Source organism: Treponema zioleckii (assembly GCF_014737315.1).
Classification (GTDB): Bacteria; Spirochaetota; Spirochaetia; order Treponematales; family Treponemataceae; genus Treponema_D; species Treponema_D zioleckii.
In genome coordinates this window covers 1-49487 of the sequence record NZ_JPUF01000026.1, presented here as the reverse complement: position 1 = coordinate 49487, position 49487 = coordinate 1, and the positions used below count along the sequence as shown (strand labels likewise).

General features: G+C 41.6%; 32 protein-coding genes and 1 tRNA gene. 23 read left to right on the top strand and 10 right to left on the bottom strand.

What is annotated here, in order from left to right; genetic code table 11:
* Window positions 1-37: 37 nt before the first annotated feature.
* Window positions 38-1444, bottom strand: a complete 1407-nt coding sequence (locus JI65_RS08510; RefSeq protein WP_191015216.1) for a dicarboxylate/amino acid:cation symporter — start codon at window positions 1442-1444, stop codon at window positions 38-40.
* Window positions 1445-1712: 268 nt separating this feature from the next.
* On the opposite strand from JI65_RS08510, the gene ettA reads away from it, so the two are divergent.
* Window positions 1713-3476, top strand: a complete 1764-nt coding sequence (ettA, locus tag JI65_RS08505; RefSeq protein WP_191015214.1) for an energy-dependent translational throttle protein EttA — start codon at window positions 1713-1715, stop codon at window positions 3474-3476.
* Window positions 3477-3659: 183 nt separating this feature from the next.
* Here ettA and JI65_RS08500 read toward each other — a convergent pair whose 3' ends face one another.
* The 4 genes from JI65_RS08500 to adhE form a co-directional block, all read right to left on the bottom strand.
* Window positions 3660-3872 (bottom strand): YgjV family protein, encoded by a 213-nt coding sequence (locus JI65_RS08500; RefSeq protein ID WP_191015211.1) that lies wholly within the window; start codon window positions 3870-3872, stop codon window positions 3660-3662.
* 124 nt (window positions 3873-3996) lie between these two features.
* Window positions 3997-5187: a hypothetical protein gene (locus JI65_RS08495; RefSeq protein WP_191015208.1), complete on the bottom strand. Its 1191-nt coding sequence runs from the start codon at window positions 5185-5187 to the stop codon at window positions 3997-3999.
* Window positions 5184-6137, bottom strand: a complete 954-nt coding sequence (locus tag JI65_RS08490) for an SH3 domain-containing protein (RefSeq protein WP_191015206.1) — start codon at window positions 6135-6137, stop codon at window positions 5184-5186. Before JI65_RS08490 ends, JI65_RS08495 begins: the two co-directional genes overlap by 4 nt.
* 282 nt (window positions 6138-6419) lie before the next feature.
* Window positions 6420-9044: a bifunctional acetaldehyde-CoA/alcohol dehydrogenase gene (adhE, locus tag JI65_RS08485; RefSeq protein WP_191015203.1), complete on the bottom strand. Its 2625-nt coding sequence runs from the start codon at window positions 9042-9044 to the stop codon at window positions 6420-6422.
* Between the two features lie 204 nt (window positions 9045-9248).
* On the opposite strand from adhE, the gene JI65_RS08480 reads away from it, so the two are divergent.
* Window positions 9249-9335 (top strand) — tRNA-Ser (locus JI65_RS08480).
* Between the two features lie 114 nt (window positions 9336-9449).
* Here the strand turns inward: JI65_RS08480 and JI65_RS08475 are convergent.
* A complete protein-coding gene (locus tag JI65_RS08475; RefSeq protein WP_191015200.1) occupies window positions 9450-10022 on the bottom strand; it encodes a hypothetical protein in 573 nt (190 codons plus the stop codon).
* A gap of 179 nt (window positions 10023-10201) precedes the next feature.
* Here JI65_RS08475 and JI65_RS08470 point away from each other — a divergent pair, with 179 nt between their 5' ends.
* Together JI65_RS08470 and carB are read left to right on the top strand one after the other, a co-directional pair.
* Window positions 10202-11506: a carbamoyl phosphate synthase small subunit gene (locus tag JI65_RS08470; RefSeq protein ID WP_191015197.1), complete on the top strand. Its 1305-nt coding sequence runs from the start codon at window positions 10202-10204 to the stop codon at window positions 11504-11506.
* A gap of 38 nt (window positions 11507-11544) precedes the next feature.
* Window positions 11545-15762 carry a carbamoyl-phosphate synthase large subunit gene (gene carB, locus JI65_RS08465; RefSeq protein WP_191015194.1) on the top strand — a complete coding sequence of 1406 codons (4218 nt, stop codon included), beginning with the start codon at window positions 11545-11547 and terminating at the stop codon, window positions 15760-15762.
* On the opposite strand, the gene JI65_RS08460 is transcribed toward carB, so the two are convergent.
* Entirely contained in the window at window positions 15759-18164 is a 2406-nt protein-coding gene (locus JI65_RS08460; protein ID WP_191015191.1) for an ATP-dependent RNA helicase, read from the bottom strand. The two genes, carB and JI65_RS08460, sit on opposite strands and share 4 nt — an antisense overlap.
* 34 nt (window positions 18165-18198) lie before the next feature.
* Here JI65_RS08460 and JI65_RS08455 point away from each other — a divergent pair, with 34 nt between their 5' ends.
* Window positions 18199-19044, top strand: a complete 846-nt coding sequence (locus tag JI65_RS08455) for a Cof-type HAD-IIB family hydrolase (RefSeq protein WP_191015188.1) — start codon at window positions 18199-18201, stop codon at window positions 19042-19044.
* Window positions 19045-19148: 104 nt separating this feature from the next.
* On the opposite strand, the gene JI65_RS08450 is transcribed toward JI65_RS08455, so the two are convergent.
* Together JI65_RS08450 and JI65_RS17105 are read right to left on the bottom strand one after the other, a co-directional pair.
* On the bottom strand, window positions 19149-21275 hold the full coding sequence (locus JI65_RS08450; RefSeq protein ID WP_191015186.1) for a beta-1,3-glucanase family protein: 2127 nt from the start codon (window positions 21273-21275) through the stop codon (window positions 19149-19151).
* A 237-nt stretch (window positions 21276-21512) separates the two neighbouring features.
* Window positions 21513-23141, bottom strand: a complete 1629-nt coding sequence (locus tag JI65_RS17105) for an RICIN domain-containing protein (protein ID WP_197971925.1) — start codon at window positions 23139-23141, stop codon at window positions 21513-21515.
* A gap of 366 nt (window positions 23142-23507) precedes the next feature.
* Between JI65_RS17105 and JI65_RS08440 the strand changes: the two genes are divergently transcribed.
* From JI65_RS08440 to JI65_RS08410, 7 genes are all read left to right on the top strand, one after another.
* Complete coding sequence (locus JI65_RS08440) at window positions 23508-24494, top strand: leucine-rich repeat domain-containing protein (protein ID WP_191015184.1); 987 nt, start codon at window positions 23508-23510, stop codon at window positions 24492-24494.
* Window positions 24495-24521: 27 nt separating this feature from the next.
* On the top strand, window positions 24522-25847 hold the full coding sequence (locus tag JI65_RS08435) for a zinc-ribbon domain-containing protein (RefSeq protein ID WP_191015181.1): 1326 nt from the start codon (window positions 24522-24524) through the stop codon (window positions 25845-25847).
* 11 nt (window positions 25848-25858) lie between these two features.
* Window positions 25859-27889 (top strand): SUMF1/EgtB/PvdO family nonheme iron enzyme, encoded by a 2031-nt coding sequence (locus JI65_RS08430; RefSeq protein WP_191015178.1) that lies wholly within the window; start codon window positions 25859-25861, stop codon window positions 27887-27889.
* A gap of 10 nt (window positions 27890-27899) precedes the next feature.
* Complete coding sequence (locus tag JI65_RS08425) at window positions 27900-30485, top strand: YwqG family protein (protein WP_191015175.1); 2586 nt, start codon at window positions 27900-27902, stop codon at window positions 30483-30485.
* 105 nt (window positions 30486-30590) lie between these two features.
* The gene (locus JI65_RS08420; RefSeq protein WP_191015172.1) at window positions 30591-31862 is read left to right on the top strand and encodes an ATP-binding protein; all 1272 of its coding nucleotides are present in this window, start codon (window positions 30591-30593) and stop codon (window positions 31860-31862) included.
* Between the two features lie 57 nt (window positions 31863-31919).
* Window positions 31920-32237: a hypothetical protein gene (locus JI65_RS08415; protein ID WP_191015170.1), complete on the top strand. Its 318-nt coding sequence runs from the start codon at window positions 31920-31922 to the stop codon at window positions 32235-32237.
* Window positions 32238-32281: 44 nt separating this feature from the next.
* A complete protein-coding gene (locus JI65_RS08410; RefSeq protein ID WP_191015167.1) occupies window positions 32282-32446 on the top strand; it encodes a hypothetical protein in 165 nt (54 codons plus the stop codon).
* Between the two features lie 261 nt (window positions 32447-32707).
* Here JI65_RS08410 and murD read toward each other — a convergent pair whose 3' ends face one another.
* Window positions 32708-34231: a UDP-N-acetylmuramoyl-L-alanine--D-glutamate ligase gene (murD, locus tag JI65_RS08405; RefSeq protein ID WP_191015165.1), complete on the bottom strand. Its 1524-nt coding sequence runs from the start codon at window positions 34229-34231 to the stop codon at window positions 32708-32710.
* Window positions 34232-34995: 764 nt separating this feature from the next.
* Between murD and JI65_RS08400 the strand changes: the two genes are divergently transcribed.
* The 11 genes from JI65_RS08400 (at window position 34996) to JI65_RS08350 (ending at window position 49470) form a co-directional block, all read left to right on the top strand.
* A complete protein-coding gene (locus tag JI65_RS08400; protein WP_191015162.1) occupies window positions 34996-37086 on the top strand; it encodes a PP2C family protein-serine/threonine phosphatase in 2091 nt (696 codons plus the stop codon).
* 212 nt (window positions 37087-37298) lie between these two features.
* The gene (locus JI65_RS08395; protein ID WP_191015160.1) at window positions 37299-37802 is read left to right on the top strand and encodes an HD domain-containing protein; all 504 of its coding nucleotides are present in this window, start codon (window positions 37299-37301) and stop codon (window positions 37800-37802) included.
* Between the two features lie 69 nt (window positions 37803-37871).
* Window positions 37872-38954, top strand: coding sequence for an alpha/beta hydrolase (locus JI65_RS08390; RefSeq protein WP_191015158.1), 1083 nt, complete (start codon window positions 37872-37874; stop codon window positions 38952-38954).
* Window positions 38955-39143: 189 nt separating this feature from the next.
* Entirely contained in the window at window positions 39144-40367 is a 1224-nt protein-coding gene (locus JI65_RS08385; protein ID WP_191015155.1) for a pectate lyase family protein, read from the top strand.
* Window positions 40368-40513: 146 nt separating this feature from the next.
* Window positions 40514-41512 carry a pectinesterase family protein gene (locus JI65_RS08380; RefSeq protein WP_191015152.1) on the top strand — a complete coding sequence of 333 codons (999 nt, stop codon included), beginning with the start codon at window positions 40514-40516 and terminating at the stop codon, window positions 41510-41512.
* Between the two features lie 265 nt (window positions 41513-41777).
* Window positions 41778-43133 (top strand): glycoside hydrolase family 28 protein, encoded by a 1356-nt coding sequence (locus JI65_RS08375; RefSeq protein ID WP_191015150.1) that lies wholly within the window; start codon window positions 41778-41780, stop codon window positions 43131-43133.
* A gap of 417 nt (window positions 43134-43550) precedes the next feature.
* On the top strand, window positions 43551-44549 hold the full coding sequence (locus JI65_RS08370; protein WP_191015148.1) for a hypothetical protein: 999 nt from the start codon (window positions 43551-43553) through the stop codon (window positions 44547-44549).
* A complete protein-coding gene (gene amrB, locus JI65_RS08365; RefSeq protein ID WP_191015146.1) occupies window positions 44546-46177 on the top strand; it encodes an AmmeMemoRadiSam system protein B in 1632 nt (543 codons plus the stop codon). The genes JI65_RS08370 and amrB overlap by 4 nt, the downstream gene beginning before the upstream one ends.
* Window positions 46178-46243: 66 nt before the next feature.
* Entirely contained in the window at window positions 46244-46738 is a 495-nt protein-coding gene (locus tag JI65_RS08360; protein ID WP_191015143.1) for an Lrp/AsnC family transcriptional regulator, read from the top strand.
* Between the two features lie 141 nt (window positions 46739-46879).
* Window positions 46880-48049 (top strand): pyridoxal phosphate-dependent aminotransferase, encoded by a 1170-nt coding sequence (locus JI65_RS08355; protein WP_191015141.1) that lies wholly within the window; start codon window positions 46880-46882, stop codon window positions 48047-48049.
* A 77-nt stretch (window positions 48050-48126) separates the two neighbouring features.
* Window positions 48127-49470, top strand: a complete 1344-nt coding sequence (locus JI65_RS08350; RefSeq protein WP_191015138.1) for a tetratricopeptide repeat protein — start codon at window positions 48127-48129, stop codon at window positions 49468-49470.
* Window positions 49471-49487 lie beyond the last annotated feature (17 nt).

The window sequence follows — 49487 nt, the reverse complement described above, 5'->3', positions numbered from 1 at the left end:
AATTATAAAATTTTATTTTATTTTTATCTTTTCAAAACTAAATTGCGCAAGAGCAACTTTCGTCATTTTCCGTATAGACTATTGTTTTTGCCTCCGAAGCTTCGGTATTTGCCACAAAACCCGAATTATCATCAGCCACGATTTTTTTATCATAGTAAACTTCCTTGTCAAGAAGACCTTCAGCTTCGGCCACAAGAACAGAAGCCGTCGCGGCACCAACCACGTTTGTCGCAGTTCTGGCCATATCAACAATCGAAGAAATTGGAGAGAAAAGAACAATAAACTCTACAGGAAGTCCCACTGCCGTAAAAAGTGCAGTTGCTGTTATTGTCGCCGTTCCTGGAACACCAACAGTTCCGATTGAAACAAGAATAGTGAACAAGATAAGCAAAACATATTGCCCAACAGAATAAGAAATCCCCTGCTGATGAATCGTAAATACAGCCAAAAGCACAGGCCAAATTCCAGCACAACCTGGCATTCCAAGATTTGCTCCCAGCCCTGCCGTAAACGAAGCCACGTCACCATTTACCCCAAGCTTACTGGTGAGCTGGCGAACAGTTACAGGCAAGGTTCCAACGCTACTTTGCGATGTAAAAGCAACAATTCCTGCCGGAAGAATTTTCTTTAAGAATACGAATGGGTTCAATTTGGCAACAAAAGTAATTAAAAGACTCTCAATACCAAAAATCTGCAATGCACAAAGCACATAAGCAACCACAAGCACGCCAAGCAACGGAATTAAGTCAGAAACATTGCTTCTACCGACTGCACGGGCAATCAAAGAAGTAACGGCATAAGGCGTAAAGCCAATAATAAAACTGACAGCTTTTCCAACAACTTTATTTGCCGCATCAACAAAAGATTTGAAAGATTTTACTTCTTCACCCTTTGTCCTAGCAAGCTTATTATAAGACAATGCAATAATGATTCCAAAAATAAGAACTGGAACCACACTATTGCTTCCCCATTCCCCCACAATATTTTTTGGGAAAAGTGCAATCAATGTATTTGCAAGAGAAGGAACTGTTTTTGCCGTACTTTCCTCTGCTGCATAATTAAATCCTGCACCAATGTTAAGAACGACGGAAGCAAAAAGAGCAAGAAGAGCTGCACTCAGGGTATTTAATAGAAGAAAGAAAACGGATTTTAGTCCGATTTTCTGCAATTTTATTGACGAACCAAGATTCGTAATGCTTGCAATCACACTGACTAAAAGAAGAGGCACAACAAACGCCTGAAGAGCATTTACGTAGACCGTTCCAAAAGCCGCTACATAAGTAAAATGTTTTTTGAATACAAGACCAATAACAAGTCCAAAAACAGTTGCAATCAAGGTACGTAACCCAAAATTCAGATTACATTTCTTTTTTAATAAAAACAGGATAGCAAATGAAACAAGAACTGACCCAAGAGCCGCTAAATCAAGACCGTTTAATTCCATAAAATATCTCCTCGTATTGATAAAGGAATATATCAATTATTTCACACTAAATCAATATGAATTATAGGAAAATAATAAAAAATCACTTTTACTCTCAATTTCGAGTTTCAAAAGTGATAACGAACGCATTTCTTTACATTGACTTAAAAATTCAACATTCGGACTTTTAAATTCCAGGGCGAATGTCGCGTTTTTTCCTTCCATTTCTGTCCAACTTGCAGAATCCAACTCTATTTTTCTTTAAACTCTTTTGATATACTAAAAAAATATGGCAAAGACTTTTGACGATAAAAAAATCATTTACACGATGGAGCACGTTTCACGTGCGTATGGAACTAAAGTAGTTCTTAAAGATATTTCGATTTCTTACTACTACGGTGCAAAAATTGGCGTAATCGGTGAGAACGGAGCCGGAAAATCATCTCTCTTCAAGATTTTCGCAGGAAAAGACACAGACTACACTGGCGAAACACAACTTTTGCCAGGTTATTCAATGGGCTATTTGGAACAGGAACCTTACCTTGAACCCGGAAAAACGGTTCTCGAAGTCGTAAAAGAAGGCGTAAAGCCAATAACAGATTTGCTCGCAGAATTTGACAAAGTGAACGAAGCCTTTGGCGACCCGGACGCAGATTTTGACAAGCTTTGCGCACGGCAGGCAGAAATTCAGGAAAAACTCGACGCAGCCGACGCCTGGAATCTTGACGCAAATCTGGAGCTTGCGATGGACGCTTTGCGATGTCCTCCGGGCGACCAGATTGTAGACGTGCTTTCCGGTGGTGAACGTCGCCGAGTCGCTTTGTGCCGCCTGCTTTTGCAAAAGCCGGACATCCTTCTTTTGGACGAACCGACGAACCACTTGGACGCAGAAACTGTAGCCTGGCTTGAACGTCATCTTAAAGACTATCCGGGAACAATCATCGCAATCACTCACGACCGATACTTCCTCGACAACGTTGCAGGCTGGATTCTTGAAATGGATCGTGGCGAAGGCTATCCGTTCAAGGGAAATTATTCTGAATGGCTCGAAGCAAAACAGAAGCGTCTTGAACTTGAAGAAAAACAGGCTTCAACCAGACAGCGCGAAATGAAAGAAGAATTGGAATGGATTCACGCTGGCGCAAAGGGACGGCAGGCAAAACATAAAGAGCACATCACAAAGTACGAAGCACTCCTTGCCGAAGAATCAAAGAGAATTCAGCTTAAAGACACTCAGATTTCGATTCCGGCAGGCCCGCGTTTGGGAAGTGTCGTAATCGATGCAGAAAAGCTCACGAAATCTTACGAAGACAAAGTTCTTTTTGAAAATCTTGATTTCCACATTCCTGCAGGTGCAGTCGTAGGAATCATCGGACCGAACGGTGCCGGTAAAACCACGCTCTTTAAAATGATTGCCACAGCCGCAGGTCAAAAAGTAGAACTCCCAGACGGAACGATGGGCGAAGTTCAGCCGGATTCAGGCTCAATCAAAATCGGAAACACCGTAAAACTCGTTTACGTTGACCAGATGCGCTCAAAACTCGACCCGAATAAAACCGTTTACGAAACGCTGAGCCGCGGAAGCGACCTTGTAAAACTCGGTGCAGTTGATGAAAAAGGCCACGCAATCAACGGAGCTGTCCGCGAAGTTAACGCACACGCTTACTGTTCATGGTTCAACTTTAACAGCGCAGAGCAGAACAAAAAAATCAGCGTGCTTTCCGGCGGAGAAAAGAACCGCCTGAACATGGGTCTTATGTTCCAGGAAGCTGGAAACGTACTTCTTTTGGACGAACCGACGAACGATTTGGACATTACCACAACCCGTTCCCTCGAAGAAGCAATCAACTCGTTCGCGGGAGTTGTTCTTGTAGTAAGCCACGACCGCTACTTCCTTGACCGAATCTGCACACACATTCTGGCATTCGAGAACAATTCTGAAATGAATTTCTTCGAAGGCAACTGGTCAGAATACGTTGAATGGAAGAAAAACGTCCTCGGAATCGACGACGACGTTCCGCACAAAACCGTCTACCGAAAGCTCACCCGATAGAATGGCAAAAAAAACACCACGGAGGAACGAAAACTCGCCCCGCCGTGGTGCCTTAACCTAGTATAGCAAATGCTAAAAACCTGTGTCATTCCGAACTTGTTTCGGAATCTCTAGAATCAGAATCGGAAACAGGTTCAGAATTACAGTTGATTTTTATTCGTTATGCTAGCGTCTTTAGCTTACTTACTGTTTTCTTAACACCAATTTTACGATATTGATGATTGCCAACGCGCCGTTCATGACTGCAACGGGATAAGACTTGATGATGAGAGCGTAAATTACGCAGATAATACAGCCTGCCGTGTTTATAATTCTCAATTTTGTCATCGAATTCATCAACATCGAAAGTATTACAAGAAAGGAACCTAAATATCCAAAAAGTTCTATAAAATTCATAACAAAAACCTCTCGTGTATTCTACAATAAATCTCTGTTAAATCCTATAAAACTTTTCTTAAACTTTAAAATCGGAGTTCAGTTTTAGCACCATTCAGAAGTTTTTCAAACCATGTCTCTCGCGCTATTCATATTCCCTTATATGCTCGTTCTTTCGCAAGTCAAAATATCCGCCCATCTGCCTGGATGCGGCATTTTGATAATTTTTGTCATTTTCCAAATCTTTTACCGTATAAAACTTATATTCCGAGTCAGAAACATTGGAAAGTTCAGCTTTATAATAGTTTGAATCGACTTTCTTTGAAAATGAATAATATTTGGAAAGATGAACCGCAAAAAAGTATTGATTTCCATCAATCATATAAATATAAAAAACCGGCCTGCCGCTGGGAACATACTGAGGGTCAAACAGCTGCTCTACTTTGCGTCCTAACCCCTTTTCCAGTTCAGCAAAAAACTTCTTCGGCGATATTTGCTTATGTTTATTTGGATTCGTGTCCTTGCAGTATTTTTTTTGATTTTTATTAAAAATTAGAGAATAGACCTGCTGCTTTTCGCCCTGAAAAGGATATTTTCCAGTTTTTTCCTTGTATTCTTCTATGAGTTTTCCGTAATATAACAGATGCTGAAGCCTTACGATGTCGCAATCGTCCTGATACTGCTGTTCCAGCTTATCCAAAGCCGGAGAAGCATTTTTCATACAGTCAATTTCTTCAGCAGATTTTTCAGGACTTGAAATCTTCCCGTTCACAAATTGCAAGATTGATTCTGAATTATCATTTTCGATTCCAAAAACCAGTTCCATCTTGCTCAATCTTGCCGGCCAGGAAAGAATGATTTGATTATCTTTTTGGTAAGCGGCTTCGGTATTGTTTGACCGGATTTGGATTCCGCTGCCGTCAAAATAAAGATTCAATTTGCCGTCTTCGATTTTTACTAAAACTTTCCGCCTTAATGTTTTAGAAAATAAGTCAGTTATGGTTTCAAGATTTGCTGTCTGATAAGTGATTAAATCAAGATTTATTTTTGCGTATTTTCCTTCATTCGAAATCGATTCTTCTGCAGATTTAAAATATTCGTATGAATAGCGTTTTTCTGCATAGCCTGCATTTTTTATTTCTTCAATCAAAGAATCTACGTTTTCTTTTATTTGCGGTGTTTTCTTGTCGTGAAGGACATCGTATTCAATTACGTTTGCGTAATTGTCAGAAAAATAATAGCCGATGTAGATTTCCTTTGCTTCAAAATTTTTTATGTCAGCAAAACAATTAAGTGCGACAAACCCCAAAAGTGTCACAAAAAAATTTCTTCTCATTTTCCCTCCATGTTTTTTTGTTCTATAAAGTCCATTCCATTCCAAAAGATTTTGCTTTCATATTCTTCAGAAATTTCATTACCGCGAAAATATTTTCCTTTAATTCTAATGTAATTTTTTTCCCCTGCCTTGTCATTCGGAAAAATAAACGTGTTTTGAGCTGAATAGATTCCATCGCGTGCATAGGTGGCGCACCGTCTTTTTATTTCAAATGCTCCGTTTTGCAAAGTTATAAGCTCTATGCCTTCAGCATAATGCGGTTCGCTGGCTTCCACCATTTCGCAGGAAATAAATGTTGTATTTGTAAATTGATTTTTTAATATTTTTAGTTCTGATATTTTTTTATAAATCAACTCTTTTTTTATGTTTATGGATTTTGCCTTGTTGAATGCGAATAAGCTTGCTTTGGAAAAACTGAAAATCATGGATTCTTCGTTTTCATTCGCCAAAAACTTTCCGGCGTCAGACAATTCTTCAAGGGAGGGCGACTCACCTGCAAACTCAACGTAAACAAAATAGCCGTTATTTTCTTCCGGCAAATATGAAAATTTTTCCTTCGTATATTTTTCATAATGCTGCCTAACAAAATCACTTTTTTCTGCATATTTATAGAAAGATTTTTCGCTTAGCCGTTTAGGAATCCTGATTTCGTAATTATAAAGCTTGTCAAAATAAGTCAGTTTGTTTCCGTTTTCCAGAAAATCGGCATTGTCAGAAATGTATCCCCCGAACATATACCCGATTCCCTGGTCGGTTTTTATTTTATAAAAACAATCGTATATTCCTTCTGATTCAAAATATTTTTGTGTTTTTTCCAGGACTTCGATTTTGTCTCCAAAATTTAGTTTTCCAATTTTTTCTGCAGAAAGCGAAGGTGTTTTTCGAATATTTACAGATGAACCAATTGAATAGTGAATTCCGATTTTGATTTCATTTGTTGAAATTTTCATTCCCGCAAAAAGATTAAATGAACTAAAAAACAAAAAATTGAATAAAAATAGTTTTTTTATTGTCATATTTGAGCCACCGTCACAACAAATCGAATGGAATCTCTAAAAACATCCAAATTTTAAGTTTTTAGAGATGCCCCAAATTTTGGGCGACAGAAAATTTGATTTTTGAAAAAAATACAGGCAAAAAAAACGCCACACAGAAAAATCTGTGCGGCGTACAAGAAACATTAGTCATTTTTTAACAGGAACGGACGAACCGCCCCTGTGGATAAATGTCTGTTATTTTGCAACAAACTCTTCTGTGTAGTAAGCGTCTGTAAGAATCTTCTTCATGTCCTCAACGAGTGGAACACGTGGGTTAACTGGAGAACACTGATCCTCGTAAGCGAGGTAAGCGAGTTTCTCAACGTTAGCGAGATACTCTTTTTCATCCAAGCCCTGTCCCTTGAAGTTCATGACGATTCCAAGTCGCATACCAAGCTCACCACAAGCCTTAGCGTAAGACTCTACACCTTCTTCAACAGTTTTTGCCGGGAGACCGAGCATACGAGCAAGCTCGCAGTATCGCTCAGCAGCCTTGAAGTAGTTGTATTTTGGCCATGTTGAAAGTTTGTCTGGCTGTGTACCGTTATAACGGATTGTGAATGGCAAGAGGATAGCGTTTGCACGTCCGTGTGGAACGTGGAACTCACCACCAATCTTGTGAGCCATAGAATGGTTCATACCGAGGAACGCATTTGCGAATGCCATACCTGCGAGACAAGAAGCGTTGTGCATCTTCTCGCGAGCTTCTGTGTCAGCAGCTCCGTTGTTGTAAGAGCGTTCGAGGTACTGGAATACCATTTTAATAGCCTGAATACAGAGACCGTCTGTGTAGTCGTTAGCCATTGTTGAAACATAAGCTTCTGTTGCGTGTGTAAGAACGTCCATACCTGTGTCGGCAACAATCTTCTTTGGCAAGCCGTAAGTAAATGTTGGGTCAACGATAGCGATTGTTGGTGTGAGTGAGTAGTCAGCAAGAGGGTACTTCTTGTGTTCTGTTTTGTCTGTAATAACAGCGAACGGTGTAACCTCTGAACCTGTACCAGATGTTGTTGGGATACAAACGAGCTTAGCTTTTTTGCCCAAGTCTGGATAGCGGAATGCACGCTTACGGATATCCATGAACTTCTGTTTAAGGTCGTTGAAGTCAACTTCTGGGTACTCGTAGAAGAGCCACATACCTTTAGCACAGTCCATAGAAGAACCACCACCAAGAGCAATGATTGTATCTGGAGCGAATGTGCGCATAAGCTCAACACCTTCGCGTACAGTCTGGATTGATGGATCTGGCTCAACATCGCAGAAGAGCTGGTACTGAACAGGATCGCGGCGGAGCTTCAACTGATCAGTGATTTTATCAACGAAACCAAGCTCAACCATAGAGCGGTCTGTTACGATGATAACTTTGTGAACATCCTTCATCTGGTGGATGTATTCGATTGAATCACGCTCAAAGAAGATTTTAGACGGTACTTTAAACCACTGCATATTATTTCGTCTCCTACCCAATTTTTTAATGTTCAAAAGGTTAACGGCACTAACGTTGTCGTCTGTTGAGTTGTGTCCGTAAGAACCACAACCAAGTGTAAGAGATGGGATAAATGCGTTGTATACGTTACCGATTCCACCGAATGTTGAAGGAGAGTTCCAAATTACGCGGATAGCAGGAACGAGGTCGCCGAATTTCTCAGCCAATTCCTTGTTAGAAGTGTGGATAGCAGCCGAGTGACCGAGACCACCAAATTCAAGGAACTGCTTAGCTTTCTTCATACCGTCTTCTGTGTTCTCAGCTTTGAGAACTGCAAGAACTGGAGAAAGTTTTTCGCGAGTAAGGCACTCTTTCATGCCAACTTCTTTACACTCAACAAGAATGATGCTTGTGCGCTCTGGAATTTCAAAACCTGCGTTCTTTGCAAGAACAACCGGATTCATACCAGGAACTACAGCGTTGAGTTTAGCAACAGTCGGATCCCCGTCTACGCCGAACATGTATTTTTCGAGCATTTTCTTTTCTTTGTCGTTACAAAGATATGCGCGATATTCTTTGAATGTTTTGATTGCGTCGTTGTAGATTTCTTTATCGATGATTGCACCCTGCTCAGAAGCACAAATCATACCGTTGTCGAATGCTTTTGACATTACGATATCGTTGATTGCCTGTTTGAGGTTGCAAGTTTTCTCCACGTAAGCAGGAACGTTTCCAGCACCAACACCAAGGGCAGGCTTACCCTGAGAGTAAGCAGAACGAACCATTGCGTTACCGCCAGTTGCGAGAATTGTCGCAACTCCCGGATGACCAATAAGAAGGTTAGTTTTTTCAAGTGAAGGTTCTACAATCCACTGAATACAGTTCTTTGGAGCTCCCGCAGCAACAGCAGCATCATAAACAACTTTTGCAGCAGCAATAGAACATTTTATTGCACTAGGATGGAATGAAAATATAATTGGATTTCGTGTTTTCAAACAGATGAGCGATTTGAAAATCGCAGTAGAAGTCGGGTTTGTAACAGGTGTAAGACCAGCAACGACACCTACAGGTTCTGCAATTTTTACAACACCTGTAACGTCATCATCTTCAACAACACCAACAGTTTTCAGGTGACGCATGTGATTTACAACATATTCACACGCAAAAAGGTTTTTTGTGGCTTTGTCTTCAAAAACGCCTCGTTTAGTTTCTTCAACAGCAAGTTTTGCCAAAGAACCATGTTGATCAAGAGCTGCAACGCTCGCTTTAGCTACAATGTAGTCGATTTTTTCCTGATCGTATGAAGCGTATTCTTCCAACGCTTTCTGAGCTTTAGCGACCAACTCATCAATCTCTTTCTGAGGTGCGCTTAACTGTTCTTTTTCTTCAGCCATTTAAAAATTCCTCCTCAATAGAACTATTAAATAGTGTAACACAGTTTTTTAAATAAGAAAAATGAAAAATATAAAAATTTTAACATTTATTTAGCTTTATAGTCAAAAAAATCAACATTATTTTACAAAAAGAATTTTTTTTCTGATTTTCTCAAAACCACTTTACACAGATTCTACAAACTGATATAGTAAATATCACCTTTTGGAGCGATGGCAGAGAGGCTGAATGCATCGGTCTTGAAAACCGACATACGGGTAACCGTATCGGGGGTTCAAATCCCTCTCGCTCCGCTAAAATCCAGTCCAATTTCGGGCTGGATTTTTTTTATTTTCCAGAGTTTACTTTTAGTAACTTCAAAAAATCTTCAACTCATAAATTTTGATATAAATCACAAAAAATTACCATCAAAAAAGGAAATATCCAGCCAAAAATGCAAATGGAATTGGCAAAATCCAGTTTGCCCAGCTTAAAATCCAATTTTCCACATCATCAACCATAAATCGTTTTAATGCTTGCAGTTCATATTTATTTTTTAAGATTTTCTCTGAAAAGACAGAAATAAGCTCATATATCAATACAAATATCAATCCATAGCACACTAAATAATGCACAGTATGATTTTCTACTAAGTTTTCTTCGATTTTTTCATAAACTATTCTGACATATAAAATTTGCGCCACAAACAAGCTTAGAAAAAAAGTTTTGAAAAGTGGCCGGCATTTGGCATAGAATAAAACACATATAAAGAAAGAGATGATTAAATACGATTCAAAAATTTTATTAAATTTTTTACCCGCCTCCATAGCAGGATCCTTAAATACTTCAAATTGATTTTCCATCCGTTCAATATGTTTTTCTTCCTCATAGTTTTTTATCACACCATAGATTTTTTTATAAGTAAAACTAAAAAGTATCAGAAAAATAATCGAAATAGCGATAAAAGCAGGAACGGCATAAGCTTTTAAATCTGGTTTCATTTTCTCTCCCAAAAAAATAACAGTAATTTATTTGATATACGACTACAGCATATCAAATCTTCCCATGCGACAGAACGAGTTTTTGAGGAATCTTAAATTAAGTTTTATTTATAACTTAAATTTATGCCTTCGCATGTGCTTTTATAAGGTTTGTAAATTTGCTATAATAATGCTTTAGTATGAGTACTAAAGCATGCCTCGTCCTGGCTAACGGACAGATTTTTGAAGGAAAAAGTTTTGGCGCTTCGGGTTGCATAATTGGCGAAGCAGTTTTTACGACCGGTATGAACGGGTATCTCGAAACCCTCACCGATCCTAGCTATTACGGACAGATTGTTACACAAACGTTTCCACTAATCGGAAACTACGGTCTGATTCCGAACGATTTGGAAAGTTCAAAAATCCATGTACGAGGCTACATTGTACGTTCCTGGTGCACTGACCCCTCCAATTTCCGCTGCGAAGGGCAGATTGATTCTTGGCTAAAAAATCAGAACATTATTGGTCTTTATGACATTGATACACGAGCTTTAACAAAAGTTCTCCGAGAAGCTGGTGTTATGAACGGAATGCTTATTGCTGGTGATTCTGACGAAGCAAAAGCAAAATTCGCATCTTTACAAAATCCTACCGAAAAAGAAAAACTTCTTAACGAAATAAAATCCTATAAAATTCAAAATGCCGTTGAAACAGTCACTTGCGATGCCGTTAAAATCGAAAAAGACGCACAGACAGTATTCGCTGAGTCAGCTCAATACAAAGCGGTTCCTGTTCGCGCCGACGGAACAAAAGAAAACGACCCAGAAATCGCAATGAAAAACGGAAAAGGCAAAAAAGTCGTTCTTTGGGATTTTGGAGCAAAAGCAAATATCCGCCGCGAGCTTTTAAAACGAGGCCTTGAAGTCGTTACAATTCCTGCCACAGCTTCGGCAAAAGACATTCTTGACGTAAATCCAGACGGAATAATGCTTTCGAACGGTCCAGGAGATCCTAGCGACAACGTTCAGATTATAGAAGAAATCAAAAAACTTTTGGAAAAAGACATTCCGATTTTTGGAATTTGCCTCGGCCATCAGCTTTTGGCACTCGCAAAGAATGCAAAAACCTCAAAACTAAAGTACGGCCACCGCGGAGCAAACCAACCTGTAAAGCGACTTGCAACAGGTCGAGTCTACATTTCGTCACAGAACCACGGTTACGCGGTTGAGAACGACTCGCTTCCAAAAAGTGCAGTTTTGAGTTTCGTGAACACGAACGACGGCACTTGCGAAGGAATCACTTACACAGACACGCCTTCGTTCAGCGTCCAGTTCCATCCAGAGGCTTGTTCAGGCCCAATGGACACAACGTTCCTTTTTGACGAGTTTGTAAACCTCATCAATAATCATTCGTACTTTAAGGATTTTAGGGCGAATACGGAGCGGGTTGACGCGATTTCCTACTTCGCATCAACAATCAAAAACACAAAAGCACACAACAACTAGTGCAGTAAATAATCATCAGCTTAACGCAGGAGCAAATAATGCCACTTAATAAAGATATTCATAAAGTAATGGTTATTGGTTCAGGCCCGATTATCATTGGTCAGGCAGCGGAATTTGACTATGCAGGCTCACAGGCTTGCAAGGCCCTTAAAGAACAAGGACTTGAAGTTGTTCTCGTAAACTCAAATCCTGCAACGTTGATGACCGACCACAATATGGCCGACCACATCTACATCGAACCGCTTATCCCGGAAACAATCCAGAGAATCATCGAGAAAGAAAAACCGGATTCAATTCTTTCATCCCTCGGCGGACAGACAGGACTCACGCTCTGCATGGAGCTTGCAAAATCAGGATTCCTAGAAAGCCACGGCGTTAAGCTTTTGGGCGCAAAACCTGAGACAATCGACAAGGCGGAAGACCGACAGATGTTCAAAGACACGATGGAATCCATCGGAGAGCCTTGTGTTCCTTCAAAAGTCGTTACGAGCTACGAAGATGCTTACGATTTTATGAAAAACGGAATCGGACTTCCTGCGATTATCCGACCTGCATTCACGCTCGGCGGTACTGGTGGCGGAATTGCCTACACCGAAGAAGAATTTGACGAAATCGCCCACAACGGACTTCACCGTTCACCGATTCATCAGATTCTCGTAGAAAAATGTATTTCTGGCTGGAAAGAAGTTGAATTTGAAGTTATGCGAGACCATTCTGGCAACGTTCTTACAGTCTGTTCAATGGAAAACTTTGACCCGGTCGGCGTTCACACAGGAGACTCAATCGTAATCGCACCGACAGTCACTTTGAGCGACAAAGAATATCAGATGCTCCGCTCGGCTGCATTGAACATTATTTCTTCCCTCGGAATGGAAGGCGGATGCAACTGTCAGTTCGCGTTAAAGCCAGATTCGTTCGAATATGCGGTTATCGAAGTAAATCCTCGCGTTTCACGTTCATCGGCACTGGCTTCAAAAGCGACCGGCTACCCAATCGCAAAAGTAGCGACTCTCATCGCAATCGGTTACAACTTGGACGAGATTCCTAACTTCGTCACCAAAAAGACGGCTGCCTGCTTTGAGCCGGTTCTCGATTACGTTGTCGTAAAATTCCCTAAATTTCCGTTCGACAAATTTGTTTACGCCGCACGAAAGCTCGGCACTCAGATGAAGGCCACTGGAGAAGTTATGGCAATCGGCCACAATTTTGAGACTGCGATTATGAAGGCAGCCCGCGGTGCGGAAGTCGGAGTTTCAAGCCTAAACCTCAAAGTCTTTGCGGAAGAAAGCGACGAAAAAATCAAGGAACGCGTAGCAGACTGCACAGACCAGAGAATCTTCGCAATTTTCCAGGCAATCAAACGCCACATCCTTACAATAGAAGAAATCAATCAGATTACGAAGATTGACTTGTGGTTCCTCGCACATCTTAAAAATCTTGCCGACATGGAAGCAGACTTTGCCGACGTAAAATCTGGCAAAAAAGAGCTTACACTTGATTTCTACCGTGCAGCTAAAAAATACGGCTACCCGGACAAAGTTATCGAAGAAATGACAGGTGTAAAAATCGTCGGCTCAACAGGCAACTTAAAAGAAGCGGACGAAGCAAAAAAACTCGTTGAATCAGGAAAACTCGCACACCTCATTGCAACTTACAAAATGGTCGATACCTGTGCAGGCGAATTCTCTGCCGAAACACCGTATTTCTACGCAAGCTACAACAAAGAGAACGAAGCTGAAGCATTCCTTGCAGAACGTGAATCACAAGGAAAAAAATCTTCAAAAGGCACGATTATCGTTCTTGGCTCAGGACCAATCCGAATCGGTCAGGGAATCGAGTTCGACTACGCTTCGGTACAGTGCGTATGGGCATTAAAAAAGCTCGGCTACGACGTAGTTACGATTAACAACAACCCAGAGACCGTTTCAACCGACTTTGACACTTCCGACAGACTTTATTTTGAGCCACTTACGCCGGAAGACGTAATGAGCGTAATCGAAACAGAAAAGCCGATTGGCGTTGTTGTGGCATTCGGCGGACAGACGGCAATTAAGCTTACGAAATTCCTGGACAGACAGGGAATCAGAATCATGGGAACTTCGGCAGATTCAATCGACCTTGCCGAAGACCGCGAACGATTCGAAGAACTCTGCGAAAAACTCAACATCAATCGCCCGAAAGGACTCACCGTATTCACGGAAGAAGAAGCTCTCAAAGCTACAAGTGAACTTGGCTATCCTGTTCTCCTCAGACCTTCTTACGTTCTCGGCGGACAAAACATGATTGTTGCGTTCAACGATGATGACGTAAAAGAATACATGAAAATCATCTTGGCTCAGGGAATCGAAAATCCAGTTTTGATTGACCAGTACATGATGGGCGTTGAGCTTGAAGTAGACGGAATCTGCGATGGCGAAGACGTTTTGATTCCAGGAATCATGGAGCACATTGAGCGCACGGGAATCCACTCAGGAGACTCTATTGCCGTTTATCCGAGCTGGAACCTTAACGACGTTCTGCGACAAAAAATCATCCGCCAGTCAAAAGATTTGGCCATTAAACTCGGAACAAAAGGTCTCGTAAACATTCAGTATCTCATCTACAACAATGACCTTTACATCATCGAAGTAAATCCTCGTTCAAGCCGAACAGTTCCTTACATTTCAAAAGTCACTGGCGTTCCAATGGTAGAACTTGCCGTTAGAGCAATGCTCGGCGAAAAAATTAAGGACATGGGCTACGGAACAGGACTTTACAGAATCCCGCCATACTTTGCGGTAAAAGTTCCTGTATTCAGTTTTGAAAAACTCATGGACGTAGACACGCACTTGGGACCAGAAATGAAGTCAACAGGTGAAGTTTTGGGAATTGCGGCAACGCGGGAAGAAGCGATTTTTAAAGGACTCGTTGCGGCAGGTTACTCAATGAAGCGTTCAGGCGGCGTTCTCTTTACGATTAGGACAACCGACCATTTTGAAATCCCAGATTTGGCACGCAAATTCTACGATATGGGATTTAAGCTGTACGCAACCGAAGGAACTGCAAAAGTCATCAGCGACTTTGGAATGGAAGTTCAGGTTGTGGCAAAAATCCGCGAAAACCCAGAAAACAACATTCTTACGCTCCTTGACTCAGGCAAAATCGACTATGTTATTTCAACATCTGCAAAGGGACGCGACCCGCGCGCAGACTCTGTACGAATGCGAAGACACGCGGTTGAAAAAGATATTCCATGTCTCACAGCAATCGACACCGCGAACGCAATTGCAGACTGTCTCCGTTCAAGCTACTCTGCCGAAAACGTCGAACTTGTTGACATCAACAAGCTCCGCGAAAGCAAGCAAAAGCTCAAGTTCACAAAAATGCAGTCAACAGGAAACGACTTTATTATCATCAACACGATGGAGCAGAAGGTCTTCAATCCTGCAGGTCTTGCAGTTCGTCTCTGCGAACGAAGAAACGGAATCGGAGCAGACTCTCTCGTTCTTATTGAAAAGTCCGACATCGCTGATGCAAAAATGCGCTTCTTCAACATGGACGGAACTGAAAGCCGCGTAGCAGGAAATGCCATCCGAGCAGTTGGCAAATTCCTTTACGACAATAACATCAATGGAATTCAGGACGACGGAAAACACGGTGATCGAAGCGAACCGACAGCCCACGTTGACGTTGAGACAGAAGCCGGAATCAAACATCTCGTACTCTATAAACTCAACGGCAAAGTAAATTCCGTTACCGTCGATATGGGAACGCCAAAATTCAAGGCAAAGAACATTCCGACCAAACTCAAGTCCGTTCCAGTCACACTTTCTGATTCACGATTGCCAAAAGAGGCAGTTATCAACGCGCCTCTTCAGGTCGGCGACAAGGAATACAAAATCACTTGCGTCGGAGTCGGAAACCCGCACTGCGTAATTTTCAGCAAATTCGTTGACAAAGAGCCAGTCGTAGAAGAAGGACCACTCATCGAGCATCACAAAATGTTCCCGAACCGCACGAACGTAGAATTCGTCCGCGTCGTAAGCAAAAACGAACTTAAAATGCGCACCTGGGAACGCGGAAACGAGGAAACTCTTGCCTGCGGTACAGGTGCATGTGCGGCGGCAATTGCAGCGGTTCTTAACGGATACTGCCCGATTGACCAGAATATCACCGTAAAAGTTCGCGGCGGCGTTCTGATTGTACGCTACACAGGCGAAACCGTTCTCCTTACAGGCACAACAAGCGTCTGCTACGAAGGAGAAATCGAAGTCTAATCATCAGCCGCTATTCGATAGTCCCAATTGTGCTTCGGATAGCGGCTTTTCATTTCTTTGCAGATTTCAAGCCAAGCCCCTGTCCAAAAATGTTCCAAATCTTCAGTAATTTGAAGCGGACGACGGGCAGGGGAAAGCAAACGAAGTAAAACAGGCACGCCCAGCACTTTTGGAGTCTCAAAACAGCCAAAAATATGCTGAATTATCACTTCAAGAACAGGTTTTATCATACCATTTTGCTTTTCATAAATGATTTTGCGTTTTTTTCCGTTCGGCAAAACAATTTGAATCGGAACTTCCCTGTCGATTAAAGTACCATCGAAATACCAATAAAGAGCATCAAAAACCGTTTTAGAGTTTAAATTCGTCGAATTGATGAAAGGTAACAACCATTCGTTAGTTTTAGATTGAAGATTTTCGAATTTCTCTTTTAAAACCTGAAAATCGAAATTTTGAAGACTTAATTTATTATTCTGAACTTCTTTCGAAATTTCATCACCAAATGCAATATAAAACTCTACACGCAAAAGAAAAGCTTCAATTTGACTATCAATCGGTAGCCATTTAAGACCTTTTTCCTGAACGGCATTACAAACCGCCTCTCCAAAATCACTTGGCTCCACAGGAATTTTCTTTTTTTGGAGAACAATCTCCCCGTACGAGCGGATTTCATACTTTTCAAGTTTGATTTTCTCATCATTAACAAAATCAGCTTTTGTATAAACTTCCGAACGTTCGTTTAGCCATTGCAAAATATCTTTCTCTTCTACAGGCTCATAAGAGTAAATCTTCCCGATAGAAGAACCGGCATTCACCTCAGGTGCTACAATCCACGCAGGAGCATTGATTTTATCGAGAACAGCTTTTCGCCCGCTCACAAACTGATACACAGACTGATTATTACTAACTTCCGTTAGTTTTCCAATTCTATCGGGAAAACCTTCAAGCAAAAACAAAGCCGTATCTTCTACAGCAAAACCTGTTTCCGAAACGCGACTCAAACGGCGGCTCAAGTCTTCTAAAAAACAATTCTGCCGCGCAGGACTTGCATCTGAAAACTCAGAAAATTTGAGCACGGTTGGCAAAGCCTTCTCGCCACACAAGGCAACACAAGCCAAGCGCGGATTTAACCCCAATGTCAGTACGGCTTTCCCCTTTTTGGTGATTGCGCCATTTTTTAAGCACCCAAGTCTTTTTAAAAGGTCAAAAGCACCGTTCCAAGAAGCCTTCGGTGGCTCATCCAGCCAGCTTAATTTTTCAGGTGCAAAACCACCCCATTGCGCACATTCCAAAACAAGAGAAGACAAGTCTGAGCGAAGGATTTCTGGCGGAGTATCTTTGGGACGAACGTCATTTTTGTTCCAAAGCCGAATGCACTTTCCTGGAGCAACGCGACCTGCTCGGCCCGCACGCTGATCAGCACTGAACATACTGCATTTTTCGGTTACTAACTGATTCATAGACAAACTAACGTTAGTTTTATTCAATCTGCACAATCCAGAATCAATTACGGTCGTAACATCTGGCACTGTGAGCGAAGTTTCGGCAATTGCTGAAGAAAGAATTATTCGACGCGGAGAGCCTTGTTTTGCGGGCGAAAGCACTTTACGCTGTTCGGCGAGCGGAACTGAACTATGAAGAATAAGAATTTCTGCTTCATTCTCAGAAAAAACTTCTCGCAGCTCTCGAAAAACCTTGTTGATTTCATAAATGCCAGGCAAGAACACCAAAATCGAGTTTTTGCCCGATTTTGAAGGCGGTGAGCAAAGAGAAAATTCACTTTTTATCAAACTAACTATCGACAGTTTATCTTCATAAATAATTTCGACTGGAAATTGTCTTCCTGGAATCTTCATAAATTCTGCATTTAAATACTTAACTAACGTTTGATAGTTAATAGTAGCGCTCATCACGATAACGTACAAATCATCCCGCAACTCCATCGTTTCTTTTAAAAAAGCCAGAACCAAATCGGCATTTATTGAACGCTCATGGAATTCATCGATTACAATCACGTTAATGTCTTCAAGAAGCGGGTCTTTTTGAAGACGTCGGGTAAGAATCGCCTCGGTAATCACTTCAAAACGTGTATCTTTTGAAATATTCGAATCGAGATGCAGCGTATAGCCCGCGGTTTTTCCGGTTTTCTCTCCCAAAAGAGAGGCAACTCGGTCAGCGATTGCGGTAACGGCAAGACGCCGGGGTTCAAGCATGAGAATCTTGCCAGAAAAATGTTTTAAAAGCGCAAGTGGCACGGCCGTGGATTTTCCGGCTGCAGTTTCTGCCGTTAAAACTAAAAATCGGCTTTTGCTCAATGACAGTTTTTCGCAAATTTCGTCCAAATAAGGCGTTATAGGGAGATTTTTTATTTCGTCAGGGTATTTTGAGTCAGTTTTATCCATAGAATCATTCTACAATAAAATGTATATTTTTTTTATGACTAAGACACCTGACAAAAAACTTGATGTAAAACTCATTGCATTGGATTTGGATGACACGCTGTTGAATAACGCCGGCGTGATTGGCGACAAGAATGTTGAGGTGCTTCGAAGATGTGCCGATACTGGGATTTACGTTGTTCTCTGCTCCGGGCGGCTTGAAGCTGGAATCGCGCCGCACGTGCACAGGCTTGAGATTGCCGGCAAGGAAACAGGTCGCTACATCGTGGCCATTAACGGATGCAGTATTTTTGACATGCACAAACGACTTCAGCTAATGTGCAACAAAGTTGAGCCAGAAATCTTGCTCCGTGCAAACGAGATTGCGGAGGAAGCAGGGCTTAGGACTCAGATTTATTCGACCGACACGATTTACTACGGAGAAATGAATCCGTGGATTCAAATGGATATTGATTTGTGCAAAGTTCACGGTGAAAAGGCAAAGGATTTTAAGGCAATGCTTTCGCAAGGCTCCCCAAAAATGCTGATTCCATGCAACCCAAAAACGCCAGAAATCGCTCAAACACTTTTGAAGAAGCTAAAAGATGAGTTTGGCGAAAAAGCAGTCGTTTTTACAAGCAAGCCATATTTTTTGGAAGTTCTCCCGCCGAACTGCGGAAAAGGCGAAGCACTTTTATGGCTAGCAAACCACATTGGAATCAAAGCTGAGAATATGATTGGTTTTGGTGACGGCATGAACGATGAAAGCATGATTAGTAAATGCGGATACGGCGTGGCGATGAAAAATGGCTGCGAGTACATAAAAAATATTGCAGATTTTATTACAGAAAAAACCAATGACGAAGACGGAGTTGGGGACTTTTTGGAAAAATACGTACTATAAAAAAACGGCGTGCTCAAAAAGAAATTCCGAACACGCCAAAAAATTTGCTGCGGGGTAGGGGAGACATTACCCCGCAGCACAAGTTAAAAATCCTATTCTTAGAATTAGAATCCAAGTCTTACGACAACGCCACGGGCATTTGTCGTGAATGTCGTTGCGCTCTGGTCGTTAACGTCATCGTAGCAGAATCCGTAAGCAAGACCGCCACGCTCAGAATGGTCATGCCAGAATTTTGCAAAGTAGTTGCAAGGACCTGCATTGTAATACGCTGCGGCGTTGTTCCAATAAGCATCTGGCTCAAGGTGTGCAACGTGACGATTAAGGGCCGCACAAATCCATGCTTCAAGAGCCAATTCCATTGGGTTTCCGCTTGCCAGAACTCCGTAACCTTCAAATACTTCGCTGGTACTTGGCTTTCCAACAATAGTGTATGTTACGCCGGCCTGACAGATGTTTCCGTATGCTTCAACACAGCGGAAGTACAAGTTGTTTCCGTCACCAGTAAGAATGAATTTTCCCTGCGGATGCGTTACAGTCTGTGACTTTGAAGCAATTGTGTTCCATGTTTCTGTAACGTAAGCATCAAAATAATTTCCGTAAGCTCCGCCACTTCTTTCATCAAAACCAGCTTTGCAAGGTGCTACAATCCTGTATTCACTTAAAAGAGTCTTAAAAGCAGGAGACATTTCGTTGCGGTAGGCATTCCAGATTGATTCACGGCTGGAAGAAATTCCTGTCTGCTGAACCCGACCGTCATTGTCGTAAACATTCATCAATACTGGGAAACCGAGCTGGTCAACCTGAGTTGTGTTAACCCAGAATCCGTTTTCTGTAACAGTGAACTCAAGCCAGTCAAAATATGTTTCATAGTTAGGGTCAGAAGGATTGCTCAAAGAAGGAAGAACAACGCCGTTACCAATACCCTTCATCGAAAGAGGCTTTCCGTAAGAATAGTAAATGCGTCCTGAATGTGCCAATGGCATCTGGAAACCAGTATTCTTTACATCTGCCAAAGTGTACTGCCATGCAGAAGAATCGCTTGCTCCAATCGGTACAAGAGTTCCGTCCGGGCGGGCATAGCACCATACGTTATTTGAATTCATGCAGATTACGTAAATAAATATTTCGCTGTCAGAAAATGCTCCGTGAGTATGATTCTGGAACTGATAAGTGAGCTTCATTCCGTTCTTGCGTTCAACAAGAACATCGTTTGTGTCAGTAGGAATTCCCTTTCCGTCATTTACAATCGGCTGTGTTGGCTGAGGATTTACTATAACAGGCTCACTTGGAGTTGAAGGCTGTGGAATTACAACCGGTTCAGCAGGAGTTTCTGTTGATGGACTTTCAACAACTGGAGTTGAAGAAGCGTCAGAAAGCTTTTCGATTTGCCAAAGCTGCGCGTCAGTTCCGTTCCATGTCCAAGTCTGAATATTTGCGCCGTTTTCTGTAGAAGCAGAAGCAACGTCAAGGGCAAGTTTTGAATATGCGTTGATGATTTTATAGTAAGAACCAACTTTAGAAATGTTCCAGTGCTGATTCTGATTTCCGCAGACTGTCCACTGGAAAACATTTGTTCCGTCTGTAGTTCCCCAAGCAGCTGCGTCAAGGGCAAGTCCTGAATATGAGTTTACGATTACCCAAGTTCCGTCTGTGTTCTGTGTAAGAACCCATGTCTGGTTAGCCTGATTGTTTCCGTAAGCCCACTGATGAACATTAGAGCCGGCTTCTTTTTTCCATCCGTCATTGTCCAATGATTTTCCAGAGCACTTTGAAATGATTTTGTAAGTTGCGCCAGAAACAAGTCCCGTGCTGTCTGCAACAGGGGCTGCCGTGCCCTTTACAGAAACTTCAAGACCTTCCGCTTCTGAACGGCGGCCATTCTTTACTGCTGCAACTGCAACAACGTGCTTTCCGGCATAGGCTTTAACTTCAACTTGCTTCAAAACAGAAGTCTCTTCAACTTTCTTGCCGTCAAGATAAATGTACCATGCGTCCGGACGTACTGCAGGACATCCCCAAGTGACTTTTACAAGATTGCCTGAGCCTGTGTCTGCAACAAGACCGAACGGAGTTGCAATAGAAGAATCTACAGCAATTGAATCAACTTCAACAGCACTTCTTGATTCTGAAGCTGCATTTAAAGATAAATCTTCATCGATCAAATTTGAGCATCCAAAAAAAATGAATGCAAATGCAGCACCAGCCAAAAGTGCCAACTTTGTCTTTTTCATAAAAACCTCGTTTTCTCCAAAGCATTTTTAATGCCTTTTCTATAATTAAACCTGTCCAAGCATCCCCTTATCTGAACAGGATATTTTGAATAATTACGCCAAGATTTACATGGCAAGTCGAAACTAAAAAATTCCCCCAAACTAGTACATTGAATTTCAAATAATTGGTCCGGCTACGCTCAGCAAGTGCGGATACTGAAACAAGTTCAGCATGACTCTTATTTGTTATTCGTTGTACTAATTTCTTTCATAAACACGGACATAATCCACAAGCATTTTTGCAGGAAGGTCCTTGTCAACTGGTGTGTGACCGTTGTCAAAATCACCACCCAAAGCAAGATTCAGCAGAATGTAGAACGGTCTGTCAAAAGGTGCCGGATAAGCGTGTCCGTCTGACCACCAGGAAGAAGTTTCAAAATAAACGTTTCCGTCCACAAGCCACTTAAGTCTGCCATAATCCCATTCAACTGCATAAGTGTGGAATCCGGAAATTGACTGTTCCTGCGGGAAAGTATAAGTTTTTCCAGAATACTGGTTTCCTGGCCAAGCTTTTCCAAAATGAATCGTTCCGCAAACTTCTCCCGGCAAACGACCGCGGGCTTCCATAATGTCAATTTCGCCAGAAGAAGCCCATCCGCCGTATTCATCTGTTGCAGGAAGCATCCAGAATGCTGGCCAAATTCCACTTCCTTCTGGCAATTGAATTCTTGCTTCAATACGACCAAATGTTTTTGCAAAAAGCCAAGTTCCGTCGTCCTTAACAGTTCTCAAGCGAGCAGAGGTGTATCTCTTTCCGCCGTAATTTTCTTTTTTTGCTTCAAGAACAAGTTTTCCGTCAGTGATGTAAGCGTTTTCGTTTCGGTAATACTGAAGTTCGTGATTTCCCCAGTCGTCAATTCCATACTGACTTCCGGTACCAGTCTGAATAGCCCATTTTGATGAATCAATAGAGTTTCCGCTAAATTCATCGCTCCAAACAAGATGCCATCCGCTCGGAACAGAATCTGAAACCTTTTCGATTTGCCAAAGCTGCGCGTCAGTTCCGTTCCAAGCCCAAGTCTGAATATTTGCACCGTTTTCTTTTGAAGCGGCGGCAACATCAAGGGCAAGTTTTGAATATGCGTTGATGATTTTATAATAAGAACCTACTTTAGAAATGTTCCAGTGCTGATTTTTATTTCCGCAGACTGTCCACTGGAAAACGTTTGTTCCGTCTTTTGTTCCCCAGTTTTCTGCATCAAGAGCAAGACCTGAATAAACATTTTCAATTACCCATGAGCCGTCAGGATTCTGTGTAAGAATCCACTGCTGGTTCGCCTGATTGTTTCCGTAAGCCCACTGATGAATATTTGAACCGTTTTCTGTTTTCCAGCCGTCATTATCTAAAGATTTTCCTGAACACTTTGAAACGATTTTATAAGTTGCGCCAGAAACAAGCCCCGTACTGTCTGCAACAGGAGCTTCCGTACCCTTTACAGAAACTTCAAAACCTTCCGCTGGTGAACGACGGCCATTTTTTATTGCTGCAACTGCAATCACATGCTTTCCGGCATAGGCTTTAACTTCAACCTGCCTCAAAACAGAAGTTTCGAAAACTTTCGTTCCGTCAAGATAAATGTACCATGCGTCTGGCTTTACGATTGGACTGCCCCAAGAAAAACGGATAAGGTTATTTTCTTTTACATCTGCAACAAGGCCGAATGGCGTCGCAATAGAAGAATCCACAGCAATTGAATCAACTTGAACAACACTTCTTGATTCAGAAACTGCATTTAAAACTGAACCTTCGTCAATCAAATTTGAGCATCCAAAAAAAATGAATGCAAATGCGGCACCAGTCAAAAGTGCCCACTTTGTCTTTTTCATAAAAACCTCGTTTTCTTTTTGGTCAATCACCTTTGGAGCTACAAAATAACAGTTTATTATCTTTACATTTTTTTTCAGCAAAAAACAATAGTGATTTTTTCGGTTTAGACCTCTTTATTTCGGTTTTTATAAAAATATTGTTATAATTTAGCGAAGCTTTCAAGCGTGGTTGCCTAGAGACCCAATAAACCGGCAACTAAAATACGATAACGCTCGCTTAGGCGATTTTCTACTGACACGAAAGTTTATGCACTGCTTTCTGACGGGGAACTTCCAAAATGGTATATTGCCACGGCTTCAGCATAAAAACCAGGTCTGTTTAAAATTTAAAATATGTGCTAAAATTCTTATTATAAAGGAAAAAAAATGAGTGACAAAACAACTTACACAGAAGACGACATTAAGTATTTTTACTGGGACAGAGCCTATTCTTCTTTCTTAAAATATCTTGAGTACAAGGCAGATTCACTATTCAAACTTGGAAACGTTCAGGATTCCTTCTATTATTATGAACTTATTTCTGAATTCTATCCTGCTGACTGGAAAGGCTGGTGGGGAATTATCCGCTGTTTTTCCGGCGACTTCAAGACTTTTGATTTTATTGACAGCGAAGTCTATGTAGAAAAAATGAAAAAGACTGCAACCGATGGAGAAGGAAAAGTTGAAGTTGAAAAAGTAGCTTCTCTTTTTGATTCTCAGTGGGCTGAAATTCAGGAAAACCGCAAGAAGAGAGCCGAAGAAGATGCAAAGCGCAGTGCCGACAATTTCTACAACATGAAGTTCAGGCGCAAGAATGGCGTTCTTACTGAATACAACGGTTCTGACAGCGTGGTCATCATCCCGAAAGATGTTAGCGTGATTGACGACGCAACTTTCCGTGATAACGGACACATTGAGCGCGTTGTAATTCATTCTGGCGTTGTAAAAATTGGAAAAGATGCTTTTGCTGGTTGCAGCTCATTAAAGAACATCACAATTCCTTTGAGCGTGACTGAAATTGGAGAAAGCGCATTCTACGGCTGCACGGCTCTTGAGCGCATTACTTTTAACGGAAACATTGAAACAATTGAAGAAAACATGTTCAGCGGCTGCGAAAATCTTAAGAACGTTACGATTAAAGAAGGCGTAAAGCACATCAAAAAAGCATTCGTGAGCTGTAAATCACTTACTTCAATCGTTATTCCAAAATCTGTTGAAGATTTGGCTGACTTCTGTTTTTCAAGCTGCGAAAATTTGACTTCGGTTGCGATGCTCAACGAAAATATTTCTATTGGAAGAAGGGCATTCCTTTCCTGCCCGATTGAAAACAAAGAAGAACTCACGGAAAAATTCGGTTCTGAAATATTCCGCTAAAAAAGATATCCAAAGGAGAACAGAAAAATGAAATGCCCGGAATGCAACAAAGAAATTAGCGACGGAGCAAAATTCTGCCAGTACTGTGGGGCAAAAATTGCTGCTGCCTCTTCAAAAGCAAAAAACGAAACGCTTGATTTGAAGCTTAATGCAGATGAAATTGCAGCATATTTTTCTCAGAAAAACATTGCCTCTTATGATTCATATTCTTCCGTAAATATTCCAGAAGGTGTTTTTGCCTTTGCGTTTACTAAAAACGGAAATATTGCAATCAACTCAGGCTTCAATGAATTTTCAAAAACGCAGGGCAACGGCGGAATTATTGGCGGACTCAAAAAATTAATTTCAAGTGAGTCAAACGCTTCAATCGCTCTCGTTAAAAAAGCTGTATTCCCGCTTTCATTTTCTTTTGCGAACCTTGAACTAAGTTCAGCTTTCTTTGACATTGACGCACAGCTTCTCTGCCGCGTAAATGACGGAAAGCTGTTTTTGGAATCATTCCTTTCTGATTCATCTTCAGTCGGAGTCGCTTCTGTTGAAGAAACAGTTTTTAACCTTGTAAAGAAAGTTTTAACAGATTCACTTTATGAAAAATCCGCAGAGGAAATTTTAAAAGGAAAATCTGTTGCAAACGAAGTCTTTAATTCGCTCAAAGAAAAATTCAAATCTCTTTATCCGTGTTTTGAGCTTGTTGAACTTTCGCAATTTGAAGCAAGAAACGAAAATCTTTCTTCAATCAAAAAATCAAGCGAAGACTTTGAAGCAGAAACTAAGCATCGCGAACTTGAGAAACAGAGACAGGCTTCCGCTTTTGAAAGTTTCCAGACTTCAAATCAGTTTGAGCAGGAATACAAAAAGATTCAGCATGAAAACGCTCTTTCTGAAATGGAAAGAGAAACTGAACTTAAAAAGACAAATCTTGAAAACGCTTCCGAGCTTGAAAAAACTGAACTTTCCAACAGGATTGAAAAGCAGAAAATTCAGGATTCTTATGATAACGAGCGTTTCTCTAAAAAGCTTCAGCAGGACAAAGAAGAAATGCAGAATCAGATGGAGCTTTTGCAGCAGGCACTTAAAATCAGGAACGCAAGAAAAGATGCCGACGCTGAGCGCGATATGATGCTTCGTGAACAGGAAATGAATTTTGAACTTGAAAAATTGCGCATTCAGAATGAAGGCTTAAAGATTCAGAACGATGAAAAAATCCGCTCAATGCAGGAAGAAGCCCGCTTGAAAGATGCTGAGTCAAAATCAAAAGATGAAAAGTCCGAGCTTATAAAAGAGCAGAACAATGATTACAAGAAAATTATTTCTGAGCAGATAAAAACTCTGGGCGAAAAGAAAGACTGGTAAAATTGTAAATTATGAAGTGCGAAAACTGTGGATTTGAACTTGCTGATGATGCAAAATTCTGCCCTGACTGCGGACAGAAAGTAATCAGAAAAATGCCCTTTAGCCTGGGTGAAAAAAATGTAATTGCCGGCGATGTTTATGGAAGTAAAGAAGACATTCATGTGCGCGGAAACGCAACTTTTATAAACAAAGAAGACGATACTTCAAAAATTAGTCCGTGTGCAATCTGCGGAAGACACATTCTTCTGCTTTCTGGCTACACTTGCAGAAAATGCGGCAAGTTTGTCTGCGCGGAATGTTACAGCCGAAAGCACAAGGTATGTGCTGACTGTGCAGAAGAACTTGAAGCATCTGAATCAAAAGAAAAAGCAGTGATGAAAAACCTTGAGTCTTTTATCAAAGCTCAGGCGGGCAATTTTGATTCTGCGGAAGATTTTTCTGAAAGCGCAAAGAATTTTTTGCAGCAGCAGTTGTCTACAGCATTCAACTCTATAAAAGACAAAAGTAAATATTCTCTGGATATGGTTTTTGTAGAAACAGAAAAAGAACCTTCGATGTATTTTGCAAGTCACCCGGTTACTCAAAAAGAATTTGCTGATGTAATGGATTACAATCCGTCAGTGTTCGCAGAAAATGATTCAAATCCTGTGGAAAATGTGAGCTGGTACGAAGCTCTTGTTTTCTGCAACAAACTCAGCGCACGTGACAATTTAAAGCCCTGCTATTTAATCGGCGGAACTTCTGACACAGAAAAATGGATTAAAGAAACTGGCGTAATCCCAGAAGAAGAAAATGCTCTTTGGGAAAATGTTCAGCTTGACAAAAACGCAAATGGCTACCGTCTTCCAACAGAAGCTGAATGGGAATATGCGGCCTGTGACGGAAAGAACTTTGAATATGCCGGCACTGATTTTTTTGACGAATGTGCTTGGTGCTCTTCAAACAGCAAAAACTCAACGCATGAAGTCTGCAAAAAAAAGCCGAATACACTTGGCATTTACGATTTGTGCGGAAATGTCGGCGAGTGGTGCTATGAAGAAGGAAACGACAGTTCCAAGCCTGTCCGCGGCGGAAATTTTTCTAACCGACCTGACGACTGCAAAATCTCTTCCTGTGTAAAAGAATTTTCTTTTGACAAAAGTCCTGCAACAGGATTCAGAGTATGTGCTTCTGATCTGGATTATATTGCGGAACTTTCAGAAAATGTTTCAGCAGGCGTAGTAAAAAAATCATCTGAAATCCGCGCAGATTCAAACAATGATTCAACCGTTGAGTCTGAAATAGAAGAAACTGAAAAAGCAGAAGAAACTGAAATAATTCCGCAGAATAATATTTTTAAGAAACTTCCCTCTGAAGAAGAAAAAGATTTTGACACAGAAGTTTTTTCTTTGGAAAATGCAAAAATCGTTCTTGAAAATATTGAAAACAGAATGATTCTTGTTGAAGGCGGAAAAATGGAACTTGGAAGTTCAGACGAATATTTTGAAAATCCAGTTCACACCGCGGAAGTAAAAGATTTTTATATTTCTCAAATTCCTGTTTCCCAGAAGATTTTTAAATTCATAATGGGAACAGAAAAACTTTCAAACCAGCAGGAAGAATTTGGAAACAATCTTCCTATATCCTGTGTAAGCTATCTTGATGCCGCAGCCTTCTGCAATGTACTTAGCAGGCTTTCAGGTCTTGAAGCTGTTTACAGTGTCGGCGGAAAAACGGAGCCGTCTGACTGGGAAGGTTTTGAATTTCCAAATGAGAAAATCAATTATAACTTCAGCGATGATTTTAAAATCAATGTTGATGAAAATGCAAACGGCTATCGTCTTCCTTTTGCTGATGAATATGAATACGCAGTACGAAACGGAATTAAAGCAAAAGATTTTTCAGGAAGTATACGCGAATGGCTTAACAATGCAATTTCAACAAACAAAGGAATTTCTGAATTAAAAGACAGCGACGCTTTGCATTACACAGTTACGCTCAATGAATGTAACATTGACAGCCGCTACCCGAACACAGGTTTCCGAATCGCAAGAAAATCTTAAAGGTGAAAAAATGAAGTACGAAATCAAAATTGTAAAGCAGGGCTTTTTGGGAAAAGACACAATCGACATAAATAAGCTTGTAAAAGGCACTGATTTGAAATACGGGCTTTTTGACGAAATCGGTGTGCTTGAAGAAGGCAAGGGCAGCGAAGACGGAGCATTTTTTTACCAGACCGAAGAGACTGGCTGCGGAGTGTTTTTTAAAAATCAGATTAACGAAAAAACTCAGTCGGGCGAAGTTGTTTTAACCGTAAACGAACGCATTACAAAAAAAGAATTGTATACAGATTATTTTCTTCTTGGAAAAATTTTGAACGCCGTAAAGAAGCAGTTTTTTACCGTAAAGATTTATGAGAACGGCAATTTGCTGACAGACGAAATGCTTGATAAAGGCAGCTTCTTTGGAAAAGACTCTTACGAATACAGCAAAATCTGGGAAAAAGAATTCGAAAGCTTTAAGGAAAGCACAACTGACGGATTTGTTCAGGGACCGCTCTTTCCGCTTTTTATGGATAAAAGTTCACTGAACAGTTTTCTCTCGTATTCTTCAGAAATTGCACACTCTGCGGACTCTGGAAACAAATATGCCAGACACGAATTTTTTACAGACAGCGAAGGCATAAAAAAACTCAGGTTCTATCTTGATGAAAATAAATCTGCAATCATGCCGATGGACGCGCGAACAATAAAAGAACACTGGAAATGTCCTGCAGTCATAAATATCAGCGGTACGGATTTTCCTTACGACAATGCGATTTATGAATTAAAAAAAACAAAGAACGTAACATCGTTTGACAGAAGACAGTTTAAGCATGAGAGTCTTTCAAATGTTCAGTTAAAAAAAATGGCTCAGGCCGTTCAGAAAAAACTCGATACAGAACAGTTCCCGGATTTTAATTTTAAGCTTGCCGTGATTTCAAATCTTGTAGAAAAAAATCCGAGCTTCAAAGAAAAATACGAAGAGTACATCTTGGACTACGCCGAAGACCACCGCGACCGCAAAAATGATTTTCTTTGCGAGAAAGTTGAGGAATTTTTCCGTGAGCTTGTTCTTACTGAAAGCGACCTTGAAAAAGTTACGCACCTTGAATTAAGCCGAGAGAATGATTTTTACTTTGCGATAAAACCTGAATGGCGTGGAGAAGATTCGCTTTTTGACATTGAAAACTTTAGAGGACTAAGGCATCTTTCAAACTTGCAGTCATATTCTTACGACGGAATCATTTGCCCGTCATCACTTCTTAAAGAACTTACAGGTCTTGCAAAGTCTGACTGCGACTTGGACGAAACTGACTACAGTTCGCAGGACGAAGAAGAAGAAAACGAAGACGTAGATGAAGATTTTGATGAAGAAGAAGAAAATGAAGAAGATGATGATTCAGCTTCAGAAAATTCCTTGCCTGGAGAATTCAGCCATTTTCTTAATCATTCAGCTTCCGATGAGGAAAAATCTTTTGTAAAAGAAATGATTATAAAATACTGCTCTGAATACGATGAAGAAGACAATGAAAAAAACAACAGGATTGGAGTAATAGCTCTTTATCTGAACGGAAGTTTTATTTCACAGAACTTGAATCGTGAAACCCGTGAGCAGATGCTTTCTGGGACTTTAAAATCGGGTTATGTAAAAAATTACGGAGCGAGTTTCAAGTTTGTAAATGACGCAATCGAAGCAAATGATGAATACAAAAAGCTGTATCACATTTTTGCTGAAGAAAACGACTCTGTTGAAGATGATGAAGAAGAAACTTTTTACAGCAAAGAAGATTCATTGAAGATTCTTGAGCTGGTTGAAAAGCAGACAGAAATTCCGTCAGTTGAAATTAACATACACGCCGCAGAAGAACCGCTCCCGCTCACAAAAAGCAAATTCGGCGGATTTCCGTACTGGCCAAAAAACATGGAATACCCGACATCAAAAGCGGACGGAGAAAAGCTCGTTCTTCTTGCGCAGATAAATTTTGCAGAAGTTCCACATCTTGCAGACTTTCCTGAAAGTGGCATTTTGCAGTTTTTTATCAAAGCTGAAGACCTTTACGGATGCGGATTTGATGGTGAAACGGCTCAGGATAACTGGCGCATAATCTTTCACGAAAACATAGAAGAGCCCATGACAGAAGATGAACTTCGTGCTCTCGGCGTAAAATCTGCGGGCGACTTAAATAATGATGATGAATGTTATTTTCCGTTAAACTCAGAATTTGCGCTTTCTTTTGAAGAAACAGTACACTCAATCGGGCCAGAGTGCGACGACCGTTTTGACAACGCCGTAGAAAAAGCTGCAAAAGAACTTAACCTTCCTGTTCCAGAAGAAGCTGTTTCCAGCTTTAATGTTCTTAATAATGAAGTCTATGAAACATTCTTTGATGAATATCAGGCAGGACACAGAATCAGCGGCTATCCATATTTTACACAGAGCGACCCGAGAAGTGCAGACGACGGCTACGACGTGCTCCTCTTGCAGATTGACAGCGTTAATGACTACGGGCCCGAAATCATGTGGGGCGACTCAGGGGTTGCAAACTTCTTCATCAGACGCGAAGACTTAAAGAAGCGTGACTTTTCAAAAGTCATTTACAACTGGGACTGCTACTAATTAAGCAATAGGAAAATTTAAAAATAGCGCAGTTGATGTTGGTAAAAATCTGAAAATAGCGCAGTTGGTATTGATAAAAACTCGAAAATAGCGCAGTCTATTGTTATGGACATAAAGAACATAGAAACTGTTTTGCTTGAACAAAGAGAAGAATTTAACTCGTGCCTGCAGCAAGAATACTGTTCTCGACCAGAAGAAGAACTTGTGGATCTAAACAGTAAGCTTGCACAAGTTGTTATTGGAATCAGACGAAGCGGAAAATCAACTTTATGCTTTAATGTTATAAAAAAATCGGGCGGAAAATTTGCCTATGTCAATTTTGATGATGAACGTTTGTCAGCTATCACCACAGAAGATTTAAATTCAATTCTTGAATGTTTGTATAAAATATACGGTGATTTTAACCACTTATTCATAGATGAAATACAAAATATTGGCGAATGGTATTTGTTTGTAAACCGCCTTTTAAGAACTGGAATGCATGTGCTCATAACTGGCTCAAATGCAAAACTTCTAAGCGGAGAACTTGCAACTCATCTTACAGGTCGCCATTTAAAAGTTGAATTGTTCCCTTTTTCTTTTGCTGAATATTGCGAGTATAAAAAAATCAGCACTAGTCATGGAACAACAAAAGAAAAAGGTTTTTTGAGGGCTGCCTTTGACGATTATCTTCATGACGGCGGTTTTCCAGAACTGCTAAACGAGAAACGGAAGCAGGCGTACATCAATACTCTCGTAGATAGCATTCTGAAAAAAGATATAGAAAAGCGATATTCGGTAAAATACAAGGCTGCGTTTGAGAATATTGCAAATCACTTGCTGGATAATGCACCTGCAAAAATCAATTATAATGAATTGCAGAATCTTTTTTCACTAAAGTCCGACCACACGGCAGAAAACTATGTGAATTACACAAAAAACGCCTATCTGATTTGTGGGCTTCACAAGTATTCTGCCAAAAGCAAAATCCGTGTTCGTGATGAAAAAGCGTATGCTGTAGATGTGGCTTTGATGAATAACAGGGAAAATGCACTTGCAGGAGATAATCTTGGATGGAGGCTGGAGACAATTGTTTTTATTGAGCTGCTCCGTCGTTATAGACCGTTGGAATATGATGTATATTATTATGATGAAACTTCTGGCGAGGCTGATTTTCTTGTTTGCAAAGGGAATTCTGTTCAGAAAATAATTCAAGTAAGTTACGATATTTCAAATCCTAAAACATATAAGCGTGAAATAAACGGGCTTTTACTTGCTTCCAAAAAAACAGGTTGTAATGACCTTATGCTTATCACGGATCACGATGAACAAAGTTGTGTTGTTGATGATAAAAAAATAGAAATAATTCCAGCCTACTCATGGCTTGTAGAAAAATGAGTGATTCCAAAGCAAAAAATACGCCCGAAAATAATTAAGCAAATTATGGAGGAAAATATGAGTGAAGGTTTAAGAAATGCACTTGAATATGTTTGGGAAAAAATTCTATGCAAGATATTCATGATTCTAGGAATTTTTCCAGGCTTTTTTATTGCAAAGACTGTGGATGACCTGCCGTTTATGAATTCATTTGATTCTATGACGGGCTTAATAATATTCTGCGTTGTAATATTTCTTGTAATTCTTTTCTATGCTCTGTTTGCAGTTTTTGCAAAAAAAATTCCATTTGCTGTGCGTTTGATTCTGTGTCTGCTGCTCATTGTGTTTTCGCTGTGGTGTCTGAACTGGATGCAGCTTAACAGGTCGATGTTTTAGTTATACTGACCATGGATGTCTGCTTTGTTGGCTTTGGAGGAAAAATGAATCAAAAAGCAACTTATATAATTTTGGAAAATTCTGTGCTTCTTTCAAAAGTGTGGACTTACAGAGCCTTTGGGAGTGTTACACCAGGTACAAGAAAAATCCAAAATAAATTAAAATCCCTTACTTCAAAAAAGAAAGGATTTTTTTGCGAAAGTTTTTAAAAACTAAAAGCACGCATAAATGCAGCAAAACCCTCCGACGAATTAAAAAGACATACGGAGTTTTTAAAAATTCTCCGTATGTTTACAGACAAAACACGAGGAGATTCCGAAATAAATTCGGAATGACGCCAGGTAACGAACTTATCTCACAGCCCTTTACTCATCTTATTTTCAAAAGTTGAAACCATCAAAAACTTGTTTTTCCGTTATATTCAGCGTATATTCTAACCGAAGCCAAGAAAACAACGGGAGGCGTCCATTCTACTTAAAAATCTCGCGGACTTTTTCTTTGAACTGGTTTCCGCGGTCAAATTCGTTTTTGAACATTCCGAATGACGTGGCTCCCGGAGAGAAGACGACCGCCTTTTTTGTTTTTGGGTCGCACTCGATTTTTGAAAGGTCTTCTTTTAAGGTGGTGAGCATTGAAGTCAAATCATCAAAGATTCCTTTTGTTTCTATTCCCCGCTCTTTAAAAAGCGGTACGAGTTTGTCGGTTGCGCTTCCTTTGAGCATGTAAATTGCGTTCGGCTTGATTGACGACGAATTTGCCAACGTTTCCGAAAGCGGCGACAAATCAAGTCCTTTGTCGGTGCCGCCGGTCAGGAGCGTTACAGGAAATCCGAAGCTCTGGCTTGCAAGGGCCGCTGCTTCAGGTACGGTTGCCGCTGAATCGTTGTAGAATTTGTAGCCGTTCCACTCATGGAAGTATTCCAAGCGATGCTCGATTCCGTTCCATTTTCCCAAAATCTCTATGATTTTTTTTGCCTCAACGCCCATTATTTTTAGGACAAGGGCAGCGTTCAGAACGTTTATGCGCATGTGGAATCCAGGAACTATCAAGTCTTTGAGGATTGTTTCTTCCTTGCCGTTAAAGCGGCATTTTCCGTCAAGATTTTTTGCAAACCAAACGCCATCGATTCCTTTTGGAAGCGGTTTTCTGGAATATCGCAGGATTTTTGATTTTGCTTCCCTGGCAAAAATATTTCCCCAGTTGTCGATTAGCGTTCCACCGTCCGCGGCTGCGTCTGCATCAAAGTCAAAAATCGCATAGTCTTTTTTGGTTTGGTCGGCGTAAATGAGTTTTTTGTCGGCAACGTAGGCAAGCATTGAATGATAGAAATTCTGATGGTCTGGAATGATTTTTGTAATCACCGTGATGAATGGCTTTAACGCCTTTCGGCCGTGCAAGTCCGCAAGCTGCCAGCTGGAAAGTTCCAGCACGACGGGAGTTTTTGCGTTCGTTTTTTCAAGGAACGTGAGCGGGCTTACGGTTATGTTTCCGCCGAGAAAGGCTTCAAATCCGGCTTCTTTTAATCCGTAGTAAATCGCGCTTACGGTGGAAGATTTTCCTTTTGAGCCTGTTACGGCAATTATTGGGGCTTTCGTAAAATGCAGGAAGAGCGAAATGTCGGTCTCGATATTTTTTGCGGCGGCAAGGTATTTGTTTCCGTCGTATTTTACGCCAGGATTTTTTATTACGCAGTCGGCATTCTCAAAATCTTCGATTCTGTGCTCGCCCAAAACATAGGTGAGCCTTGATTTGTCCAAACTGTCGTCGCCGGCAATGGAGTCAATCGTAGTTTTTAAGTCTTCGGCAGTCTTCATGTCGGTAGCAAGAACGTAAGCTCCGTGTTTCAAGAGAAATCGCACTGAGGCTTCGCCGCCACCGTTCAATCCAAGTCCCATTACGGTAACGTGCTTGTCCTTAATGTCATCGATTGAATTAAAAACACAGCCCTCTGGATAAATTTTTGGCACAGGTGGTTTAGGTTCATTTTCCGTCATAAAAAACTCCTTTTTTTGGCAAATCACTTTTCCAAAAGTCTACCACATCTGCAACAGGATTTCGAGTTGTTTACGAAGATGCCCCACAGATAAATCGGGAGCACTTCGACTACGCTCAGTGACCGTACACAACGAACCTCGCGCGCGGCGCGAGCAATAAAACTACCGCGTACATGTCGCCATCCTTCTCGCGGCATGTGCGAAACACAGGCAAGTACCCACACAAAAGCGCAAACTTTTTCCGCTAGGAAAAACTCGCGGGAAACGCACAAGCAAAATCTTAAATCTTAAAGTCAACTTGCAGCGTTTCCATAAACGCTCATACAAAATTTTATCTTAAAAAATCAAATTTCTAGCGGTTACATAACCCCATGATTTTTTGCACGCCACACTCAAAATTGCGAGCGCGGCGCGAGCAATAAAAATAACCTCGCACATGCCGCACTCCTTGCCGCGGCATTGTGCGAAACACAGGCAAGTGCCCCACAAAAGCGCGAGCTTTTTCTGCAAGGAAAAACTCGCGGGAAACGCGCAAGAAAAAATTAACTCTAAAAATCAAATTCCTAGCGTTTCCGTGATAGCTATGCTAAAATTATTTTAATTAGCTTTAAATATTTTTGCTTCGGTCAAGACAGCTTATAAATAACAGGGATTCAAACTTGATTTTAAAAAATAAATTCGGTTTTCTTTTATTTTTGTTAATTTCTCTTTTTATTAGTGCGCTTTTTACTTCATGCAAACCCAGAAATCCCCAGAAAATTGAATTGGGCGACACTTTTTATTATTGGGTTTCTACTCCAGACAGCACACCTGGAGACGCAATGAAGCATTACAAGGATTTTAAAAAGCTCGAAGACAAATCTTCACGGAATCTGGAGCACGTTCTTGGTCAAGAACCAAAATTCGTCTGGATTCGTTCTGAATTTATAATTCCACCTGAATTCCGAAATCAGCCTTTGGGTCTTGTAATTCCGCATCTTCGTTTTGCAGAAATGCTTTATCTGAACGGTGCGTTCGTTTCAATGTTCGGTTCTTTTCCGCCGAACCAACAAAGCACGCTGTTCAAATCGCACTTTTTTAACTTTCCGCCGAACATGCTGAACCAGAACGGCGAAAAGAATACGATTCTCATAAAAGTTTTCTCCCAGGGAAAAAGCGGGATTTCAAGTCATTCATTCATTCAGCCTTCAAGATTCTCATTCTCCGAACACGAGCTTATAAACTTCCGGCATGCACGAATGTACATGTTCTTTGAGGGCACGCTGGTTTTTACGTTCTTGCTGTTCCTCGTGTTTTACATAAGTCTAAAAACCTTCCGCGAATATCTTGATTTTGCATTGCTGAATCTTGCCACAATGTTTTTTATTATGCCTTTCTTCGCGACTGAAATGCCGTTCTACAACGACGGTCTCTTGCCGTTCATAATTTTCATAAAAATCACTTTCTGTATTCCGATTTGTCTCATGGCCTATCTTAACACGTCGTTCATTGAGAATTTCGAGCATACAAAATTACCATTCCCAATAAAAATCACAAGAATTGCAATCATGGTCTTTCAGGTTTTGCTCATAGTCTTCGCAAAAGATTACGTTACGCTCATGAACATTTGCCCGCTCGTTCTGGGGCTGGTTTTTGTTCAGCTTGGATTTGGTCTTGTGGTTGTAATTATGAATTTTGTAAAGAAAAACAACCGAAGGCTCACAATAGAAATCGTGCATGGTTACATGCCTTTAATCCTGTCAGTTTTTGCAGACCTTTACATTCGTGCAAAAGATGTCACTCAAACTTATCCGTTCATAACAATTTTTGGCTGGCAGATTTCAATTCTCGCATTTATCATCATTCTTTCCGTAAGATTCTCGCGAGTTTACAGCCGAAACGAACAGCTTTCTACGCACTTGCAAGAAGAAGTTGAAAGCCGAACGCAGGATTTAAAATATGCCAACAACGAGCTTTCTTTATTGAACGACAAACTCAAGCAAGAAAAGATTCGCTCGGACATGGATTTGGAAATGGCGTCTGTCGTTCAAAAGCGATTTTTTCCGCAGCCGGACAAGCATTTTAGGGGCTGGGACATTTCGATTTTTTACGCACCGCAGGCAAAGGTTTCTGGCGACTTGTATGACTATTACAGTTTTAACGACACTCTGAACGGTCTCTCACTTTTTGACGTTTCTGGTCACGGAATTGCAGCAAGTCTCGTAACAATGCTTTCCAAGAACGTAATTTCCCACGCTTTCTTAAAGGGGTACCGAAACAACGAAAGCATCGATTCGATTCTCACAAAAATCAACAACGTAATCATTTACGAAAAGGGAGAAATCGACAACTACATGACGGGACTTCTCTGCCGTTTTGAAGATTCCAAAGACACTTCTCATTGCCAGGTCGAAATCGGAAACGCAGGTCATCCGTATCCGCTCATGTACAGCAAAAAAGACAATAAAGTTTACGCACTTTCAGGCAACGACGGAAAACGCCACTTCGGCGCAATCGGCATGAAGGGAATCGCTGTTTCATTCGGCACGTCGTTTTTTGAAATGGACGAAGGGGACATTCTTATTTGCTACACGGACGGTCTTACCGAGGCAACAAACAACAAGCTGGATCAGTTCGGCACAGAATCCATAAAAAAGATTATGACTGAAAATTCCGAGTCCTCTGCAGGAGAGCTTGTTGAAAAGATTACGGGCGCACTTTTGAATTTTACTCAGGGCAAAGCGCTCGAAGACGACATTACGATTATCATCGCAAAGAGAATGAATCCAAAAGACTTCATTCCAGATATGCCTGGTGACGACAATGTGCTCATTGAGCCGGAAGAAGTTCTTGAAGAACTTGATACAGTGGAATAAAAGACAGAAATGTCCGTAATTTTGTGTCATTCTGAATTCTTTGCAACACAGTTGCTATGGAGAGCTCGATAAAAATACTTTCGTGTTTTTTAACGCTCCCCGTGTTTCAGAATCCCAAAGGTTTGTAATGAGAGATGCCGAAATGGATTCGGCATGACAAGCCCCTAAATTATAGGCATTGAAAATTCAGCACAAAAAAAAGGAGGACGATTATGGATTTGATTGAGCAAGTAAAATCAAGACTTATTGAATATGACGGCACGGACGTAAAACGAATCAACCATGCCCTAAAAATGCACTCTTACGCGCGCTTTATCGCAGAAGGGGAGGGAGTTGCTGACGACGTTCGCGAAACAATAGAGATTGCGGCTCTAATGCATAACATCGGCGTTCACGTTGCGGAAGAAAAATACGGTTCCGCGGCAGGAAAATACCAGCAGCTTGAAGGCGCCGCCGTTGCAAAGGAACTTTTGGGCGGTCTTGAAATGGACGAGAACACACGCGCCCGCGTAGAATATCTTGTGGCCCACCATCACGCGTACAGCGACATTACAACTCTAGACTATCAGATTCTCGTGGAAGCGGATTTTGTGGTAAACGTTGAGGAGGAAAACCTTGACAAATCGGCTGTAAAAAATCTTTTGGTCCGAGTGTTCCGCACAGAAACCGGTGCCGAACTCCTAAAAACCCTTTATCTTGATGAGAAAAACAAGTAAAGTCTTAGGTGCAGGTGCCCAAAAATCATTTGGCCATCTGCAAATTCCAGCACAAGAGAGATTTTAGAATTGACAAAATCATCAATAAAGCTTCTTAAAGGCGTAATCATTGCACTCGGTGCATTCGTAGTCCTTGCAGTAATTTATTTTTTTGCAGTGTACAAATTTTTATTTACGGCATCATTCACCCGAAAAATCCTTGACGAAAAATCTTATGAAAAATTCTTCACGTTAAAACAGAGCGACGGAAGTTCTGAATTTCACGAAGACTGGTTCTTACGGAACAAGGAAGACACAGAATGGTTTTTGGCACAAACCCCTGAACTCATTCACATCAATTCTTTTGACGGATTAAAACTCGTCGCTTACAATCTAAAAAACGAAAACGCACTCGGAACAATAATCCTCATGCACGGCTACCACTCAGAGCCGTTCCGCGAGTACGCCTGCCTTGCCCGCTACTATTACAATCTTGGCTACAACGTGTTCTTGCCGTACCAGCGAACCCACGGAAACCTTGACGGAGTTCACAGCGAAGGCAAATACATCACTTTTGGCGTAAAAGAACGCTATGACCTTCGCGACTGGATTTTAAAAGTGAACGAAATTTACGGCGAAAACAAACCGCTTTTCTTGCAGGGAATTTCAATGGGCTGCGCGACCACAGTAATGACTCTCGGCTTTGATTTGCCTTCAAACATCCGTGGCGTAATCGCAGACTGCGGCTTTACGACTCCTTACGAAATAATCTGGAAAGTTCTTACCGAAGACAGAAAACTTCCAACGGCAAAACTCATAATCAAAATCGGAAACTTTTTGACCAACAAAATCGCCGGATTCGACATGAACGAATATTCCACTTACGAAGCTCTCACAAAAAACCGTTCGCGCGAAAACCAAATTCCGATTCTTTTTATCCACGGAAACAAAGACGAATACGTTCCGTTCGAAATGTCAAAAAAGAATTTTGGCACCTGCCTCGTCTCGTTCACAAACATTACAGACGGTGCCGTTGCCCCAATTCCGAATCCGCAGGCAGACAAATATTCATTCTACGAAGTCCAAAACTCGCCTCACGCCATTGAAAATTTTATTGACCGTGAGCAATACGAAAAACGCGTCGCGGACTTTTTGGACAGATATTTGAATTAAGATGCTGAGACAAACACAGCATGACGGTTAACTTGAACTACAGTCATTGAGATTCGGGTACCAAGCGTAGTCGAGGTAAGTTCAGCATGGCAAGCAAGCCGAAACGCGCTCACTGCCATTGAGCAGAGTCGAAATGACTAATTTTTATTTTTGGAAGAGTTTATCCAAATCTTATTTTGGGAAAAATATATGAAGAAATCTTTAATCAAATTCATTTCACTAGGTCTTGCACTTTCTCTTTGCAGTGCAACTTCATTCGCGCAGGAAAGTCTGGAAACAGAGACGCTTACCGCAGCTCCGGGAGCAAGTTTTTACACGGCAGGCTGGGCTGACAACGCAAAAATCAAATACTCAAAAGAAAAAATCACTGTCATTGACGACAAAACTTACCCAGACCCGATTGCAAAGGCAAAAGCCCTCGTTTCGGCGGCAGGATCAACTTCGGCAAAATTCATCGTTATTTCGGGTGAAGTAGATTTGAGCATGGGCAAAGTGACAGACAGCGACCACAGCTACTTTGACGAATTCAACTCGGACGGAAGCCGAAAGCACAATGATTTTGCATATCCGCTCACATCGAACAAAACCCTCATCGGTGTTGACGGCGCAAAAATCAAATTCGGCGGATTCGTAATCAAAAACGCAAAAAACGTGATTATCCGAAACATCACTTTCTGGGACGCTCACGGTTCAACAGAAGTTGACACAAAAGTAAAGTCAGAATCAAAGGCGAGCGCAGACGCTTTAGGATTCGAAAAATGCGACAACGTTTGGGTTGACCACTGTACGTTCACCGACGGAACTTGCATCGACCTAAAACGAAACTACAACCACGACGGTCAGCTGGACGTAAAAAGCGGCAACAACATCACAGTCTCGTACTGCGAGTTCACGAACCACGACAAGGTAATGCTCATCCGAAACGGGGACAAACTCACAAACCCGGAGGAATGCTCAATAACGCTCCATCACAATTACTTCCACGGAGCGATTCAGCGAATGCCTCGAAGCCGCGGCGTAAAAATGCACATTTACAACAATTATTACGACAAAATCGGAAATTCCGAAAACACAGGCTCTAGCCTCGGACCGGGAATCGGCTCCCTCTACGTCGTTGAGAACAACTTTTTTGGCGAGCACGCTGGCACAATCGTAAAATACTACGACAAATCCGACGCAAAGGCAAAAACCTTCTCAAAATTCTTCCACAAAGGAAATCTTCCTGAACTCACCGACAAGAACTGCTCTTACGACAAGGTTGATAAACTAAAGGCCTTTAAGAAACATGTAGTGAACGAAAAACCGTTCGCAATTCCGTACACCTATGCTCTGGAAGAAGCAGCAACGTTGAAAGACACCGTACCTGCACTCGTAGGCTCTGGCAAACCAATAAAAATAGAAGGTTACAACTAACTTAACGATTAAGAGGGCTAAAAAGTATGAAAAGCGGCAGTTTAGGTTCTCGCCCCCACCAGCTTTGGTGTTAACGGTCATACCAAACTGCCACTTTGAGATGCCTAAAATACATTCCTCAAAAAATTCAAATTGGACTTAAAAACATGGAAAAGAAACTTACATCAAATGATTCGCTTGCAGAGTTTATTGCAAGCTTGGCCAACGACGATTCTCTAAAGAACAATCCTCTCGAAGAAATAAAAGTCATTCTTGCACCAGGCGAACACAAGGGACTTTTCCATGAGAGAATTTTTTACGATTTGCCAAATCCGCTCGCAATCCAGGGCGAGAATCCTAAAAACACAGCTCTTCGCTCAGAAAATTGCGAAGCTTACCACAAAGACACAGAAAACCGTGCCGTGTTCACATTCGGAAAGAACTGCACAAAAGTCACTTTGCGAGACTTTACAATCGAGAACACGCACGTAAAAACTTGCGACGACGCGTCTCTCGGAAATCAGGCAGAAGCAATCTGCTGGCACAACGACAAGGGTTTTTTATACTGCGAGAACATGCACTTTTTGAGCCGTCAGGACACGATTCACGTGCGCGGGTTCAGCCACTTTAAAAATTGCTATGTCGCGGGTGACGTTGATTTTATCTGGGGCTACTGCGACACTTCGATTTTTGACGGCTGCCACATCCACACAATAAAAGACAACCGCGGAGACGGGCATCCAGCCTACGTTCTTCAAAGCCGCGCGCTAAATTCCCGCCCAGGATTCATTTTTATTGGCTGCGATTTTACCGCCGATGACCGCGGCAAAGGCGCAAGAATCTTCATTGGCCGCTCTCAGGGCACCGGCAAAAAAGACAGCGTTGACCGCTGGGATTCAATCGCACTCGTAAACTGCACAGTTAGTCCTGAATACGACGAAGCTCTTTGGACAGACGAAAACGGAACTAGAGCAGTCTACCCAGAAAAAGGCTGCGCACTCACAGGCTGGCGAGAATTCGGCACAAAAATCCGAGGAGCAGACTCAAATCTCGTTCCTTACGATTCAAAAAAACAAGAAAAGCACGGCTACACCATGAGCCTTTCCGACCTGCAACAGCTTCAAAAATCCGTAGAATCAACAAATGTTGGAACCATGCCTAATTAGGAAAGAAAACTGTCATGCCGAATTTATTTCGGCATCTTAAAAACATAGATGCGGAAACTAGTTCAGCATGACAGGCTTTGAAAGTTCAAAATGACAGAGACTTGAAACTCCTGCATAACGATGAGCTTTTCCACTCGCAAAGCTCATCGTTTCCACTTGCCATTCGCCATTTTATCGCCAAATTACAAAAAAAAGCCATTCTATTTTATTGTACGTTGACTATTAATATTTAAAATTGGATATAACACAAAAGTCAGGAGAAACTATGATAGAATTACGAATAGAGGATTTCGGCGGTAAAAACGACGGAAAATTCAATAATACAAATGCTTTTGCTCTAGCTTTTGCTGAGCTTGCCAGAAATGGCGGCGGAAAATTGACAGTAGGAAAGGGTATTTGGGCAACAGGCCCAATCGATATCCCAAGCGATACGACTTTCGTTCTTGACGAAGGTGCAGAACTTTCTTTTATTGCTGAACCAAGCTTGTATCCTCCGACATTCACCCGCTGGGAAGGTGTTGAGTGCTTCGCAATGCACCCTCTAATTCTTTCGAGTCACACAAAAAACGTAAAAATCATTGGAAAAGGAACTATAAACGGTAACGGCGCGCCTTGGTGGGATTTAAAAAAAGCCAAAAAAGATCGGGGACAAACAAAACCTGAAGATTCATACGAACTGGTTCTTGCTTCAATGAACGCTGGCTTTGAAAATCAGCCTGGCGGCGGCGGCGGACGCGAAATCCAGTTCTTGCGCCCAAGCCTTGTTGAATTTTCTTTCTGCGAAAACGTTATACTAGAAGGCGTAAAAATAATCGATTCTCCGTTCTGGACGGTTCATCCTCTTTACGTTAAGAATCTTCTCCTAAAAGATTTGCACATCGAAAATCCATATACGGCTCCAAACACCGACGGAATCGACGTTGATTCATGCGAAGACGTTACGATTGAGGGCTGCTTCGTATCTGTTGGCGATGACGGAATCTGCATCAAATCGGGTTCAGGCCCGGACGGAATCCGCTGCAACAAACCTACCGTCAACGTTGAGATTAAGAACTGCACGGTACGCAACGCCCACGGTGGAATCGTAATCGGTTCAGAGACTGCCGCAGGAATGAGCCACATTCACGCGAGCAACTGCGATTTGAGCGGAACTGACCGCGGAATAAGAATCAAGAGCCGCCGGGGTCGCGGTGGAGACATTTTTGACGTTGAACTTAAAAATCTCGTGATGAACGACACTCTCTGCCCGATTGCAATGAACATGTACTATAAATGCGGAATCACCGACACAAAATCCCCGCTTTTCAGCCTGGAAAAGCAGCCTGTAACGAGCGAAACGCCGCGCATTCACGACGTAAAAATCATCGGCTGCGTTGCAAAGAACTGCAAGGCCAGCGCAGGATTTATCGTCGGTCTTCCAGAAATGCCGATTGACAATCTTGAAATCCGCGATTGCGACTTTTCTACAGACGAAACTTCTGACCGCTCTCCAATGGAAAGCGATATGTTCTATGGTCTTCCAGAAGTTACTGTCAAAAGTTTCCGCGTAAGAAACGCTCCAGGAGCCAAATTCTCGAACGTAAAAATCGAAGGTCCAAAAGAGACATTCATTTATGAATAAGCGGAACGGCAAAGTTAACTTTAAGCGTAGCCATAATCAGCTTCGCCGTTCCGCTCAATTTTTGCTTTGCAAAAACTGAAAAACTGGCTTTAGTCAACTCCAAAAAAGAGCTGACTAAAAAGTTTGAAAAGCGGTGGTTGAGCCGAGTCGAAACCACTTCACTCGGCTCATAAACCAGTATATTGGATTTCAAATAACAGGTCATTCCGAACTTGTTTCGGAATCTGTGCTTCGACTCCGCTCTGCAACCGCGGATGCTGAAATAAATTCAGCATGACAGTTATTCAATATTCAATACACTAGCATCATTCCCACGCTTATTGCGGAAATCTTCCCCGAATTTTATTATTTTAAGTTTTTTTTAAGATTGTATTTTATTTATAAACTGTGTTATAATCTTCCGAAACAGGAGATTTTATGAGCAAAATAAAAAGTCTGATTTTAACACTCATCACATTCTTTAGCGTTACAAGTCTCTTTGCAGGAGAGTCTTCATTTATCAAAGTTACTTCGCCAGCAAACGAGGACACGAGATATGTTTATAACACAGAAACACTAAAAGATTACAAAGTCGTTTTTGACGGCACAGTTTCAAAGGACTGCAAATCAATCCGTGTTCTGTGGTCGCCAAAAAGCCGCGACAAAATCCTTGACCACCTGATGGGAAACAAAAACACCGGCGTTGACGATTTTATTCTAAAAAAATACGTCGCAGGCTCTTCAACGTTCCAGTACAACGCGTCGGGAGCTTTTGACAATCTTGAATGGGGCTCAAACCACTTTATGTTCATCGCCACTTTCAAGGACGGAACTACAAAATCATATTCAATGACGCTCTACGTTCATCAGGGCGGATTTGCCGAAAAGGGTAAACCTGTCATTTATCTCTATCCAAAGAAAAAACAGACCGTAAAAGTTTCGGCGCATCCAGAAGGCGGAGTTACAAAATCAATTCCAGAGATGGGAAAACAGTGGAAAGTCACAGCTTATCCTGACGGAAAAATCGTTGACTCAAAAACCAAAAAAGAATATCCGTATCTTTTCTGGGAAGGAAAGGACAACAATGAAGAAATTTCCCTTGCCGAAGGATTCGTACTTAAAACAGAGGAACTTGAATCATTCTTTAACGAAAAACTTTCTTACCAGGGCTTGAACGAAAAAGAAATTGCTGATTTCAACGAATTCTGGATTCCTGTATTGCAGGGTAAAGAATACATTTTCATCACTTTTAGACCGCAGGCGCAGCTCGACAAAGAAGCACCTCTTAAAATCAGTCCAAAACCAGACAGCGTTATCCGCGTCTTCTTCGACTACAAAAAACTTGACGAGCCAATCGAAACAAAAGAGCAGGCTCTCGTAAAAGCCGAACGAACAGGCTTTGCCGTAATCGAATGGGGCGGAAGGCTTTACAAATGAAACTAAAACCTGCTGCAATCTTTGCTGCAATTGTTCTTGCAACTGTTGCAGCAGTTCTTTTGCCGTCGTGCCAGACTACACTTTCTGAAAAATCAGGCACGACGGTAATGTATCAATACCCGAACGACATTGAAATGTGGAATCACATTTACGCGCTGAGCGAGCCTTTCGTGATTCCGCAAAAAATCCCGCAGGCAGTCGTAATTCCGCACCACGACATAACTAGCCCGTTTCAGAACAGCTTTTACAAATCACTTTCAAATCTCGCTTCAAAAACGAACGCAGAGCCAGCAGTTGTCGTCGTAATCGCGCCGGATCACTTCGAACAAGGAACTAAAAATATCGTCTTTCCAAAAAACACAAAATTCATGGCACCGGAAGGCGAAATTCCTTTGGCAAGCAAAATCGAAAAGCTGCTCGAAGAACAGATTCTTTCGGACGAAGTGTTAAAAAACGAAGTGAGTTTTCAGGATTCACTCTGGGAAAACGAACACGGAATCTACATTCACACGCCGTTCATAAAACATTATTTTCCGAACGCAAAGATTCTTCCGATTCTCGTAAAAATGTTCTCAAACCCCGAAGAATTCAGGCTGTATCAAAAATTAGGCGAGCTTCTCGCAAAAAATCTGCCGGAAAATTCCCTCGTCATCGCCTCAGTGGACTTCTCGCACTACCAAATTCCGCGAATGACGAACCTTCACGACATTGCCTCACAGAACACAATCGCAAAGTTTGAAAGCGCTCAGGACATCGAAATCGACAGCCCGGAAAGCATAACTTGCATTCAAAAATTCGCGCTTTGCAAAAACGCCAAAAATCCCGTGCTGATTCACAAAAGCTCAACCTACGACTTTATCCCCGAAGAATTTGTCGTCTCAACCTCGCACCAATACTGGGAATTCCTGCCGGATTCCGCGGCGGAGGAAATCTCAAAATATTACGAGGAAGTCGCAAAAACAAGCCAGCGTTTCTCAAAAATCGACTACGAGAACACAAAAAATCAGCTCATTTTAATCGGCGGAAGCGGCAACATTGGCGCTGGAATCCGCACGAACTGGAAGTGGGACCGCTACAAAAAATCAAAGGACAAAGCCGAAATCCTTTTGCGCGACCTTGCGGGAAGCGAAGCGCGCTTTTTGTCGGGATTCGACGAAATTATTTTTGACATGCGACAAGGCGAAACTTTTACCCGAAATCTCCACAAAACGGCGGTTAACATTCGTGCAGTCGATTTTGATTCAAAAAATATTGAAGAAAACAAAAGCCAATCTTCCACTGCTCACCACCGTTCAAATTCGGCTAAAAACCAAATAAACATTCTTGTGGGCATAACAAAAAATCCCGCCTCAGTTCCAGAGATTGAGGCAAAAAAACTGCTTGAATCCAACGACGTTGTAATTTTCCGGGAAAATATCGGTCTTTCGGATTCCTATTGCTATTTTTATGAAAACGATGAGCTAAAAATCATAAATTTAGGAATTGTTGTTGGCAACGACAAAAAGCCCGTTCACGGAAATCTTGTGGCGTTAAACTGGTCTAGCGGAAAACTCAAAAGCGAAATTTTCAGCTACGAAAGTAAAACGAACGTAATTCCTGCAATTTATCAATTTTTTGTAGAGCAATAATTTTTCTTTTATTGTAGAATTGCCCTAGCTTTTTTATAATAAATTAAGAGAGAGAAGAGGGGGAATATGAACAGCAAAGAAGAAATCCTTGACTTGTTGCGGGAAAACGCACGGCTTTCCGTCGAAGATATTTCGGCAATGACAAAAAAGACCGTGGACGAAGTAAAAGAAATTATTAAATCCCTTGAAAATGAGGGCGTAATCCTTAAATACGCCGCCATTATCAATCCTGAGAAAGATGAAGCCGTAAAAGACAAAGTTATGGCAGAAATAGAAATTCAATGCGCACCAGAACGCGAGCATGGCTTTGACGCACTCGCCGAAAGAATTTACCGATTTCCGCAGGTAAAATCCCTTTACCTTATGAGCGGAGGCTACGACCTCAAAGTGATTATAGAAGGCGACAACCTTCGCGAAGTTGCTTCTTTTGTTTCGAGCAAACTCTCTACACTGAACGGCGTTCGCTCCACAAAAACACACTTTCTCCTAAAAAAATACAAAGAGAACGACGTTCTTTACGTTGAGGACGAAAGTGACCGCCGCGAAGGCGTAATGGCCTAGTACATTGGATTTCAAATAACAGGTCATTCCGAACTTGTTTCGGAATCTATTCTTCGACTCCGCTCAGCATCACATTTACAAAACGACAGTTGCGGAGTAGAGCAGAAAAAAAAAGAAATCTTACGATGGAAAAAAAGTTTTATGAATACACGAGAAGACAGATTCAGCAAATCAATGATGGAAACACCTCCATCTGGAATACGAAAATTTTTTGAGATGCTCATCGGGCATGATGACGTAATTTCCCTTTCTGTTGGAGAACCAGACTTTCCAACTCCGTGGGTAATTCGAGAAGAAGCATATTATCATCTCGAAAAAGGTCACACATCATACACCTCAAACTGGGGTCTCATTGAGCTTCGCGAAGAAATCGCAAAGTACATGGAACGCTACGGAATGTTCTACAATCCAAAGAACGAGATTCTTATTACCGTTGGCGCGAGCGAGGGCGTTGACGCAGTTTTGCGCGCAATCCTAAACCCTGGCGACGAGATTATCGTCGTTCAGCCGTGCTACGTTAATTACACGCCGCTTGCAAAGCTCTGCAACGCGGTCGTAGTTCCTATTGATTCCAGCGTAAACGGCTACTATCCGACGGCAGAGCAAATTAAGGCGGCAATCACACCAAAAACAAAAGCCGTTATGATTTGCTCGCCGAACAACCCGACCGGAACGATGATTCCAAAAGAAGAACTCGAAAAAATCGCAAAGGTCGTAATCGAGAATCAGATTTGGTGCATAAGCGACGAAATTTACTGCGAGCTTGCCTACGACGGCGCAGAACATTTCTCAATCGGTGCGGTTCCCGGCATGAAGGATTACGCAATTGTCCTGAACGGATTCTCAAAGTCATTCGCAATGACAGGTTGGCGAATCGGCTACATTGCGGCACCTTCTGAACTTTTGGGACAAGTTGTAAAACTTCACGGCTACAACACGATTTGCGCCCCGATTTTTAGCCAATATGCAGCGGTCGAAGGCTTAAAACACAGTTGGAAAGATGTTGAAAAAATGCGCGTAAGCTATCAGCAACGAAGAAATTTGATGTACAAAGCGTTCTGCGACATGGGACTTCCTGTTCCTGAGCCGACGGGCGCATTCTACATGTTCCCGGACATTTCTTCCACAGGCCTTACGAGCGAGGAATTTGCAACGCAGCTTTTTCAAAAGCACAATGTTGCGGTAGTTCCTGGTAGCGTGTTCGGCGAAGGCGGAGAAGGGCACATACGCTGCTGTTATGCGACTTCAATCGACAAAATCAAAGTTGCTTTGGACAGAATCGCGGAATTCGTAAAAGAACTTAAATCCTAAAATTAAGATTTAAAGTTTCATCACCTAGACTTTCAGTAATTGAAGAAATCGGTCTTTTTGACCGATAATGAAGTGTTATGCCTACATTAATAGCAATTGTTATAGTTGTCGCTTTTCTAGCCCTTATTCTTACCGTCGCAACCCGTGGCGGCGGTTCAAAAAAGAAGAAGGGCAAACAAAAGGGACGTGCAGCAATAATTCGGGATGCAAGCCGAAAACTTTCTCAAGATCCTCACAATCCAGACGGACTTATTCCCCTGTCTGAACTTTATTATAACGAACACGCATGGGATAAAGCCTACCCGTTATACGAAACGATGATGAGCATTGCCCCTGCCCACAAAGAAATCGATGCTTTTACATCATGCCTCAGGGAAGGTATTTGTGCGGTAAAACTCAACAAACTGCCAGAAGCAATGAAAGGTCTCGTACTCGCATATAACATGAATTCCCAGGATTTTGAAGTTAACTACTATCTTGGCTACGCATGTTATAAAAACAACAGTTTTGACAAAGCTGTTCCTTGCTTTAAAAAGGCGCTTGCCTTAAGACCTGAAGCTCCGAACCTTAATTTTTTTCTGGGTCTCGCGCTTTATAAGAACAAACACTACAAAGAATGTTTGCCATATCTCAAGCGTGCACTCGATGAAAACCCAGAAAACAAGGAAGCACTCTTCTCAATGGCAGATGCCATGAACGAAAGCGGTTACGGCGACAAAGCGATGAAAGTATTCATGCACCTGCGTCCAGATCCAGTTTTCGGTGCAAAATCTTGTCTTGAGGCGGGAATCACCCACTCAAAAATGAATCAGTATGACAAAGCCATTCAGGATTTTGAAATCGGCTTGAAGCACGAGAATATCGATCCGGAAATTGCAATCGACCTTCGCTACCGTTTGGCATTGGCTTATTTTGCTACAAAAGGACTTTCAAAGGGTTTGAATTTGCTCAAAGAAATCATGGCAATAAACCCCTCTTACAAAGACGTTCCGCAGCTCGTTGCCCGCTATCAGGAATTGAACCAGAACAAAAACTTACAGGTTTATCTCATGGCAAGTTCAAGCGACTTCGTAGCTCTCTGCCGACGAATCGTAATGATTTTTTATGCAAATCAGCGAGCTTCCGTAAAAATCGTGGATTTGTCAGTAACCCCAGAATGCGTTGAAGTCCTTACAAACATAGACTTTATCCGTTCTGAGGAAATCCATATTTTTAGATTCTATCGTTCAACAGGAAGTATTTCTGATTTGTATATCCGAGATTTTCATGCCAAAGTTTCAGACACAAAGGCTGACAAGGGGATTTGTTTCTCTGTCGGCTCATTCAGTGACGAAGCTCGCCGTTATGCGGAAGGCCGACCAATCGACTTGGTTGAAAAAGAAGGTCTCATAAAAATTCTAAAAAAAGTTGACACTCATTAAAATCAAAAAAAATCGTC

Bases quoted from the DNA above. Each gene is read 5' to 3' on its own strand.
- JI65_RS08500 (WP_191015211.1), bottom strand. From the start codon at position 3,872: ATGAATTTTATAGAACTTTTTGGATATTTAGGTTCCTTTCTTGTAATA.
- amrB (WP_191015146.1), top strand. From the start codon at position 44,546: ATGAAACTAAAACCTGCTGCAATCTTTGCTGCAATTGTTCTTGCAACT.
- JI65_RS08375 (WP_191015150.1), top strand. From the start codon at position 41,778: ATGATAGAATTACGAATAGAGGATTTCGGCGGTAAAAACGACGGAAAA.
- JI65_RS17105 (WP_197971925.1), bottom strand. From the start codon at position 23,141: ATGAAAAAGACAAAGTGGGCACTTTTGACTGGTGCCGCATTTGCATTC.
- JI65_RS08420 (WP_191015172.1), top strand. From the start codon at position 30,591: ATGGACATAAAGAACATAGAAACTGTTTTGCTTGAACAAAGAGAAGAA.
- JI65_RS08440 (WP_191015184.1), top strand. From the start codon at position 23,508: ATGAGTGACAAAACAACTTACACAGAAGACGACATTAAGTATTTTTAC.
- JI65_RS08410 (WP_191015167.1), top strand. From the start codon at position 32,282: ATGAATCAAAAAGCAACTTATATAATTTTGGAAAATTCTGTGCTTCTT.
- JI65_RS08355 (WP_191015141.1), top strand. From the start codon at position 46,880: ATGAATACACGAGAAGACAGATTCAGCAAATCAATGATGGAAACACCT.
- JI65_RS08360 (WP_191015143.1), top strand. From the start codon at position 46,244: ATGAACAGCAAAGAAGAAATCCTTGACTTGTTGCGGGAAAACGCACGG.
- JI65_RS08435 (WP_191015181.1), top strand. From the start codon at position 24,522: ATGAAATGCCCGGAATGCAACAAAGAAATTAGCGACGGAGCAAAATTC.
- adhE (WP_191015203.1), bottom strand. From the start codon at position 9,044: ATGGCTGAAGAAAAAGAACAGTTAAGCGCACCTCAGAAAGAGATTGAT.
- JI65_RS08395 (WP_191015160.1), top strand. From the start codon at position 37,299: ATGGATTTGATTGAGCAAGTAAAATCAAGACTTATTGAATATGACGGC.
- JI65_RS08450 (WP_191015186.1), bottom strand. From the start codon at position 21,275: ATGAAAAAGACAAAGTTGGCACTTTTGGCTGGTGCTGCATTTGCATTC.
- murD (WP_191015165.1), bottom strand. From the start codon at position 34,231: ATGACGGAAAATGAACCTAAACCACCTGTGCCAAAAATTTATCCAGAG.
- JI65_RS08385 (WP_191015155.1), top strand. From the start codon at position 39,144: ATGAAGAAATCTTTAATCAAATTCATTTCACTAGGTCTTGCACTTTCT.
- JI65_RS08350 (WP_191015138.1), top strand. From the start codon at position 48,127: ATGCCTACATTAATAGCAATTGTTATAGTTGTCGCTTTTCTAGCCCTT.
- JI65_RS08490 (WP_191015206.1), bottom strand. From the start codon at position 6,137: ATGAAAATTTCAACAAATGAAATCAAAATCGGAATTCACTATTCAATT.
- JI65_RS08415 (WP_191015170.1), top strand. From the start codon at position 31,920: ATGAGTGAAGGTTTAAGAAATGCACTTGAATATGTTTGGGAAAAAATT.
- JI65_RS08470 (WP_191015197.1), top strand. From the start codon at position 10,202: ATGAGTACTAAAGCATGCCTCGTCCTGGCTAACGGACAGATTTTTGAA.
- JI65_RS08475 (WP_191015200.1), bottom strand. From the start codon at position 10,022: ATGAAACCAGATTTAAAAGCTTATGCCGTTCCTGCTTTTATCGCTATT.
- JI65_RS08425 (WP_191015175.1), top strand. From the start codon at position 27,900: ATGAAGTACGAAATCAAAATTGTAAAGCAGGGCTTTTTGGGAAAAGAC.
- JI65_RS08460 (WP_191015191.1), bottom strand. From the start codon at position 18,164: ATGGATAAAACTGACTCAAAATACCCTGACGAAATAAAAAATCTCCCT.
- JI65_RS08380 (WP_191015152.1), top strand. From the start codon at position 40,514: ATGGAAAAGAAACTTACATCAAATGATTCGCTTGCAGAGTTTATTGCA.
- JI65_RS08455 (WP_191015188.1), top strand. From the start codon at position 18,199: ATGACTAAGACACCTGACAAAAAACTTGATGTAAAACTCATTGCATTG.
- JI65_RS08430 (WP_191015178.1), top strand. From the start codon at position 25,859: ATGAAGTGCGAAAACTGTGGATTTGAACTTGCTGATGATGCAAAATTC.
- ettA (WP_191015214.1), top strand. From the start codon at position 1,713: ATGGCAAAGACTTTTGACGATAAAAAAATCATTTACACGATGGAGCAC.
- JI65_RS08495 (WP_191015208.1), bottom strand. From the start codon at position 5,187: ATGAGAAGAAATTTTTTTGTGACACTTTTGGGGTTTGTCGCACTTAAT.
- carB (WP_191015194.1), top strand. From the start codon at position 11,545: ATGCCACTTAATAAAGATATTCATAAAGTAATGGTTATTGGTTCAGGC.
- JI65_RS08510 (WP_191015216.1), bottom strand. From the start codon at position 1,444: ATGGAATTAAACGGTCTTGATTTAGCGGCTCTTGGGTCAGTTCTTGTT.
- JI65_RS08370 (WP_191015148.1), top strand. From the start codon at position 43,551: ATGAGCAAAATAAAAAGTCTGATTTTAACACTCATCACATTCTTTAGC.